The 54,957-nt window shown below is 62.3% G+C and carries 57 protein-coding genes and 1 tRNA gene (1 of these 58 running past the window's edge); 23 read left to right on the forward strand and 35 right to left on the reverse strand.

What is annotated here, in order from left to right; genetic code table 11:
• Positions 1 to 167, forward strand: partial view of a pantoate--beta-alanine ligase gene (gene panC, locus V1294_RS25230; RefSeq protein ID WP_334500888.1) — the final stretch only. It extends 685 nt beyond the left edge of the window; 167 of the gene's 852 nt are visible here — the last part of the coding sequence; its start codon lies beyond the left edge, outside the window; it ends in the stop codon at positions 165 to 167.
• Between the two features lie 140 nt (positions 168 to 307).
• Here the strand turns inward: panC and V1294_RS25235 are convergent, their stop codons facing one another.
• The 4 genes from V1294_RS25235 to V1294_RS25250 all read right to left on the reverse strand — a co-directional run bounded on the left by V1294_RS25235 (position 308) and on the right by V1294_RS25250 (position 3,057).
• Positions 308 to 748: a DUF1489 family protein gene (locus V1294_RS25235; protein ID WP_334500889.1), complete on the reverse strand. Its 441-nt coding sequence runs from the start codon at positions 746 to 748 to the stop codon at positions 308 to 310.
• A gap of 40 nt (positions 749 to 788) precedes the next feature.
• A complete protein-coding gene (locus tag V1294_RS25240; protein WP_334500890.1) occupies positions 789 to 1,754 on the reverse strand; it encodes a hypothetical protein in 966 nt (321 codons plus the stop codon).
• A 152-nt stretch (positions 1,755 to 1,906) separates the two neighbouring features.
• On the reverse strand, positions 1,907 to 2,110 hold the full coding sequence (locus V1294_RS25245; protein WP_108517906.1) for a hypothetical protein: 204 nt from the start codon (positions 2,108 to 2,110) through the stop codon (positions 1,907 to 1,909).
• 290 nt (positions 2,111 to 2,400) lie between these two features.
• On the reverse strand, positions 2,401 to 3,057 hold the full coding sequence (locus tag V1294_RS25250; RefSeq protein WP_334500892.1) for a glutathione S-transferase family protein: 657 nt from the start codon (positions 3,055 to 3,057) through the stop codon (positions 2,401 to 2,403).
• A 101-nt stretch (positions 3,058 to 3,158) separates the two neighbouring features.
• On the opposite strand from V1294_RS25250, the gene V1294_RS25255 reads away from it, so the two are divergent.
• On the forward strand, positions 3,159 to 3,836 hold the full coding sequence (locus V1294_RS25255) for a DUF599 domain-containing protein (RefSeq protein ID WP_334500894.1): 678 nt from the start codon (positions 3,159 to 3,161) through the stop codon (positions 3,834 to 3,836).
• A gap of 25 nt (positions 3,837 to 3,861) precedes the next feature.
• On the opposite strand, the gene V1294_RS25260 is transcribed toward V1294_RS25255, so the two are convergent.
• The 4 genes from V1294_RS25260 to mgtE form a co-directional block, all read right to left on the reverse strand.
• Positions 3,862 to 4,686 (reverse strand): hypothetical protein, encoded by an 825-nt coding sequence (locus tag V1294_RS25260; protein WP_334500895.1) that lies wholly within the window; start codon positions 4,684 to 4,686, stop codon positions 3,862 to 3,864.
• 64 nt (positions 4,687 to 4,750) lie between these two features.
• The gene (locus tag V1294_RS25265) at positions 4,751 to 5,569 is read right to left on the reverse strand and encodes an aldo/keto reductase (protein ID WP_334500896.1); all 819 of its coding nucleotides are present in this window, start codon (positions 5,567 to 5,569) and stop codon (positions 4,751 to 4,753) included.
• A 126-nt stretch (positions 5,570 to 5,695) separates the two neighbouring features.
• Positions 5,696 to 6,043 (reverse strand): helix-turn-helix domain-containing protein, encoded by a 348-nt coding sequence (locus tag V1294_RS25270; RefSeq protein WP_334500897.1) that lies wholly within the window; start codon positions 6,041 to 6,043, stop codon positions 5,696 to 5,698.
• A 65-nt stretch (positions 6,044 to 6,108) separates the two neighbouring features.
• Complete coding sequence (gene mgtE / locus V1294_RS25275; protein ID WP_334500900.1) at positions 6,109 to 7,536, reverse strand: magnesium transporter; 1,428 nt, start codon at positions 7,534 to 7,536, stop codon at positions 6,109 to 6,111.
• A gap of 105 nt (positions 7,537 to 7,641) precedes the next feature.
• Between mgtE and V1294_RS25280 the strand changes: the two genes are divergently transcribed.
• Together V1294_RS25280 and V1294_RS25285 are read left to right on the forward strand one after the other, a co-directional pair.
• On the forward strand, positions 7,642 to 8,436 hold the full coding sequence (locus tag V1294_RS25280) for a polysaccharide deacetylase family protein (protein ID WP_442895382.1): 795 nt from the start codon (positions 7,642 to 7,644) through the stop codon (positions 8,434 to 8,436).
• A gap of 211 nt (positions 8,437 to 8,647) precedes the next feature.
• The gene (locus tag V1294_RS25285; RefSeq protein ID WP_442895383.1) at positions 8,648 to 9,931 is read left to right on the forward strand and encodes a polysaccharide deacetylase family protein; all 1,284 of its coding nucleotides are present in this window, start codon (positions 8,648 to 8,650) and stop codon (positions 9,929 to 9,931) included.
• An 87-nt stretch (positions 9,932 to 10,018) separates the two neighbouring features.
• Here V1294_RS25285 and V1294_RS25290 read toward each other — a convergent pair whose 3' ends face one another.
• Positions 10,019 to 10,393 (reverse strand): hypothetical protein, encoded by a 375-nt coding sequence (locus tag V1294_RS25290; protein WP_108517959.1) that lies wholly within the window; start codon positions 10,391 to 10,393, stop codon positions 10,019 to 10,021.
• A 489-nt stretch (positions 10,394 to 10,882) separates the two neighbouring features.
• The gene (locus V1294_RS25295) at positions 10,883 to 11,308 is read right to left on the reverse strand and encodes a hypothetical protein (protein WP_145963661.1); all 426 of its coding nucleotides are present in this window, start codon (positions 11,306 to 11,308) and stop codon (positions 10,883 to 10,885) included.
• Between the two features lie 703 nt (positions 11,309 to 12,011).
• Here V1294_RS25295 and V1294_RS25300 point away from each other — a divergent pair.
• Complete coding sequence (locus tag V1294_RS25300) at positions 12,012 to 12,362, forward strand: hypothetical protein (protein WP_334500903.1); 351 nt, start codon at positions 12,012 to 12,014, stop codon at positions 12,360 to 12,362.
• Between the two features lie 288 nt (positions 12,363 to 12,650).
• Positions 12,651 to 13,280, forward strand: coding sequence for a DUF1326 domain-containing protein (locus V1294_RS25305; protein WP_334500906.1), 630 nt, complete (start codon positions 12,651 to 12,653; stop codon positions 13,278 to 13,280).
• 85 nt (positions 13,281 to 13,365) lie between these two features.
• Here V1294_RS25305 and V1294_RS25310 read toward each other — a convergent pair.
• Positions 13,366 to 13,450: transfer RNA gene (locus V1294_RS25310), tRNA-Leu, on the reverse strand.
• A 97-nt stretch (positions 13,451 to 13,547) separates the two neighbouring features.
• Positions 13,548 to 13,790, reverse strand: a complete 243-nt coding sequence (locus V1294_RS25315) for a FliM/FliN family flagellar motor switch protein (RefSeq protein ID WP_066505938.1) — start codon at positions 13,788 to 13,790, stop codon at positions 13,548 to 13,550.
• Between the two features lie 64 nt (positions 13,791 to 13,854).
• On the opposite strand from V1294_RS25315, the gene lipB reads away from it, so the two are divergent.
• Positions 13,855 to 14,583, forward strand: a complete 729-nt coding sequence (gene lipB, locus V1294_RS25320; RefSeq protein ID WP_334500909.1) for a lipoyl(octanoyl) transferase LipB — start codon at positions 13,855 to 13,857, stop codon at positions 14,581 to 14,583.
• A gap of 82 nt (positions 14,584 to 14,665) precedes the next feature.
• Complete coding sequence (locus V1294_RS25325; protein WP_334500911.1) at positions 14,666 to 14,965, forward strand: hypothetical protein; 300 nt, start codon at positions 14,666 to 14,668, stop codon at positions 14,963 to 14,965.
• 93 nt (positions 14,966 to 15,058) lie between these two features.
• On the opposite strand, the gene V1294_RS25330 is transcribed toward V1294_RS25325, so the two are convergent.
• Entirely contained in the window at positions 15,059 to 15,931 is an 873-nt protein-coding gene (locus tag V1294_RS25330; protein WP_334500914.1) for a LysR family transcriptional regulator, read from the reverse strand.
• Between the two features lie 113 nt (positions 15,932 to 16,044).
• Here V1294_RS25330 and V1294_RS25335 point away from each other — a divergent pair, with 113 nt between their 5' ends.
• The gene (locus V1294_RS25335) at positions 16,045 to 16,446 is read left to right on the forward strand and encodes a tautomerase family protein (protein WP_334500916.1); all 402 of its coding nucleotides are present in this window, start codon (positions 16,045 to 16,047) and stop codon (positions 16,444 to 16,446) included.
• Between the two features lie 51 nt (positions 16,447 to 16,497).
• On the opposite strand, the gene V1294_RS25340 is transcribed toward V1294_RS25335, so the two are convergent.
• On the reverse strand, positions 16,498 to 16,926 hold the full coding sequence (locus V1294_RS25340; protein WP_334500918.1) for a tautomerase family protein: 429 nt from the start codon (positions 16,924 to 16,926) through the stop codon (positions 16,498 to 16,500).
• Between the two features lie 114 nt (positions 16,927 to 17,040).
• Here V1294_RS25340 and V1294_RS25345 point away from each other — a divergent pair, with 114 nt between their 5' ends.
• Together V1294_RS25345 and V1294_RS25350 are read left to right on the forward strand one after the other, a co-directional pair.
• Complete coding sequence (locus tag V1294_RS25345; RefSeq protein ID WP_334500919.1) at positions 17,041 to 17,895, forward strand: LysR family transcriptional regulator; 855 nt, start codon at positions 17,041 to 17,043, stop codon at positions 17,893 to 17,895.
• A gap of 100 nt (positions 17,896 to 17,995) precedes the next feature.
• Positions 17,996 to 19,516 (forward strand): PAS domain-containing sensor histidine kinase, encoded by a 1,521-nt coding sequence (locus V1294_RS25350; RefSeq protein WP_334500920.1) that lies wholly within the window; start codon positions 17,996 to 17,998, stop codon positions 19,514 to 19,516.
• Between the two features lie 40 nt (positions 19,517 to 19,556).
• On the opposite strand, the gene V1294_RS25355 is transcribed toward V1294_RS25350, so the two are convergent.
• From V1294_RS25355 to V1294_RS25365, 3 genes are read right to left on the reverse strand one after another with little or no spacing between them, the layout of a single operon-like run.
• Entirely contained in the window at positions 19,557 to 20,993 is a 1,437-nt protein-coding gene (locus V1294_RS25355) for a TIGR01777 family oxidoreductase (protein WP_334500922.1), read from the reverse strand.
• On the reverse strand, positions 20,990 to 21,655 hold the full coding sequence (locus V1294_RS25360) for a DUF4166 domain-containing protein (protein WP_334479704.1): 666 nt from the start codon (positions 21,653 to 21,655) through the stop codon (positions 20,990 to 20,992). The genes V1294_RS25355 and V1294_RS25360 overlap by 4 nt, the downstream gene beginning before the upstream one ends.
• 27 nt (positions 21,656 to 21,682) lie before the next feature.
• The gene (locus tag V1294_RS25365) at positions 21,683 to 22,240 is read right to left on the reverse strand and encodes a GbsR/MarR family transcriptional regulator (protein WP_334500924.1); all 558 of its coding nucleotides are present in this window, start codon (positions 22,238 to 22,240) and stop codon (positions 21,683 to 21,685) included.
• A gap of 249 nt (positions 22,241 to 22,489) precedes the next feature.
• Between V1294_RS25365 and V1294_RS25370 the strand changes: the two genes are divergently transcribed.
• Positions 22,490 to 24,436, forward strand: a complete 1,947-nt coding sequence (locus tag V1294_RS25370) for a diguanylate cyclase domain-containing protein (RefSeq protein ID WP_334500926.1) — start codon at positions 22,490 to 22,492, stop codon at positions 24,434 to 24,436.
• Positions 24,437 to 24,832: 396 nt separating this feature from the next.
• On the opposite strand, the gene opgC is transcribed toward V1294_RS25370, so the two are convergent.
• Entirely contained in the window at positions 24,833 to 26,179 is a 1,347-nt protein-coding gene (opgC, locus tag V1294_RS25375) for an OpgC domain-containing protein (protein WP_334500927.1), read from the reverse strand.
• Between the two features lie 634 nt (positions 26,180 to 26,813).
• On the opposite strand from opgC, the gene V1294_RS25380 reads away from it, so the two are divergent.
• Complete coding sequence (locus V1294_RS25380; RefSeq protein ID WP_334500928.1) at positions 26,814 to 27,476, forward strand: response regulator transcription factor; 663 nt, start codon at positions 26,814 to 26,816, stop codon at positions 27,474 to 27,476.
• On the opposite strand, the gene V1294_RS25385 is transcribed toward V1294_RS25380, so the two are convergent.
• Complete coding sequence (locus V1294_RS25385; RefSeq protein WP_334479696.1) at positions 27,471 to 29,591, reverse strand: MASE1 domain-containing protein; 2,121 nt, start codon at positions 29,589 to 29,591, stop codon at positions 27,471 to 27,473. The genes V1294_RS25380 and V1294_RS25385 overlap by 6 nt on opposite strands.
• A gap of 450 nt (positions 29,592 to 30,041) precedes the next feature.
• Between V1294_RS25385 and V1294_RS25390 the strand changes: the two genes are divergently transcribed.
• A complete protein-coding gene (locus V1294_RS25390) occupies positions 30,042 to 30,170 on the forward strand; it encodes a hypothetical protein (RefSeq protein ID WP_334479695.1) in 129 nt (42 codons plus the stop codon).
• A gap of 30 nt (positions 30,171 to 30,200) precedes the next feature.
• On the opposite strand, the gene V1294_RS25395 is transcribed toward V1294_RS25390, so the two are convergent.
• The 5 genes from V1294_RS25395 to V1294_RS25415 form a co-directional block, all read right to left on the reverse strand.
• On the reverse strand, positions 30,201 to 30,344 hold the full coding sequence (locus tag V1294_RS25395) for a hypothetical protein (RefSeq protein ID WP_334500930.1): 144 nt from the start codon (positions 30,342 to 30,344) through the stop codon (positions 30,201 to 30,203).
• A 40-nt stretch (positions 30,345 to 30,384) separates the two neighbouring features.
• A complete protein-coding gene (locus tag V1294_RS25400; protein ID WP_334500932.1) occupies positions 30,385 to 30,684 on the reverse strand; it encodes an acylphosphatase in 300 nt (99 codons plus the stop codon).
• Positions 30,681 to 31,550, reverse strand: a complete 870-nt coding sequence (locus V1294_RS25405) for an isocitrate lyase/PEP mutase family protein (protein ID WP_334500934.1) — start codon at positions 31,548 to 31,550, stop codon at positions 30,681 to 30,683. Before V1294_RS25405 ends, V1294_RS25400 begins: the two co-directional genes overlap by 4 nt.
• 103 nt (positions 31,551 to 31,653) lie before the next feature.
• The gene (locus V1294_RS25410) at positions 31,654 to 33,669 is read right to left on the reverse strand and encodes an acetyl/propionyl/methylcrotonyl-CoA carboxylase subunit alpha (protein WP_334500937.1); all 2,016 of its coding nucleotides are present in this window, start codon (positions 33,667 to 33,669) and stop codon (positions 31,654 to 31,656) included.
• Between the two features lie 138 nt (positions 33,670 to 33,807).
• The gene (locus V1294_RS25415; RefSeq protein WP_334500939.1) at positions 33,808 to 34,017 is read right to left on the reverse strand and encodes a hypothetical protein; all 210 of its coding nucleotides are present in this window, start codon (positions 34,015 to 34,017) and stop codon (positions 33,808 to 33,810) included.
• Positions 34,018 to 34,127: 110 nt separating this feature from the next.
• Here V1294_RS25415 and V1294_RS25420 point away from each other — a divergent pair, with 110 nt between their 5' ends.
• From V1294_RS25420 to V1294_RS25430, 3 genes are all read left to right on the forward strand, one after another.
• Positions 34,128 to 34,304 carry an RNA polymerase sigma factor region1.1 domain-containing protein gene (locus tag V1294_RS25420; protein ID WP_334500940.1) on the forward strand — a complete coding sequence of 59 codons (177 nt, stop codon included), beginning with the start codon at positions 34,128 to 34,130 and terminating at the stop codon, positions 34,302 to 34,304.
• A 75-nt stretch (positions 34,305 to 34,379) separates the two neighbouring features.
• Complete coding sequence (locus tag V1294_RS25425) at positions 34,380 to 35,144, forward strand: thermonuclease family protein (RefSeq protein ID WP_334500941.1); 765 nt, start codon at positions 34,380 to 34,382, stop codon at positions 35,142 to 35,144.
• A 56-nt stretch (positions 35,145 to 35,200) separates the two neighbouring features.
• Positions 35,201 to 37,660, forward strand: coding sequence for a PAS domain-containing protein (locus tag V1294_RS25430; protein WP_442895384.1), 2,460 nt, complete (start codon positions 35,201 to 35,203; stop codon positions 37,658 to 37,660).
• Positions 37,661 to 37,692: 32 nt separating this feature from the next.
• Here V1294_RS25430 and V1294_RS25435 read toward each other — a convergent pair whose 3' ends face one another.
• Positions 37,693 to 39,963, reverse strand: coding sequence for an EAL domain-containing protein (locus V1294_RS25435; RefSeq protein WP_334500943.1), 2,271 nt, complete (start codon positions 39,961 to 39,963; stop codon positions 37,693 to 37,695).
• Positions 39,964 to 40,171: 208 nt separating this feature from the next.
• Here V1294_RS25435 and V1294_RS25440 point away from each other — a divergent pair, with 208 nt between their 5' ends.
• Positions 40,172 to 40,312, forward strand: a complete 141-nt coding sequence (locus V1294_RS25440; protein WP_334500945.1) for a hypothetical protein — start codon at positions 40,172 to 40,174, stop codon at positions 40,310 to 40,312.
• Positions 40,313 to 40,506: 194 nt separating this feature from the next.
• Here V1294_RS25440 and V1294_RS25445 read toward each other — a convergent pair whose 3' ends face one another.
• Entirely contained in the window at positions 40,507 to 41,040 is a 534-nt protein-coding gene (locus tag V1294_RS25445) for a hypothetical protein (protein WP_108518326.1), read from the reverse strand.
• 313 nt (positions 41,041 to 41,353) lie between these two features.
• Between V1294_RS25445 and V1294_RS25450 the strand changes: the two genes are divergently transcribed.
• Complete coding sequence (locus V1294_RS25450; protein WP_334500948.1) at positions 41,354 to 41,917, forward strand: phosphatase PAP2 family protein; 564 nt, start codon at positions 41,354 to 41,356, stop codon at positions 41,915 to 41,917.
• A gap of 72 nt (positions 41,918 to 41,989) precedes the next feature.
• Here V1294_RS25450 and V1294_RS25455 read toward each other — a convergent pair whose 3' ends face one another.
• Together V1294_RS25455 and V1294_RS25460 are read right to left on the reverse strand one after the other, a co-directional pair.
• On the reverse strand, positions 41,990 to 42,481 hold the full coding sequence (locus tag V1294_RS25455) for a YciE/YciF ferroxidase family protein (protein ID WP_334500950.1): 492 nt from the start codon (positions 42,479 to 42,481) through the stop codon (positions 41,990 to 41,992).
• Between the two features lie 71 nt (positions 42,482 to 42,552).
• Positions 42,553 to 43,005 carry a PPC domain-containing DNA-binding protein gene (locus V1294_RS25460; protein WP_334500953.1) on the reverse strand — a complete coding sequence of 151 codons (453 nt, stop codon included), beginning with the start codon at positions 43,003 to 43,005 and terminating at the stop codon, positions 42,553 to 42,555.
• 211 nt (positions 43,006 to 43,216) lie between these two features.
• Here V1294_RS25460 and V1294_RS25465 point away from each other — a divergent pair, with 211 nt between their 5' ends.
• From V1294_RS25465 to V1294_RS25475, 3 genes are all read left to right on the forward strand, one after another.
• Positions 43,217 to 44,116: a DUF6328 family protein gene (locus V1294_RS25465; RefSeq protein WP_334500955.1), complete on the forward strand. Its 900-nt coding sequence runs from the start codon at positions 43,217 to 43,219 to the stop codon at positions 44,114 to 44,116.
• A gap of 180 nt (positions 44,117 to 44,296) precedes the next feature.
• Positions 44,297 to 44,647 carry a hypothetical protein gene (locus tag V1294_RS25470; protein WP_334479674.1) on the forward strand — a complete coding sequence of 117 codons (351 nt, stop codon included), beginning with the start codon at positions 44,297 to 44,299 and terminating at the stop codon, positions 44,645 to 44,647.
• 229 nt (positions 44,648 to 44,876) lie between these two features.
• Complete coding sequence (locus tag V1294_RS25475; protein WP_334504818.1) at positions 44,877 to 45,080, forward strand: hypothetical protein; 204 nt, start codon at positions 44,877 to 44,879, stop codon at positions 45,078 to 45,080.
• Positions 45,081 to 46,172: 1,092 nt separating this feature from the next.
• Here the strand turns inward: V1294_RS25475 and V1294_RS25480 are convergent.
• A complete protein-coding gene (locus V1294_RS25480; protein WP_334500956.1) occupies positions 46,173 to 46,439 on the reverse strand; it encodes a hypothetical protein in 267 nt (88 codons plus the stop codon).
• Positions 46,440 to 46,635: 196 nt separating this feature from the next.
• Between V1294_RS25480 and V1294_RS25485 the strand changes: the two genes are divergently transcribed.
• Positions 46,636 to 48,474 (forward strand): alkaline phosphatase family protein, encoded by a 1,839-nt coding sequence (locus V1294_RS25485; RefSeq protein WP_334500957.1) that lies wholly within the window; start codon positions 46,636 to 46,638, stop codon positions 48,472 to 48,474.
• 19 nt (positions 48,475 to 48,493) lie between these two features.
• Here the strand turns inward: V1294_RS25485 and V1294_RS25490 are convergent, their stop codons facing one another.
• The 6 genes from V1294_RS25490 to V1294_RS25515 all read right to left on the reverse strand — a co-directional run bounded on the left by V1294_RS25490 (position 48,494) and on the right by V1294_RS25515 (position 54,707).
• Positions 48,494 to 48,673: a hypothetical protein gene (locus V1294_RS25490; protein WP_108518311.1), complete on the reverse strand. Its 180-nt coding sequence runs from the start codon at positions 48,671 to 48,673 to the stop codon at positions 48,494 to 48,496.
• Between the two features lie 42 nt (positions 48,674 to 48,715).
• Positions 48,716 to 48,952, reverse strand: coding sequence for a hypothetical protein (locus V1294_RS25495; protein ID WP_334500958.1), 237 nt, complete (start codon positions 48,950 to 48,952; stop codon positions 48,716 to 48,718).
• Positions 48,953 to 49,263: 311 nt separating this feature from the next.
• A complete protein-coding gene (locus V1294_RS25500) occupies positions 49,264 to 49,953 on the reverse strand; it encodes a hypothetical protein (protein WP_334500959.1) in 690 nt (229 codons plus the stop codon).
• A 362-nt stretch (positions 49,954 to 50,315) separates the two neighbouring features.
• A complete protein-coding gene (locus V1294_RS25505; protein WP_334500961.1) occupies positions 50,316 to 50,837 on the reverse strand; it encodes a hypothetical protein in 522 nt (173 codons plus the stop codon).
• Between the two features lie 95 nt (positions 50,838 to 50,932).
• Positions 50,933 to 52,774 (reverse strand): caspase family protein, encoded by a 1,842-nt coding sequence (locus tag V1294_RS25510; RefSeq protein WP_334500964.1) that lies wholly within the window; start codon positions 52,772 to 52,774, stop codon positions 50,933 to 50,935.
• A gap of 64 nt (positions 52,775 to 52,838) precedes the next feature.
• The gene (locus tag V1294_RS25515) at positions 52,839 to 54,707 is read right to left on the reverse strand and encodes a caspase family protein (protein ID WP_334500967.1); all 1,869 of its coding nucleotides are present in this window, start codon (positions 54,705 to 54,707) and stop codon (positions 52,839 to 52,841) included.
• Positions 54,708 to 54,957: the final 250 nt, after the last annotated feature.

Here is a 54,957-nt window from a genome sequence, read left to right on the forward strand (position 1 = left end):
AAGCCGGCCGCGAGCTGATCAGCGCCGCCGGCTTCGCGCTGGACTATTTCGAGGCCCGGCATGCCGAGACGCTGGCGCCGATCACCTCGGTGAAGGACGGGCCGGTGCGAATCCTCGTCGCCGCAAAACTCGGCACGACGCGCCTGATCGACAATATCGGGGCTTAGTTAGAGCGTTTTCCAGCGAAAGCCTGCCCCGGACTTGATCCGGGGTGGAAACCGGTTCGCGTCAACGCGTCAGATCAAAAATCTAGAGTCCCATTCCGATTCCATCGGAATGGATAAAGGCTCTAGCCGCGGCAGCTCGTTCAGAGCAGCCCCAGATCGCGCAGTTCGCGCCGCATCGGCTCCGGCATCGCGGCCACGCTGGCGGCTGAGGATTTGGTGAGGTCCACCGGCGCGGCGTCATCGGTCAAATAGCGCCAGCCCTGGAACGGGCGCATCGGCCGCGGCGAGACCGCAAACACTTTGGGCTGCATCACCAGCCGGCACCGCCCGATACCGTCCTTGTCGCGAAACGGTTCGATCGCAATGATCTTTTCGCGCGCGGCGATTTCGCCCTTGATCACCCAATAGAGCGAGCCGCCGGCGAGGATTTCCGCGTCGCGTTTCGGCGTCATCCGTGTGATGTGGACGTGACGAAGCGGCAGGCCCTTTTTCTTGGCGGTCGCCATGCGTTCGGCAACCCAGCCCTTGAGTTCCTTGACTGACTCGCAGCCGACGGCAAGCTTGATGAGATGAAGCGGCATGATCCCGCCGATGTAGCGGCCTGCGCGCGCTTTGGAAAGATCACTCGTTGTTATCAGCTGTGGGCGCCGAACCCGACGGCGCGAGCTGGACCGGCGCCGCCGAGGACGGCCGCTTCGGCGCCGGCGGCGGCTTCTTGGCGGCGGTCTGCGCCGGCGGCGATGGCGCCGCGGCCGAACGCGGCGCGGCAGGTGACGCCGGCGCAGCCGCGGCTGACGACGGCTTCGGCGCGGCCCCCAGCGGCGGCTCCGGCGTCATGATGTTGACCGGCGGGGTGGAGGCCGAGGTCGGGAATTCGGCGTTGGTCGGCTTGCCCGTGGGGACCGACGGCGGCAGCGCCGCGATCATGCCCGTCGCGGCCTGCGGCGTGTTCCACGTCGCCGCATGGCGCATGACCAGGCTTTCATAGACGCGGTCTTCCATGTTGGCCGCAATCTGGCGCGTCTCGGTCAGCGAGCGGAAAGCGCGGCAGGACGATGGCATGCAGCGGTCCCGCACCGTCAGCACATAGGCCATCAACCCGTAACGGTCGCGCTCGACGGCGCGGCGCAGCGCCAGCAGATCGGAGCCGGCGCCCTTGTTCGCGGTGGCGACATCTCCGAGCGAGGTCAGCAGCGTGATCTGCGAGGCGGCGTAGGTCACGGCCGCAGCCACCGACTCGGCCGAACCGAACAGCGCCTTCTCGCACGCGGCGAGGACGGCATCGCCGGCCAGTTCATCAATGCAGGAAAGCTGCGGCAATGGCGCGGTCGCCGTCTGAACCGGACGCGTCTCCGTCGACTGAACCACGTTTGGCGTGCCGAAGCCGCGGAAGGTCACGGCCCCGGCGACCCCGACCGCGAGCAGCGTGATGAGCGCCAGCACGCCGTTGGCCACGGATCTCTCCGAGCGCAGCAGCGTGATCAGAACGATGATCCCGACAAAGCAGGCCGTGACCAGCGTCAGGTACAACGGAAGGTTCGGCGAGTGCCAGATGTAATCCAGCGAAGCAGCCCAGGCCCAGTCCATGCGCGGTGTCCCTCAACGCAGCATCAAACGCGATCGAAAGACGAATGCGGCATTGCTGCATTCGCTTTTCGGCAGAATGTTTCCGCGAACGAGGCCTTTTGACGGCAACCAAAGGTGGAACTTCGTCAGCCGACTACTTGCACACAACTGTTTCAGGAAATTGCGAGCTGGCTTTCCTTGGCGACCCGTTCGAAAGCTTCGGTCGAGCTTTTGATGCGATACTGACAATCGTCGCCGTCGGTCGGCAACAGCCGGATCACCTCATAGGTGCCACTGGCGGCCGGACGGGCAACATTGCTGGCAGTAAAATAGACAGTCTCTCCAACGGAGTACTTATGCTTCAACGCCCTCTCCATCACGCAAGAACGCCGGCCGCGCTCACGGTCCCGCTAGCTTTCGGCCGACTTGAGAACCCTGCGGCAACCTAGCACAGCCGGTCGCCCAAAAGCCAGCAACATCGAGGCATGGCAAATGCGCAAATTCTGCATGTTTTTCAGGGCGATAAGCGGTAATTCTGGCGGTTCCCGGGAATCCGCCTGCCTAATATTCAGGCCGTCTTTCCCAATATAGGACAGAATGCCGCGGGCTGCGGCGAGCCTTGGCACCCCCTTGGCACGCCCGCCCGGCCACCGCCCCGCACCCGAAATCAGACCGTTTCGAACCGTTCGATGACAAGCGTTTCAGCAAGGCCGGCGCGAGTCCATTCCTGGAATGCCGGCAACGACATCATCGCATCGAAATAGTGCCGCGCCTCGCCCCTCACCTCGATCGCATAGGTGCGGAAGCGATGCACCACCGGCGCGAACATCGCATCCGCGCCGCCGAACGCGCCGAACAGGAACGGTCCTTCCTTGCCGTAACGGCTGTGGCAATCGGCCCAGATCTCCTGAACGCGCGCCACATTGGCACGTGCGTCATCCGACAGATCGACCGCGCCGACCGGACGGTGCAGGTTCATGCCGCATTCATTGCGCAGCGGCATGAATCCCGAATGCATTTCCGCCGAAATCGAGCGCGCATGCGCCCGGCGCGCGCGGTCTTCCGGCCACAGCTTCGCTTGCGGGAATTTCTCGGCGAGATATTCGATGATCGAAAGCGAGTCCCACACCGTGACGTCGCCATCGATCAGCGTCGGCACCTTGCCCGCGCGGGAAAAGCTCAGGATCCGGTCCTTGTCCGCCTTGTCGTCGGTGTAGAGCGGGATGAACACTTCCTCGAACGGGATGTCATTGGCGCGCAGCGCCAGCCATGGCCGCATCGACCATGACGAATAATTCTTGTTGCCGATGACCAGTTTCAACATTTGCGGGGAAATCCTGTTGCGACCGGCATCTTGCCATAGTGCGCCGCACGCATTCAACCTGTACATCACGATTGCCTAGCCACCACCGGGGATCTCGCCACATGGGCGCCTATTGGGTCGATATCGCCGCCGTCGCGTTCTTCGTCGTGGAATGGCTGGCCTACGGCTTCACGCTCGAGCACACGGCTTACGGCCGCGACAGCCTGTCGGCGCGCATGAACCGCTTTCGCGAGGTCTGGGTGCGGAACATGCTCGACCGCGAGGCGCGCATGGTCGACATGCAGATCATGGCCTCGCTGCAGAACGGCACCGCCTTCTTCGCCTCCACCAGCCTGATCGCGATCGGCGGCGGGCTCGCATTGTTGCGGGCGACCAACGATGCGCTGGCCGTCCTGCGTGAACTGCCGGTCGACCTCACCCCCTCGCCTGCGCTGTGGGAAATCAAATGCGTCGGCCTCATCCTGATCTTCATCTACGCCTTCTTCAAATTCGCCTGGTCGTACCGCCTGTTCAACTATGTCGCGATCCTGCTCGGCGCGATGCCGCCGTCGTCACAGCGCGACACGGCGGAAGCCGAAGCCCATGTGATGCGCACGACGCGCCTGTTCGAGGCGGCGGGGCGGCATTTCAACCGCGGCCAGCGCGCGTTCTTCTTCGCGCTCGGCTATCTCGGCTGGTTCGTCAGCCCCTGGGTATTGCTGGCGACAACCGCGCTGGTCGTCATCGTGACCTGGCGGCGGCAGTTTGCATCGAACGCGTGGCGGGCGATGGGGAATTAGCGCGCTCCAGGGCGCGTCAAACAAATCAGGATGCAGAAAAATCCTGCGGCGTGAAGCTGAGGTCGAGCACTTTCCATTCGCCGTAGCGGTCGGCCGGCAGCATCGCATAAGGCTGGCAGGCCTGCAGCGCGCGGATCGCACCCTGCATCAGCAACGGTCCCTTCATCGAGGCACTGGCTTCGATCAGGATCGGTTCGGCGGCGAGCCTGCCGTCCGGTGTCATCAACACGCGCAGCTTGACCTTGACGTCGTCGGCGCCCGACAGCGAGGCCGGCAGTTTCGAGCAGGTCTTGAGGTGCCGCCGGAATGCCGCGATCAGCGTGCTCGAGATATCGGCAGCCTCGCTCGCCGGCGCATCAAAATTGTCGTCGCCCTTGTTGCGCCCTTGCGCGGGAGCCGGCGGCGCCGGTGAGAGGTCGGGCGGCAGGCCGAGCAGCACCTGATACTTGATCGAGATATCCGGCTCGGGCGGCTTGTAGGCCGGCGCCGCCGGTTGTGATGGCGACGGCGCCGCGGGCGGCGTGTCGAGCGCAACCTGCTTCTGCGGCCGCGCGGCAGGCGCAGACGGTACGGCCGGCGGGGGTGCCGTGGCAGCGGCAGGCTTGTCGAGCAAGGAGAAATCAGGCTGTGGCGACGGCGCCGGTTCCGGCTTGTTTTCGGCAGGCGGCTCCTCGGGAGGCGCTTGCTTCTCGGCAAGCTCTTGCGGGGTCACGATCTCGACCGGGATCTGCTCGGCGGTCACTGCGCCGAACGGATGCACCTCGGAAAACAGCAACACCAGCGTCAGCAGCGACACATGCGCGATCGCCGACGCCGTGATGTCAGTAGATATGAACCGCCGCAGCTCCATCGCATCAAAACGATGTTCGATATTCCCTCAGGCTCGCCAGCATAGCGTCGGGCGGCGCAACTCCTCAATCCCATTTCGGCGCGAAACCGAAATCCGTGAGCCTGCCGCCGGCGCTGCCCATGGCGGAAATCTGCTGCATGTCTTCTTCAGACAGCTCGAAATCGAAGATCTCGATGTTCTCCGAGAGCCGCTCGAGTTTCGACGTTCGCGGGATGGCCGCCACGCCCTGCTGCACCAGCCAGCGCAGGCAGATTTGCGCCGCCGTCTTGCGATAGCGGTCTCCGATTCGCTGCAAGGCGCGGTCACTCTTGATGCGGCCCCTGGCGACCGGACTATACGCCACCAGCGCCATGCCGTGGCGCGCGCAGGCCTCCCTCACCTTGGTCTGGTCAAGATAGGGATGGTACTCGACCTGGTCGCACAGCAGCGGTTCCGGACATAAAGCCACCGCCTCCTCGATCAGGGCCACGGTGAAATTGGAGACGCCGATATGCCGCGCCAGCCCCTGCTGCCTGACCCGCGCCAGCGCGCCGAGCGTCTCCACCAGCGGCACCTGCGGGTTCGGCCAGTGCAGCAGCAGCAGGTCGACCTCGGTCAGGCGCAGCCGCACCAGGCTTTCCTTGGCCGAACGCTCCAGATCGTGGGGCGCGAAATGCGAGGGCCAGATCTTGGTGGTGAGGAAGACCTGATCGCGCTTGACGCCGGCAAGGCGCAGGCCCTCGCCGACCTCGCGTTCGTTGTCGTACATCTGTGCGGTGTCGATATGGCGATAGCCGAGCCGCAATGCCTGCTCGACGAGACGCGCGCAGGCGCGTCCACGCAATTCCCAGGTGCCCAGCCCGATCGCCGGGATTTTTGCGCCATTGGCTTCGACAAACAGCATCGGTTGTATCCGCGGACCGGCCCCATTATGGGCTGTGGAAACGGCCATGCCAACAGATAGGGTTTTCGAGCGAGGTCCTGCGCGGGATGGATGCGGTTGCGGGAAGAAAACGCGTCAAACCGCGAACTAGACGGGCTCCGGTTCCGTGGCAAGCGCTGCGAAAACGGTTTCCGGCGAATGGGCGATCACGGCGAGCAACGCCCGCGCCGGCCCTCGGGGCACACGCTTGCCCTGCTCCCAATTCCGGATGGTTTCGACGGGCACGCCGAGCCGTGCCGCGAATTCGATCTGCGTCAGACAGGCGCGACGGCGAAGATCCCGCACGGCTGGCAGCGTGCCCGTTTCGCCCGGCGTTGCGTCAGGCATGACGGGCATTGCAAGCGCGGGCTCGGGCATCTCCGGCGCAAGCGGGAACTCCTGCCCGTCCCGCAGTTCGACGATCCGTCCATCCGCTTTCAGCCGCAAGCGCTGCATGTCGACCTCGTGAGCCAACATCATCGGGCAAGCGCGTTAAGGCCCGATTAACGATAAATGAGGCGCTACCTGAGCCCGAACCACAGCGTGGCAATACCGAGAAACGAGAAGAAGCCGACCACGTCGGTAATCGTCGTGACGAAGGTTCCCGACGCCACCGCGGGGTCGGCGCGCACCCGTTCCAGCACCATCGGGATCAGGATGCCGCCAAGCGCGCCGGCCACCAGGTTGCAGATGATCGCAAGCCCGATCACGATGCCGAGCCCCGGGATCTTGAACCACGCCACCGCGGCGACGCCCGTGATCACGGCAAAGGCGAGCCCGTTGACGAGGCCGACCATCGCTTCGCGCATAACCACGCGCAACGCGTTCTTGGAACCGAGTTCGCGGGTGGCCAGCGCCCGCACCGCCACGGTCATGGTCTGGGTCGCGGCGTTACCGCCCTGGCTCGCCACGATCGGCGCCAGCACAGCGAGCGCCACCATCTTTTCGAGCTGGCCTTCGAACAGGCCGAGCACGGAGGACGCCAGAAACGCGGTCGCCAGATTGACCAGCAGCCAGTTGAAGCGGGCGCGCGCGATGGTCCAGACGCTGTCGGACAATTCTTCGTCGCTGGTGACGCCGCCGAGCGCCTTCAGGTCTTCGTCGGCCTCTTCCTCGATGACGTCAACGACGTCGTCGATAGTGATGACGCCGACCAGGCGGTTGGTGGTATCGACCACGGGGGCCGCGACCAGATTGTACTTGCCGAACATCCGCGCGACTTCTTCCTGGTCGTCCAGCACGGAGACGCGGCGGCGGTCTTCATCGATCAGGTCGGCGATCTGCACCGGTCGCCGCGCCCGCAGCAGCGTGTCGAGCGAGACCGCACCCTGCCAGTGCTTTTCGGAATCCACCGCGTAGATCTCGTAAAACCGGTCCGGCAGATCGGGCGTGTCGCGCATGTAGTCGATCGCCTGGCCAACGGTCCAGTCCGGCGGCACCGCAATGAACTCCGACTGCATCCGCCGGCCTGCGGAATTCTCCGGATAAAGCAGGCTCCGCTCCAGCGCGACGCGCTCGGACGGCGGCAGCTTTTCGAGGATCTCCGCCTTGTCCTCCTGGTCGAGCCCTTCGAGCAGTTGGACGGCGTCGTCGGATTCCAGTTCGCGAACGCCCTCCGCGACCGTCTCCGGTTCGAGTTCCTCGAGAATTTCCTCACGGACGGAATCGTCGACCTCGTTCAGCGCCGAAAAGTCGAAATCGGTGCCGGTCAGTTCGACCAGCGTAACGCGGTCGTCGGGCTCGAGAGCCGCGATCAAATCGCCGAGATCGGCCTCGTGCAGTTCCGCCACCACCTCGCACAACAGCGGCCGGTCGGCGGCGTGGATGGCGCGCGTGATCTCCTCGACAAACTCGTGGCGGAGCTGGTTCTCGTCATCCCGCATCAGGAGATGGTCGAGCACGGAGCCCTGCGCAGCCTCGGCTTGGGCAACGTCGATATTCTCGGCCATGCCACGCCTCGCCAGTTTGACAGATTGAGGGAACTTGTCTGAGTTACGCTGCACGCTTACCTAATCGGCAACACCCAGCGCAATGCCAAATATGCCCGACCGCAAATGACCCGAAATTTAAGCGCCGCGCTGTGCTCGGCGGTCGCTGCATTGATGACCTTCGTTACGGCGGCAGAGGCCGCCGATTGCAGCCGCAAAGATGCGCTCGGCATCTCGCGCGTTCTCGCGGTGGACGCCGCTACCTACCCGCGCGTGGGCCTCAAGAGCTTTCCACAGACCCTTCCATTGGAAGATCACGAGGTCGTGCTGACCTTCGACGACGGACCGTGGCCCGGCACGACGCCGAAAGTGCTGGCAGCGCTTGCGCATGAATGCGTGCACGCCACCTTCTTCCTGATTGGGAAACCAGCCTCCGAACATCCCAACCTGGTGCGAAGATTGGCGGCCGAGGGTCATACGATCGCGCACCACACCTGGACCCACCACAATCTGAAATACATGAAGCCGGAGGCGGCCATCGGCGAGATCGACAAGGGCATCGCGGCGGTCGAGATGGCGCTGCACGGAAAGGCCACCACGACCCCGAGCACGCCGTTCTTTCGCTTTCCTTTTTTTGATATGACGCCCGCGACGCTGGACGTCCTGCAAAAGCGCGGCATCGCCGTGTTCGGCGCCGACCTCTGGGCCAGCGACTGGATGCCGATGACGCCGGCACAGCAGTTGAAGCTGCTCACCGAGCGGCTGGAAGTCGCCCGCAAGGGCATCATCCTGCTGCACGATCCCAAGGCGCAGACCGCTGCCATGCTGCCGGCCTTCCTGCGCTACCTCCGCGACAACCATTACCGCGTGGTCCATCTGGTCCCGGCAGGTGCCAAAACCGTGTCCGGCAAAGCACATTAGATCACGATCTCTTCGGCTGACGCGGTTCTGCGGTCCGGATCACGCCCCCGAAGCCAAATTAGGTGTAGAACTCAGGTGATTAAGGCGGCATTCATGGCGCCAGATGTAAGCCGTTGCGTGCTCTTGGTGCGTGTTCTTGGAATGAAGCCGGGGTTCTATGATCACTAGCGTATTTGGGGAGCTTCGGCGGCGTCCTTGGACCGCCATGTGCGTGGGCCTGTTGACCTCTGTCACTGCGCAGACTGCGTCGGCCGCCGGTTGCCCAGGTCATCCCGACGCCATCGGCACGTCACGCACCATCGTGGTCGATCCGCGCGCCCATCCCATCATCGGCACCATGCAATATGGCAAGACGCTGCCGCTCGAAGACCATGAGGTGGTGCTGACCTTCGATGATGGTCCGCTGCCGAAATACTCTAACCAGATCCTCGACATTCTCGCCTCCCATTGCGCCAAGGCGACCTTCTTCCTGGTCGGAAGCCAGGCGCACGCCAATCCCGAAGGCGTGCGCAGGGTGCGTGACGCCGGCCACACGGTGGCCACCCACACCCAGAACCATCCGGGCGGCATGGATCGCCTGCCACTCGACCGCTCCAAACAAGAGATCGAACAGGGCATCGCATCGGTGACCGCGGCGCTGGCCGACGGCACCGCGCCCGCGCCGTTCCTGCGCATTCCCGGCCTGCGCACCAACGACGGGATCGAGCAATTTGCACGCTCCAAAGGACTTCAGGTCTGGAGCGCCGATTTTCCCGCCGACGACTGGCGCGACGTGTCCGCCGCGCGCGTCTATGAGCTCGCGATCAAGCGACTGGAGGCCAAAGGAAAAGGCATCCTGCTGCTGCACGACATTCAGGCGCGCACCGTCACGGCGCTGCCGAGAATTCTGCACGAATTGAAAGTGCGCGGCTATCGCATCGTGCACGTGGTGCCGGCGACGCCTGATCGGCCAGCAACGCCGACCGAGCCGCAGCAATGGCAGTTGCATCCGCCGTCGGAGATGGTGGCGATATCGCGCTGGCCGAAGGTTCCGAAATTCGCTCTTGCCGGCCCGGCAGCACTCCCCGTCCCGGCGTTGTCCGATCTCGATTGGCACACGACCGATCTCGGCGGACGCGCAGCGCGGCGCGGACGCGGCGTCCCCTTGCCTCCCGCAGCCCTGTGGCCGCGGCAAACGACGCTGCCGACGGCCGGCACGCTGGCTGCGCTGCCGGTTCCGGCGGCGAGCCTTTTCAAAATCCCGGAATCGGCGCGCATGACCCTGCTGGCCTCGTCCGCGCGCCGGGCGGCGACTGCGCAAGCCCGCTCAACGGAAGTCTCCTCCGCAAAGCTCGCCGGCAAATCTCGCCGCCACGCCCGCGCGGCCACGGCCCCGCCACCGGCGTCCACCGGAGAGGCCGCTCCGCAAAGCGCCGGCGCAACCGCCCCCAAGCCGGCGGCGCAAGCCAAACGGAATGGACGATCGGTTCGGGTCGCCGGCTTGAAGAAGCGCTGATCGGCCGGTTCTGATCGAGTGGATCAGGACCGCCGCCTGATCATTTGTTTCGATGCGTTTTCCTGAGTCCGCAATCAGCACAAAGGCTCAATTCGTCACGATCTTGGCGATACAGAGCAGGATGACGATGGCGAGGAACAGCAGGTCGATATAGGCCTTGATCTCGCCGGCATGGCGCAGTGCGGCGACGTCGGTGATCACCTGCTTGCGCGTCGACGTCGAATTCGGCCCCTCGCCCAGCGCCGCCACCAGGCGGCGAGCTTCCAGCTCCAGCCGCTCGATGCGCTGGAAGAAGTGAAACGACCGCAGCGCTGACGCCGCATGCATGCCGGCATAGACCAGCACGAGAACCGCGACGACCACGCGGTGCTGGTACTTTTCGAGGAAATTCAGAGCGAAATACACCAGCGCCAGAAACACGAAGTTGGAGAGGAATCGATAGGCATAGCTCATAAACAGCATGAAGATGCTCCGGGTGGTCTTGGTAGGTGTCGAACTTCCTGGAAGCGCCGAACGGCCGCGGAGCCGGCAGCAATCGGCAGCCGGCGGGCCCGTTCAGTTTACGCGAACGGTGCGACTGTAGGGGCAACAACCCGCACCCCGCCGCAAAGGATTCGCGCGGCCGTGGCATTGCGGACACGCAAACAGCTCGCACAACCGATGGTATCAGGCCAAAACTGCAACGTTGTGGTGCGCCCGGAGGCGCACCGGATCACCCAGGTATACCAAGCTGCAACCAACGGGTGCCTGATCAGCCGCTGTTGCCACCACCGCGTGGCTGCATGGCTATTCCGACTGTCGGATGCCGCAAAAGAGGACCCGCCATTTGCGGCGGGCGAGTCTAGGGAGGAGGCTACAAACTAAGCTGATTCGCGGCACCAGCCTGTACCGCAATTCACACACGCTATTCGAAAAACAGACCGGATCGATGTTTCGGATATCTTGCGGCGACTATACTTTGCCTTCGATCATCTTGAGTTTGACGGTTTCGCAGGTCTTCCGAACTTGCTCGGTAAAGATCGCGCATTCTTCGATGCGCTTGAAGATCTTTTTGGCTTCCTCACGATACGAGGCTGCGGTATCGCGCATGAAGGCAATGGCATTGTGCACTTCGGAGGTCATAGCCTCGCATTTCTTCGCCGCGCTGATCAGCTCCGCACCCATGGCTTCGATTTCCCTGGCGGCGGCTTCATAATCGCGGACCACGGCCTCGGCAGTGAGCGCGCCGACGCGCGTAACGCCCTCTTCATGTTCGACGTAGTCTGGCATCGGCCCCGACGGGGCCGCCCTGATCGCAGGAAGACTCCCTACGACATCTTCTTCAAGCTTGGCTAAATCCAGCGGCGCAGTTCTGTGAAGTCGTTCGATACTCGCCATAGGCCGTTCTCCATCACTCGATGAACAACCCCCAGCCTGCAACCATAGCGACCGATTCGTGGCGAAATCCTGCATCAAAGAAAGCAATGAGAAGGCGGGCGTATGAAATGCAGGCACCATGGCAGGCACCATGGAATGACGCCAAGGCGCGTCAATTAATGCGCGCTTAACAGTTTTGCATCATTGATTGACGATCCAGCGCAACACCCTTCAAGCCGCAAGAATTGCGGGCCGCACTCAACCTCTTTAGGAGGATCGATTGAGGACGCTTCTTATTTGCGCGCTGGCTACCACCCTGGTCGGCTGCAGTAGCCAACAATCAACACAGCCATCATGCGTTGGCCTGAACCCGTTCGCCTGCCTGACCGCGGTTCAGGTGCCGATTGAGCCTGAACCATATGACAGCGGTTCTGCTGCAGCGAAACCAGTGACCGCCGTCGCCTGGCGCGGCGACGGGCCGCCCCGATCTGACGCCGAGCACGCCGTCCGTCGAACACCCAGGCCAATCAAGGTCGCGGCGAAAGCCGCGCCTGCCGTTCCCATACCGCGTCGTTCTCCGCAAACGGACCCGCAGACCACGGGCAATGCCGTTGCTTCCGAAGCTGCGCGCGCAAGCGCCACCGATCCGCATTCAACGACTGAGGTTCCGCAGACCCGAACGACACAGGAGCAGGTGGCGGCCGCCTCCGCGGTCGCGGAACGAATGACGGTCCCGACATTGGATGCGTCGCTGGACGCGCTCGTGGCCGTCCTCGTGGCGGGTCCCGACGTCAAGTCGGTCTCCGACCTCGCCGGCAAGACAATCGCGATCGACGATAGATATTCCGAGCAGTCGATCAGCCGAGTCAGAACCGCGATGGCGGCGGCGGGCGCGCTCGAAGTCCAGCTGAGCAAAGGTCAAACCACCGCGATCAATCGGCTGGTCGGCAAGGAAGTTGCGGCCGCGGTCGTAGGCCTGGTCTCTGCCAACGCCGCGGATAGCTTTCCCGAGCTCCCGCGATACAGGACCTTTCAAGTCCCGCTCGCAGCTCGATCGAGCCCGGCCAAGCCGTGACGGGTTTGTCCCTCAAAGCTTCCGCACCCGCAACAAAGTGCGGGCTACGGAACCAAAAACCCAACAAAAACAAAGCTGATTTTTTGAGGTGGTGCGCTCGGAGCGCGGCACCTTTGAAAATCCGAAGAAGGAGGTCTGCCGGCGCTGGCAACGTCCATATTGCCTTCCTCGGCGTATTTCGATCGTGGAATCGGCTTGCGGTACTTCCCCGCGCAGCGTAATTTTCAACTACACGTAGCTCATTCGAAAGCAAGCAATCTATCGGGTTCAGCCTAGCGGGAGAGAGCGATGGCGGACGTCCCATGGCACCTTTCCGGTGACTATTTCGAGAATTGCAGTTGCAGCATCGTGTGTCCCTGCCTCGTGTCGGCGGCCCCCCCGTTGACCGCGCGACCGACCGAGGGCTTCTGTAACGTACCGCTGATCTTCCACATCGAAAGCGGCCGCTATGGCGACATCGTGCTCGATGAACTCAACGTCCTGATTATCCTCCACGCACCTGGGGTCATGGCAGACGGAGATTGGTCGGTGGCCGCCTATATCGATCAGCGCGCCAACGATGAGCAGACCGAGGCTTTAGCTGCGATCTTCACCGGCGCCGCCGGTGGTCCGATGGCCGCGTTCGCACCGCTGATCAGCAAGAACCTGGGCGTGCGCAAGGTCCCCATCACATTCCGAATCGACGGCAAGACGCGGTCCGCGGAAATCCCGGATATTCTGCACATGTCCGTCGATCCATTGCCGACCATGCATCCGAGCGGGGAAATGTGGGCGAACATCGGCCATCCGGTTAGCCCCGACAACATGGTGTTGGCAGTCGGCGCCCCCGGCAACACGTTCAACGATCATGGCATGCGCTGGGATAATTCCGGCAAGAACGGCCTCTATGCGCCGATCCGCTGGTCGAACCAGGCCTGATGCAACTCCTGATACCGGCCCTGCGACAAGGCCGGCATGGACATGACCGGGTTCCGCATCATCCCGGCCGAATGGCTTATGCTTATGGTGCGCTCGGAGGGACTCGAACCCCCACGATTTTACTCACTGCCACCTCAAGGCAGCGCGTCTACCAATTCCGCCACGAGCGCTTGGGATACCGGCTGGAAGGACTAGCGTCCGCCGGATCAACGGCGCCGATGTAACAAATCAGGGATGGGGGGACAAGGAAGTTTTGCGCTCCGATAACTACCTGACATCAGGGGATTTCGGCAGCATTTGCTTGACTTCGACCGCGATGCGGTTGCGATCCACCAGCACCACGCCGGAAGCCACCGGAAGGTTGTTGGCGAGGATCTTGACCTCGTCCGCCTCGGTGGCGTCGAGTTCGATGATGGCGCCGCGGGAAAGCCGCATCACCTGGTGGATGGGCATGGTCGTGGTGCCGAGCACCACCATGAGATCGACGCTGACTTTATCGAGGGTGGCCACTTCGAAACCGCCAAAAGGGGGACTAAATTGATGTAGTTCCACCTGACCACGTTATGGTTACCCAATGGTTAATGACCGCCAAACCCTTGATTTGACGACGTTCGCGCTAGTCCAGGGCGGCGGCGAGGTCGAATGGCGGATTTCGGCTACTCCTGTGCCCTACCCCGAGGCCGTGGCTGCGATGGAATCACGCGCGGCCGATATCGCCGACCAAAAGGCGGCCGAGCTGGTCTGGCTGCTGGAGCATCCCCCGCTCTACACCTCCGGCACCAGCGGCAAGGAAGGCGACCTGCTCGATCCGCGCTTCCCGCTCTTCACCACCGGCCGCGGCGGACAGCTCACCTATCATGGCCCCGGCCAGCGAGTGGCCTATGTGATGCTCGACCTCAAGCGCCGCCGGCCGGACGTGCGCGCCTATGTCGCCGGTCTGGAAGAATGGATCATCCGCACGCTCGACGCCTTCAACGTGCGCGGCGAGCGCCGCGAGGATCGCGTCGGGGTCTGGGTCAGGCGGCCGGACAAGGGCGCGGGCTACGAGGACAAGATCGCGGCGATCGGCGTGCGCCTGCGGCGCTGGGTGTCATTCCACGGCATCGCCATCAATGTCGAGCCGGACCTTTCGCATTTTTCCGCGATCGTGCCCTGCGGCGTCGCCGATCCGCGCTACGGCGTCACCTCGCTGGTGGATCTCGGCCTGCCCGTGACGATGGAAGACGTCGACGTCGCGCTTCGGCAGGCGTTTGAAGACGTGTTCGGCGCAACAGCTGCGCGCCTGCCGGAAGCAACCGCCTGAGACGTTCCCGCCCAGCTGAGGGGCTTCCACTCCCGCGAGCGGAGCCACATATCCAGAATCAGCGGTGACAGAGGAGGTCGCGATGACGACGCACAGACTTCCCTTCGAGAACCGGTGGACCAACAACGCGAACGCGCTGCAATGGAATTGCGAACTTGACCATCTGGGCGTGGCGAACGTGCGGGCCTTGTTTGTAGATCACGAAACGCGGCATCCCAACCGGCGCAACGTCGTGCAGGACGTCCCAGTCGGCTTTGTCCGGGACTGGCTGGCGTTCCAGGATCGGCGCGCGGCACGGCAACAACTGCTTTGGCGAGCAACCGTGATTGCGCTCTCGGGTGTCGCCGCAACGGCAGCTGTGCTGGGTGTGCTGATCGCGTGAAATGGCGGGCCGCTTGCGAAGGCGCCTGACGCCATGGCTGGTTTGAGGTCGCGGCGCCGAGGCGCGTCGGCGGAAGCGGCGATATAACTTTCGTCAAACGCTTGCCTTGAGGCACTCAACGAAAGCGCGAACCCGCGGTATGTTCTGCCGCCCGGGCAGGATCAGGGCCGTGATCGGTTGCGGGTCGGGATCGTGGCAGTGCGCCAGCACCGGCACGAGCCTGCCATCCTTCAAGGCCGCTTCACCCAGAAAGTCGCCGAACCGCACGAGGCCGGCGCCCGCCAGCGCGAGGTCCAGTAGGAAGTCGGCGCTGTCGGAGCGGATCGATCCCTTCACCGGCATCATGACCCGCTTGCCTTGCTCGACCATCGGCCATTGCGCGAGACGCGAGAAGCCAGAGAGTTGCAGGCAATTGTGGCGCGCAAGATCGGCGGCCTGCGCAGGCACGCCATGGCGCTCCAGATATCGCGGGCTGCCGGCGATGATGCGTCCGACTGCCCCGAGGCGAACCGCGATCAGCTCGCTATCCCCGAGCGGCCCTACCCTGATCGTAACGTCGACCTGCTCGGCGATCGGATCGATGCGGTGATCGCTCACCGAAAGATCGACCGTAATGTCCGGAAACTGGTCCATGAATGGCGGCAGCAGCCGCGCGAGCCGGTGTCGTGCGAACGCGGTGCCGCTGTTGATCCGCAGATGCCCGCGCGGCCGACCATAGACCGAGGCGACGTCGGCTTCGGCGGCCTCGACCGCAGCCAGGATGCCTCGGGCGTGAACGAGGAAGGTTTCGCCTTCCTGGGTCAGCACCAGCCGCCGCGTCGTCCGATGCAGAAGCTTGGCTCCGATGCGGCGCTCCAGCCGCGTCACGATGCGGGAGACGCCCGAGGCGGTCAGTTCGACCTCGGTGCCTGCGGCCGCAAAACTCCCCAGATCGACCGTCCGGACAAAGACCGCGAGGTCTGACATTGGGTGCATCAGCATATTCAGGACTTCTAGGCATGAGTGCTTATCAAAAGCGAGATTTATCTCCATTCCTGGCACGAATAGGACGGAGGTCCCAGAAATCCGGAGACCTTCCCATGCCCCTCGCCCGCCTATCCGTTCCGGCCCATCTGGCGCCGGCCCAAATTCGCGCCCTTGCCGACGCCGTGCACGAGGGTCTTGTCGAGACCTGTGGCGTGCCGCCCAAGGACCGGTTTCAGCTCGTTTCAGTCTATGCGCCGGAGATGATGTTCATCGACCCGACCTTCCCTGACGTCGCGCGCACGCCGGACGCGTCGATCATCGAGATTCTGTTTCTCGAAGGGCGCACGATGGATCAGAAACGAAACCTGTTTCGGTGGATTGCCGATCGGGCCGTCCGCACCGGATTTTCCGGCGACGACATCATGATCGTGCTCACTGAAAATGCGCCGGTGGATTGGTCGCTAGGTCGCGGCCTTGCATTCGGCGACCACCATGCACCGATGGTCTCGCGTTGACAGCGCATGCGCGGACGGCCCTACAGGCGCCGTCCGCAAGTCAGGCTATCTTCACGCCGCAGCCTTCTGCGGCGCGACCTCTAGCTTGCCGGCGATATAGCGGCGTTCCTGGGTGAGGCCGCCGAAGCCGTAGGCATCGCCCTTGACCTCGTCGACATGGGCATAGCTTTCCTCATGCAGCGGCCCGAGCAGTTCGCCCATGCGCTGGAACAGCGCGGCGAGATAGGCGGCCTTCTCGTCCTTGGTGTTGGTGCCCTCGCTGACATGAACGTCGAGCCAGAAGCTGGCGAGGCTCTGCTCGGCGAGCGACTTTCCGCCGGCGAACCAGTCAGCGGCATCGACCGATTTCACGATGATGGCGGTGACCTTGGGATCCTTGCGCAGGATTTTTGCGGTGAGATCGCTGACGGCGGACGCAATCTCCGCCTTCAGCGACGGCGACTTGCGGACGCTGGAATAGGTGACGGTAATTAGCGGCATGGTTCGTTCTCCTTCGATGGGCGCGCTGGCATCGCGCTCCCATTCATCTAGACCCGCGCCAATCATTTTGGTATCTTATCTCTATTCATAACAGTGATAACGAACATTGATGGCATGAGCAGGCTGGATATCGATACGGTGCAGGCGTTCCTGCTGGTCGCCGAACTGCAGAGCTTTACCCGCGCCGCCGAGGCGCTCGGCACCACGCAAGCGTCCGTCAGCATGAAGCTGCAGCGGCTGGAGAGCGTGGTCGGCAAGCGGCTGGTCGAGCGCTCCCCGCGGGCGGTCGCGCTGACCGCCGCGGGTGCTGCGTTCCTGGCCCACGCCCGCGCGCTGATCGAGGCGCATGACCGCGCGCTGTCGGGCGAGACGCCCGTGCGCCAGCAATTGTCGCTCGGGATCTCCGATCACGCCGCAGGACCGGAACTGGTGCCGCTGCTCGAACGGCTGCACGCGATGTCGTCGCAGCTGGCGCTTTCGGTGACGATCGGCTTTTCGCGCCAGATGCTGGAGGCCTACGATGCCGGCGAACTCGACGCCGTGGTGGTGCGGCAGGAAGGCAGCCGCCGCGGCGGTGAGAAGCTGACGGAGGACGCCTTCGGCTGGTTCGCCGCAAAACGCCTGGTCTGGCGCCGCGGTGAGACGCTGCCTCTCGCCACGCTGGCGCCGCCCTGCGGCGTGCGCGCGCTCGCCATCCGCGCCCTGGACAAGGCCGGCATCGCCTGGAGCGAGCGCTTCGTCGGCGGCGGCGTCACCGCCGTGGTCGCAGCCGCATTGGCCGGCCTTGCGGTCGCGCCGCTGGCCCGGCGGATCGCGCCGCCGGGCCTGGTCGATATCGGGCCGGCCGAGGGGCTGCCGCGGCTTTCTTCCTCGAAGGTGATGCTGCACTCGAAGGTCAGCGACCCCGCCAAGCTCGCGGCATTGCGGACGCTGGCGGCGACGTTCAGGAGTGTGGTTACCCCGGCGTAACGGACCATTTCGCCGGCGTAACGACCGTTTCGTTAAAAAGCCGATTTTTAGGGAACCAATCGGCACGTTGTGCGTTTGCGCCTCTTAAACGGGCAGTCGGATGTTCAAGAAAGATCAGCAACGGCAAAGGGATCTATTCGAATCCGAACGTAACTTCCGACTCCTGGTTGAAGGCGTTGCCGACTACGCGCTCTACATGCTGGATCCGGACGGCGTAGTGACGAGCTGGAATAGCGGCGGCCAGCGGATCAAGGGCTATCCGGCTGACGAAATTATTGGGCAGCATTTCTCCCGCTTCTACACCGAAGTCGACCGCGCGAACGGCAAGCCGCTCCGCGCCCTGCGCATCGCCCGGGAACAGGGCCGCTACGAGGAGGAAGGCTGGCGCGTCCGCAAGGACGGCACCTTCTTCTGGGCCAGCGTCATCATCGATCCCATCCACGAGGACGGCCACTTCGTCGGCTTCGCCAAGATCACCCGGGACATTACCGAACGCCGCGAAACCCAGCTCAAGCTTGAACAGATGCATCAGCAGCTCGCGGAATCGCAGAAGCTCGACGCGCTCGGCCAGTTGACAGGCGGCGTGGCGCACGATTTCAACAATCTCCTGATGGTCATCAGCGGCAGTCTTCACACGCTGAGGAAAGCGGTGGGCGACGATCCCAAATGCCAGCGGGCGATATCGGCGATCGAAGGGGCGACCAAGCGCGGCGCCTCCCTCACCAGCCAGTTGCTGACATTCGCACGGCGGCAGAGCGTCAATCCGCAAGCTGTTGATGTCGCCGAGCGCATCGATGCGGTGCGCGAAGTGCTCGATGCAGCCATCGGCAGCTCGGTGGCGTTGCAATTCGACATCGACCGGGACGTCTGGCCGGTCATGGTCGACGTCGCCGAGTTCGAAACGGCGCTGATCAATCTCGTCGTCAACGCGCGCGACGCCATGGCCGACGGCGTCATCACGATATCGGCGCACAACGTTACGCCGGGCGGCGAGGCCGGCACCGGCGGACAGGTCGCGATTTCGGTCGAGGACACCGGCGCCGGCATCGCGCCCGATATCCTCGGCAAGATCTTTGATCCCTTCTTCACCACCAAGCCGATCGGCAAGGGCACCGGTTTGGGACTGTCGCAGGTTCACGGCTTCGCGCATCAGGCCGGCGGAACCGTCAAGGTAGCGAGCGAGCTCGGCAAGGGCACCAGAATCACGATCCTGCTGCCGCGAAAGGAAACCGCTGTTACGGCCGAGGACGTTAATGCGGCAGAGATCGGCGGCAGCGGCACCGTGCTGCTGGTCGAGGACAATCCGGAGGTCGCCTCCGTCAGCGCCGGCCTGCTCGAACAGCTCGGCTACACCGTCCGCAGGGTGGCGAATGCCGAAGCGGCCTTGCGCGAACTCGAGCTCGACGGAATAGACCTCGTCTTCTCCGACATCGTGATGCCCGGCAAAATGGACGGCCTCGGCCTGGCGCGTCACCTGAAGGCTGTCAGGCCTCGACTGCCGATCCTGCTCGCCAGCGGCTACAGCGATGCCGCGCTGAGTGTGCGCGGCGATTTTCCCATTCTGCGCAAGCCCTACGAAATCCACGAACTCAGCCAGGCGATCGCGAGGCTGCCGCGGTGACGGAATTAGCGGCGCCGCCCAGCCGTCGCGCCTACCCTCCTCACAAGATCGCCTCGAATGCGCTGCGCAGCGTTTCGTGCCGGAATACGAAGCCGTTGCTGAGCGCCTTGTTCGGCAGCACGCGCTGGCCGCCCAATAGCAATTCATCGGCAAAGTCGCCGCCGACGCGGCGCAGCAGCCCGCCCGGAATCCGGAAGATCGCCGGCCGGTGCAGCCGGCGGCCCAATTCCTCGGTGAACTTCGTATTGGTCACGGGGATCGGCGCGGTGGCGTTGATCGGCCCTGCCAGTTCAGGCTTTGCGATCACATGCGCGATCAGGCGGATCAGATCGTCGCGCTCGATCCAGGACATCCACTGCCTGCCCGAGCCCAGCGGCCCGCCGAGACCGAATTCGAACGGCGTCAGCATCCGCGTGATGAAGCCGCCATCGGTGCCGATCACGAGGCCGATCCGCAGACAGACCACGCGCACGCCATGCTCTTCCGCCGGACGCGCCGCGTTCTCCCAGGCGTCGCAGAGTTCGTGGCTGAAGCAGGCGTGTGATTTTGCCGACTCCGTCAGCACCTGATCCTGCCAGAGCCCGTACCAGCCAATGGCCGAACCGCTCACCAACACGGCCGGCTTGCGTTCGAGCCGCGCGATCAGCTTGACGATGTCGCCGGTCATGTTGATCCGGGAGTCGAGGATCTTGCGGCGCTTGGCGTCGGTCCACAGCCCGTTGCCGATCGGCTCGCCCGCGAGATTGACGATCGCGTCGATGCGGCTGTCCGCTGGAAGCTGGTCGAGGCTCGTGATCAGCGTGATCGGCGGCGACAACATGTCGGCTTTGGCGGGGTTGCGCACCAGCGCGATGACCTGATGGCCCGCGCCGCTCAAGCCTGCCACCAAACGGCTGCCGATAAAGCCGGTGGCGCCGGTGACCAGCACCGTCTGCCGTGCGGGCAATTTTTCGACCAGGCTTGCCGCAGGCGCGCAGGTCATCCGCGCAAGGCGCTTCGCCGCGGTGAAATCGCGCAGGCCGCACAGCGCCGCGCCCACGGCTGCCGCCGCCGCAATCAGGCTGAGCCAACCGGTGTAAGCCGATTTGACGCCGGTCGGCTGCATCGCCCAATCGATCAGGACCGGCAGCAGCAGCACCAGGATGGCGCCGTAGTTGATCGCGAGCAGCGTGTGATTGATGCGTTCGCTGGCCGGCAGTTTCCGGCTCATGTCCTCCTCGACGAAGTCCATCAGCGTGATGACGATTTCGGCAACGAGAACGGCGATGATCAGCATCGCAAGGATGCCGTGCACTTCCAGCCAGCCCAGCACCAGGAACAGCAGCGCATAGAGCATGTTGCGCAGGCTATGAAGCTGCAGCTCGTAGCGCTGCGAGGGACGCCATGCGAGCCGCTCGGTCAGCTCATGGTGATAGAACGTGTCGAACACGCCCATCACGACCTGAATGGCGATCAGGATCCAAAGCAGCGATGTCATGATGCGGCCTCCCGGAACTTTGCGGACTGGCGAATGAGCTTGCCGAAGCGCGGATGAACGATCTCCAGCGTGAAGCGGAACGTGCCGCCGCCGAGATCGGAATGGGTCACGGTGAGATCGCCGGGCGTGAACCGTGGCGGCAGCGGCAGCCTCAACGGCCCGATCTGCAGGGAATAGCCGACGCTGCGAAACACCAGGGCTTCGTGCTCGACGGATATGAGCAACGCCATGCTGATGCCGTAGCCGACATATTCTTCGAGCCCGGTCGGCCCGGCAAAGCGCTTGGCGGAATGGATGACCTGCGGAAAGCCATGGCTGCGCGCGCAGATGCGGGTCCAGATCTGGCCGCCGCTCGCCGCATCCTCGGTCACTGTCACGACCATCGGGACACCGGTCTCGGCGCCCGTCGGCAGCGGCCCGCCGATGACCCGCGCGAGCTGCGCCAGCCACCAGCCGGCGCGGCTGAAACTCGCCTCCTCTATTGTGCCGACATAGACGACGGTCTCGCCATCGGCAAAACGCTTCGAAAAGCGTCGCCAGATCGCCAGCGGCAGCCGGCCCCAATCCTCGTCGGGCAACAGATCGTGGAAGCGGTGGTCGTCGAGCAGGATAGTGTTCGAGGCAGGCGTTGCGGGAAACCTTGGTACTCTTGTGGACGCCATTACACGCTCCTGCCCTGCCCCTCAGCCCTACCTGGCTTTCCCCGCCGGCAAGAAACTGACGATCTTCTCGCCAAGCTTGATCAGCGCGACCAGCCTCGGCCGCGGCACGTTGAGCATTTGCATGTACCAGCGGTCGACCAGTTCGGTGAACGCCAGCATTTCCTTCAACCGCTTGCTTGCGACCGGGCTGATGGTCGGATCGTCAGCCGCGTCGGAGACGCAGGCGCGCAGCGCATCGACCGCGGGGTCGATCTCGCGTTCCTTGCGGCGGGCGGCGATCCGCGCCGCCACTTCCCAGATGTCGGTCTCCGCCTCGAAATGATCGCGGCGGTCGCCGAGGATCGGCACCCGGCGGATCAGATTCCAGGCCAGCAATTCCTTGATGGAGTTGGAGACGTTGGACCGCGCCATGCCGAGCGTCTCGGCGATATCCTCCGCCGTCATCGGCGCCTCGGCGAGATACAGCAGGCCGTGGATCTGGCTGACTGAGCGGTTGACGCCCCACTCGTCCCCCATGTCGCCCCAGTGCAGGATGAACCGCTCGACAACGGCCGGGAGTTTCTTTTTGTCGGTTGTTTCTGTCATGACAGAAATATCTGACGGAACTGCCCGAATGTCAAGTCCCGTGTGCAGCGCCGGCGCCGCGGTTCGGAAACCCGCTTCGCAAGGCCGCCCTGCCTTGGGCGCCGTCCCGGTTCCCGGAATGGAACCCGGTCGAAATCGCGGCTCCGTTGTTTCCCGGACCGATCCGTTAACCCTTTGGCACCGGCCGCCTCTTAGATTCCTCTCGCGCGTTGCCGGGAACGAGGTCTGGCGCGGTCATCAAGGCGAGGAATGCCCCATCGAAATCCCCCAGACCCCGGTGGGCCGCTGCGGCGGGTACCATCGACGGCCGTGGTCATCACGTTTGCGCTTGTCATGACCGCCTGCGTGCTGGGCGTCATGGCCTGGAAGGCGCTCGACGCCAAGAAGGCGGCGCTGGCGAGCGGCAGCTCCGAGATCCAGAACCTCGCGCATTCGCTGGCCGAACACGCCTCGCACACGCTTCAGGCGGTCGATATCGCGATGGCGGGAATGGTGGACTTGCTGAAATACAGAAATCCCGAGCCGGACCGGTTCAACAGGTACCTGACTGAAACGGCGAAAACGCTGCCGCAACTGCGTGGAATCGGCGTCGCCGACGCCGATGGCAACTGGAGCTATTCGTCACTTCCGGAAACGCCGCGCCACAACGTCACGGACCGGAGTTATTTTGCCTACCATCGCGATGCGCCGGACAACTCGCTTCGGATCAGCGAGCCGTCGCAGTCACGCCTGGACGATCAATCCTCGATCGTTCTGTCCAAGCGCATCACCAGGCTCGATGGCAATTTCGGCGGCGTCGTCGTAGCAGCGATCGACAAGGAGTACTTCAACGGCTTCTACCGCACGCTTGATATCGGCACGGATGGCGGCATTACCCTGATCCGGAATGACGGCATTCTTCTGACCCGCTGGCCGCTGTCGGACATGGGTACGGACCTTTCCAGGACCAGCCTGTTCACAAAGCATCTCAAGCTGAGCCCGGTCGGATACTACAAGATCATCTCGCCGTTCGACGGCATCGCGAAATATTTCGGTTATGAGGCAACGCCGCACTACCCCATGGTAGTCACCGTCGCGATGTCGGAAGACTGGCTGCTCTCCGGCTGGCGGAAGGGATTGCGGACCGACGTCATCGTTGCCGGCGTGCTGCTGTGCATGATCCTGATGCTGGCGGCGTTGCTTGCCCTGCAGTTCCGCTTCCGCAACAAGATCGAGCGCGCACTGCGCGAGCGCGAGGCGCACTATCGATTGCTGGCCAACAACATCGCCGACATCATCATCCTGATCGATGCCCGCAGCCTGCTCCGCTATGTTTCGCGGTCGGCCGAGCCGGTGCTGGGATTGCGCCCAAAGGATCTTATCGGCAAATCATGCTTTGATCTGGTGCATCGCGATGACAGGGAGAGCGTCAAATCGGCGACCGCACGACTCGATGGAGTCGACAGCGTCAGCACAGTCGTGTTTCGACACTATCGCGGCGACGGGACGCTGGCGTGGGTGGAAAGCAAGTTCAAGCTGGCGTCGGAAACCGACGACCCCACGCGGACGGAATTTCTCTGCGTCATCCGCGACGTCACCGAACGCAAGCGGATGGAAGACGAACTGACCCAGCTCAACCGCCGCCTCACCCAGCTCGCTGCAACCGACGGACTGACCAACCTCACCAACCGCCGCACCTTCGACGGCTTCCTGCGGCGCGAATACGAAGCCTGCGAAGAGATTGCGGTGCTGCTGCTCGATATCGACAATTTCAAGGGCTACAACGACACCTACGGACACCAGGCCGGCGACCGTTGCCTGCAGGCGGTTGCGAAAGCCATCGGCGATGCGACCGCCAATACGTCGGGCCTGTCCGCGCGTTATGGCGGCGAGGAATTCGCCATCGTGTTGCCGAACACAACGGAAGACGCCGCCCTGAAGGTTGCCGAGAGCATCCGGCTGACCGTGCGAGCCCTGGGCATTCCGAACACAGCCTCCAGCCGCGGATACATCACCATCAGCGCGGGCGTCGCCGCCAGAAACCGCTCGACGCTCGACGAAGCAGCGTTAGTGGGGGAAGCCGACACCGCGCTCTATGAAGCCAAGCGTCTCGGCCGCAATCGCAGCATCCTGTATTCCTCCCTTGACCTGCAATATGTCGAGAGCGAATCCATCCAGCACGACGGCGAGTTCGCGCCGGGCGAACGGACGCATTAGAAGTTTCCAACCGAGCGCCAGACCGAGCAGCGGTTGGAGTTGGCCGAGCGTATCGCCAGCCCGACTCAAATTAGGAAAGGAGCCCTCGCAGAGGGTGTCCGCTGATTTCAGCTGACATTCGCAGCATGATGTTCGTCGTGTACTAGGTCCGCTTGCGCACGCCAGTGGAAACGGTCTGGCGTGCAGGCACCGGGGTGCAGGTCGTGAGTACGAGCGCAAGCCGGCTGCACTGCCAGTCAGCGCCGAGCGCGGCGCTGGTGGGTGACGTCAAGTTGACCGACAGTAATGCCGCTACGCAGGCAAACATCACCCACGCCGTGATCAGCACCGCTCCCTTGTGGGTCCTTGGGTGGGAAATCATGGCCTTGGCTCCTGTACAATGGCCCCCATGTGATTCTAATTCACATCCTGACCCACATTTTTCGCTGGTGGCCCGAAAGCGTGCGCGATTGCTGGCACTGGATCAGCGCCGCAGCCGGACTCGCGCACCGGAGCAAACAGCATCTTTATTCGATCACCTCGTCGGCACGAGGTGAGCAGCGTGGGTGGAATGTCAACGCCGAGCGCTTTGGCTGTCTTGAGATTGACGACCAGCTCAAACTTGGTTGGCTGCTCGACGGGCATGTCGGCGGGCGTCGCGTGCGGCTGCTGCCTGGGTTTGATCTTGATCCAGTTCAGCAGCGTCGCCGCCACGATCATCACCAGGACGCCGCCAACACTGAGCGCGATCTGCATCGTCAGCCCCTCCGAGATGTCGAGCAGCGCAAGGTGGCTGGCCAGCGTCAGCAGAACGCCGAGGCAGTAGATTGGCAGCGAGTTCTGGCCACAGAGAATGGCGCCACGCATCACCGCCGTCGTCAGCCCTCGCCAATCGCGAGGCATGAACCATACTATCAAAACCGCAAGGGCCAAAAAATGCAGCAGTCGCAATGGAGCGAGATTCGATTTGTCCATCGGGTAAAGCAGCGCCTGCGGGACCGGCGCTTCCAGCGGTTTGATGCTCCAGCTCAATGCGATGATGAGGCTAAACACCAGATAGAGAACGGCAGCCACAAGCGCCGTGCGTGAGGTCACCGACGGCCGGAATCTCCCGCCCTCGATGATCCACCACGCGCCAAGCACAAACGGCAGCTGCCAGGCCAGCGGATTGAAGAACCAGTGGTTGTTCGGCCATGCCGGGATGGTCCAGCCGAAGACGTGCACCAGTGCGTAAAGCAACAGCGACGCGCCGAGCGTTGCGTTCGGTGCTCGCAGCAGCAGCCACAGCAGCGGCGCGAAAAAAAGGTGATAAAGCACGAACAGCGGCAAGACGTCGGTGTTGACGGGGCGGTATTGCAGGATCGCCGCGTGCGCAAGCGTCACGCCCGGCTGTTCCAACAGAATGCGCGTATTGCTCTCGTCGGCAAGACGGCCGCCGCCCGCGAGGTGAACCATGATGGCGCAGGCGAGCGTGAGCAGCAGAAATGCGACATAAATATCCCAGCTTCGCCACAGCGTTCGGCCGATCACGCCGGTCCAGCCCCCGCACCGCCGTGCCTTGCCGTAGGCCAGCGCGCAGGTCACACCCGAGACGAACATGAACACTTCCGCGGCATCGCTGAAGCCGTAGTTACGCAGCGTCAGCCAGCTCCCGATGTTGTTGGGGACATGGTCAAGAAAGATGCACCAGAGCGCGATGCCGCGGCAGGCATCAATGCGCAGATCGCGGCCGTAGCCGTTCGGCTCCGGCAGCGCGCCTGCCAATGGCTTCGGGGTGGCAGTTCGATCATGCATCTGGTTGCCCGTCCGGCGTGCGAGCACGCTTCAAGAGGGACCGAATTTGACAAAAAACATCGCCGCCGCACTGTCGGATCGTACCAACGCCGCAGTCTAGAGCTGCTTCACGCCGAACCCGGCGACGAAAGCTGCGATGACGATCATATGGCGGCGCTTGGTAGAACATCCTAGCGCGTGAGGCTATTGACGATCATCGTTCAACGGCACAGCGCGTCAATCAGCCGGAGGTCCACACAGAGAGGTTCCTAGGTCCTATGATCAAGGTACCGTACAGATCTCGGCATCAATTGACATCCGTCAGACGCATCATGGACGTTCACCATTGCGCATGGACGAAGGAGACTCTGAGTCCCGCGAGTCTCGTCGTCCGCACTCGCTTTTTCGGCGTCCTACCGTGAGCTGATTACAATTGCAGCACACAACGGCATTCGGCTCCTACCTTGAGTGGCTGACGGTGGACCGCTGGTTGGGCCAAGGATGGGGGATGGATGGTTTCGGGAGCCAGTCTTCCAACAGCCTCTTCCTCGCCAAAGACCCGAAGGTGGGTGTATGATTTTCTTTTATTTGGATCTCCGTGCAATGGGATGACGGAGAGCTTTTCATGAAAGTTCTCATTGTCGACGACCATGCATTGATTCGCGAGGCGTTGCACGCTGTCCTGAAACAACTGAAGCAAGAAGCCGTCATATTTGAAGCTTCGAACAGCCGTCAGGCAATGCACATAGTCGAGGAACATCCCGACATCAGCCTCATTTTACTTGATATCAATTTGCCTGATCGAGATGGCTTCTCTGTCCTCCGCGAACTGCGAGACGGCTATCCGACCATTGCTATCATCATTCTTTCGTCCTCGGATGATCAAGACACAGTCAAGCGCGCTTTCAAACTTGGCGCTCTGGGTTTCATCCCGAAAACTACCAAACGAGAGGTCATGCTCAACGCCATTAAGTTAGTGTTCTCCGGCGGTATTTACATTCCCTCGGAAATTCTGGAGGAAGCAACGTCTCCGCGGCCTACAAATAAGCTAGCGACGCGCGACTCTCTTAAAGGTCTCGGGTTGACCGATCGGCAGATTGAAGTGCTTGCGCTCCTGATGAAGGGAAAAAGCAACAAGGTCATTGCCAAGACCCTCAATATGGCAGTGCCGACAGTGAAGAACCACATCACGGTCGTTCTCAAGGCGCTCGGCGTAACGAGCCGCACCGAGGCAGTAATAAAAGTAGGAAAAATGGGCTGGGAATCGTCGCCGAAATCTGAATCATAAAGCCGGCCCGGTATCTCTCCTATCGTCATGATCCATAAAGAGCTCTTGCATGACAGCGCGGAGCCGCATTGGGTCGACAGGCTTGTGCAGTAAAATGTATCCTCTATCCTTAGCGTCACGTAGTGGTTCAGGTGCCGTATCGCCGCTGATGAGAATAGCTGGAATGGTTGAACCAAACGCCGCATTGATTTGTTCAATTGCTCGGATCCCGGTCTTTCCGCTCGCAAGATGATAATCCGAGATTATAAGATCGGGGCGTTGTTGGCGCTCAGCAAGTTGGATAAGTGCCGCTTCGTCGGATCCGGCGACAAGGACGGAGTATCCCCATCTGCCAAGCAATCCGCCTGTTCCCTCCTGCACAATTGGAGCATCGGCAATAACAAGAATTACCTTGCCTTCGACCGCAAAGGCTGCGGGGTGAGGTGAGTCGACGGGCTCGGTGGACGTGACGCATTCATCGGCCATCGGAACCAGGATTGCGAAGCGCGAACCTCGGCCCACAGTCGAAGCTAAGTCGATTTGATGGTCGAGAAGTAGGCGAAGCCTGTCGACAATAGCCAAGCCGAGCCCCAGGCCGCCGTACCGGTACTGTTCTGGGGCAGCAAGTTGAAAAAACTCCCCAAAGATATTCTGCTTCTGATCCTCAGGAATGCCGGGACCGCTATCCCATACTTCGATACGCAACATTTCACCGCGTCGACGACAGCCGACAATGATTCCGCCGCGCAATGTATAGCGCACAGCATTGGATACCAAATTTAGGAGTATGCGTTCGAGCAGCATGGCGTCGCTCCTCACCCAGGAGTCACTTCGCCTAACGCGTAGACGCAAGCCCTTTGCTCGCGTTGCCTGATCAAACGTCCTCTCAATTTTTTGCAACAGGCGCGCGATCGGGAATTCAGTCAGTTTGGGTGTAAGGATCCCAGCATCGAGTCTGGACATATCCAGGAGCGAATTGAACATTTCATCCATTTCTTTGCGCGTGGCATCGACCAGTTCGATCGTCCTTGTCCTTTCCCCCGATCTGAGCGGCGTGCGCAGCTGTGCAATGAACAAGCCTAATGCATGTAATGGCTGCCGCAAATCGTGGCTTGCCATGGCAAGAAAGCGCGATTTTGCTGCATTGGCGAGCTCAAGCTCTTGCGTACGCTCTGCGACCTTCCGTTCGAGTTCGATCTGCGCGCGGCGCAGACTTTTCTCCGCTTTCTTGCGCACCTCGACGTCGGCGCTCAGTAACAAGCTTGGAACGGTAATACTGATCAAGAACATCAACATCAGCAGGAATGAAACGTTGAGATCCGGGGTCGTGAAGGGGCCGCCGCCCGTGAACGTCCCCCAAATGGTGATGCCCGCAAGCACCAGCGCAACCGTTGCGGTGTCACGTGGACCGCGGCGCAGCGCCGCCCACAACAATGGCAGGATCACAAGAAAACCCAGTGGATCTCGACTCGGCGTTTGCTCGATCAGGGGGCTGAAAGCAATGAGTCCAACAGCCGCCGCTGTTGCGAGGACGCCGATCGTCTCCAAATATTCATTGCGGTTGAAAGCATGGTAGTGGCTTGATGCCCAAAGCACGATGACGGGGGCAATGACCAGCGCGCCGGTTACATCTCCCAGCCACCATGTGACCCAGGCGTTCGTGAAATTGATCCGATCGATGTACCCGGCGGTAGCCAGGCTGGTCAGTCCAATGCTGGCGCTGATCGGCGTCGCGATCACGAAGCAAATCACAGCAAACTTCGCGACGGAATTTGGCCTCGAAAACGTATTGCATCCGCTCGACCATCGATTGACCAGGTATGCGCCAACAACCGCTTCAAGAGTGTTGCCGGTCGCAATCGCAATTGCGGTGGCAATCGAGCCGGCGGTGGTCGCATTGGCGATCACCGCCGCCGTGAAAATTGCGGGCCACGTCCGATATCCCCGCAACAGCACCGCCGCCAGGGCGACACCCGTCGGTGGCCAAATTGGCGTTGCACTGGGATGAATAGATGCGAGAGCAAGGCCGCCTTTTGCCAGGACGAAATAGATCACTCCAATTGCGACCAGACCGCCGGCATAGTTGATGGCTCGGCGGAAATTTATCTCCGGCGTTTGTGATCGTGGATCGGACATCGTCGACGCCTAGACTAGGCAGTTGCATCGTCCACCATGACTGACTTTCCGATCTCCTTGCTCAGATCGAATTGATCACCGCGGTCTGCTGACGCACCAAGAGATGGCGCGTGCGATGGAGCATCTCAACGCCGCCCCCACAACCGCCGGCGGCCACCGCAATTGTCCTGCATAATCGCAATTCGGGTTCGTTGAGGAAACTACCCATTTCGAGTTAGCAGAACGCGCGGCTGGTAGTACGCCTTTACCCCCGCGAAGTCTGAAAAGGTCATTTGCGTCGATTTTGGAATCCGCGTGTCAATTCCGCTTAGGCAGTTGTGCTAGCTAGTTCGTGGTTCCCGGAAGCTACGACGGCATCTTCTGCCGATCATTTGGCCGGCGGGTGAGCCAGCCCACATTCAAAGCCCTCCGCGCCATCAATTACACGGGCGCCGACGCAGGAGGTCACAAATGACTGCTATCGCACGGGCGTTTTCACGCGTCATTATCACCATCAACGACAGCAAGATTCTCAAGCAGCTCGTGCGCGGCCGGCCTGTTCGTCTCCCTGCTGATGCTGACTTACCGGTCTCGATCTAAGCCCGGGCTTTTTCCAGCGCTTCCCGGGTCCTATCGCGGCGCCTGCGGTCGCCACGAGAGGTCATCGGACAGCACATAGATCGTGATCGCGGCCAGGCACATCGCGACCCCGATCCAGAAGATCGGGGAATGATGGATCCGTCTCCAGTCACGTCCGGGGTGTTGCGGCGTCATTCAGTCACCTCGTGGGTGCGTATCAGCCTTGTCAGGGCGGTCAGATCGTCGGCAGCACGGAGAACCGCTCGCCTGCCTCCCGCAGGTTCAGCAGATCAGGATTGGCGGCTTCGTCCTGAACCGCCTGCACTCGTGCTGATGAAGGCCCGCGCCGGCATGCCGCGATCATGGCCGTAACGGCTGCCGCGGGGCCAGAGAACACCGCCTCGACGCTGCCGTCCCGGCGATTGCGCACCCAGCCTTCGAGATCACGCGACCGCGCCTCGTGTTCGACAAAGTAGCGGTAGCCGACGCCCTGCACCCGGCCCCTGATCGTGATGTGTCGGATGGTGTCGCTCATGGCTTGTTCAATCCGAGGAATGCGCCACTGCGCGCTTTCACGTCCGCCTCGCGCATCGCCCGGCCGGTCAATTCGGATGACGCCAGGCCCTTCAGGTTCTTCGGCGAGCCTCCCTCACGCAAAGCCTTGAGCGTTTCATAGACGGCCTGCGTGGCGGCGGCGAACGGCGCGTGGCCCTGCAGCGCGATCCGCACGCGCTGACTTTCGAGATAATCGAGCGCGGTCATGTCCTCGGGTGCGCCACCGAGCACGATCGGCAGGCTCGTTGCGGCTGAAACGGCTTCGAGCTCGCCGCGGATCTTGATGCCGGTGAAGAACAGCGCATCGACACCAATGGCCTCGTATGCTTTCGCGCGCGCGATGGCGTCGTCGAGACCGGTTATGGATACAGCGCCGGTGCGGCCCATGACGACCAGCGAGGGGTCGCCGCGCCCGTCGAGCGCGGCCTTCATCTTGCCGACGCCTTCCTCCAGCGGGATCAGTTGCGTCTTGGCCTGGCCGAATGCCTGCGGCAACAGCGTATCCTCGATAGTGAGGCCGGCGGCACCGGCAGCCTCGAGTTCCTGCACGGTGCGGCGGACGTTGAGCGCATTGCCGTAGCCGTGATCGGCATCGACAAGCACCGGCAAGGCTGCGGCACGGGACATCCGGCGCATCTGCTCGGCCAGCTCCGTTAGCGTGATCAGGGCAATGTCGGGATCGCCGAGGACAGCAAGCGAGGCCACCGAGCCGCCAAACATGCCGAGTTCGAAACCGAGGTCTTCTGCAATACGGATCGAGGTCGCGTCATAGACCGACCCCGGCCGGACGCAGCTGGAGCCGGTGAGAATGGAACGCAATTTCTCTCGGCGTTGACGGAAAGCCATTCCATCCCCTTGTTCTCCGTCATTCCGGGATGGTGCGCTAGCAGCAGACCCGGAATCTCGAGATTCCGGGTTCGATGCTTCGCATCGCCCCGGAATGACGGCTCTACGCGAATTCCAATATCAACGCATCCACCGCCAGCGTCGCGCCGGCTGCAGCATGAATCTTCTTCACCGTGCCGTCGCGCTCGGCGCGCAGCACGTTCTGCATCTTCATCGCCTCGACCACGGCCAGCGTCTCGCCGGACTTGACCTCCTGCCCTTCGGCAACCGCAATCGACACCACGAGCCCGGGCATCGGACACAGCAGCTTCTTGCCGGTGTCGGCCGCCGAGTTCACCGGCATCAGCCGGGCGGCGGCGGCCTCGCTTTCGGTGAAGACGTTGACCGCAACGTCAAAGCCCTGGTGCGCCAGGCGGATGCCGTTCGGAATCGCGCGCGCCTGCATCGCCACGACGTGGCCGTCGATGGTGCCATGCCAGACCGGTTCGCCCGGCGTCCACGTCGAGAGCAGATTGTGCGGATTGCCGGGCAGACCATCGGCGCCGATGAAGCGCACCGCGATGCCCTCGGCCTCGCGTGCCACATCGAGCGCGATTTCGTCGCGATCGAGCCACACAGCGCGGCGGCGTTCGCGTTGCACCAGCCGGCCGGTCAACTGTCCGGAAATCTGCCGCTTGCGCTCGCCGAGCACATGATCGATCGCAGCTCCCACGGCCGCCAGCCGCCGCGCGACCTCGCCTTCCGGCGGATGCGCGGAAAAGCCCTTCGGAAATTCCTCCGCGATGAAGCCTGTGGAAAGCTTGCCCTCGCGCCAGCGCGGATGGTTCATCAGCGCCGACAGGAACGGAATATTGTGCCTGATACCATCGACGTAAAACGCATCCAGCGCGGTGGACTGCGCCTCGATCGCAGCCGCCCGCGACGGCGCATGCGTGACGAGCTTGGCGATCATCGGATCGTAATGGATCGAGATTTCGCCGCCTTCCTGCACGCCGGTGTCGTTGCGGATGGTGATGCCGTCCCGGCTCGCTTCGGCCGGCGGGCGGTACTTCACCAGCCGTCCGATGGACGGCAGGAAGTTGCGGAACGGGTCCTCGGCATAGACGCGCGATTCAACCGCCCATCCCGTCAGCGTGACGTCTTTCTGCGCGATCGAAAGCTTCTCGCCGGCCGCGACGCGGATCATCTGCTCGACGAGGTCGATGCCGGTGACGAGCTCAGTGACGGGATGTTCGACCTGCAGGCGCGTGTTCATCTCCAGGAAGTAGAAGCTCTTGTCCTGGCCGGCGACGAATTCGACCGTGCCGGCGGAATCGTAGTTCACGGCCTTCGCCAGCGACACCGCCTGCTCGCCCATCCTGCGGCGGGTGGTCTCGTCGAGCAGCGGCGACGGCGCCTCCTCGATGACCTTCTGGTTGCGACGCTGGATCGAACATTCGCGCTCGCCGAGATAGATCACGTTGCCATGCTTGTCGCCGAGCACCTGGATTTCGATGTGGCGGGGATCGACGATGAATTTCTCGATGAACACCCGATCGTCGCCAAACGAGGATTTGGCTTCGGCCTTGGCGAGGTTGAAGCCTTCGGCGACTTCCTTCTTCGAATGCGCGATCCGCATGCCCTTGCCGCCGCCGCCGGCGGAGGCCTTGATCATCACGGGATAGCCGATCTCGTCGGCGATCTTCACCGCGTGCTTTTCGTCTTCGATGACGCCGAGATGTCCCGGCACCGTCGAAACCTTGGCCTTGGCAGCTGCCTTCTTGGATTCGATCTTGTCGCCCATCGCGGCGATGGCGCCCGGATTGGGCCCGATGAAGACGATGCCCGCCTTGGCAAGCGCGCGCGGAAACGCCTCGCGCTCGGACAGGAAGCCATAGCCGGGATGCACGGCCTCTGCGCCGGTCTTGCGGCAGGCATCGACGATTCTGTCGATCAGCAGATAGCTCTCGGCCGCCGCCGGCGGGCCGATCAGCACCGCGTTATCGGCCATTTCGACATGGAGCGCATCGCGGTCGGCTTCGGAATACACGGCCACCGTCTCGATCCCCATCCGGCGCGCAGTCTTGATGACCCGGCAGGCGATCTCGCCGCGATTTGCGATCAGAATTCTCTTGAACATGTTCTTCTTGCTTGGGCTTTGGGCAGGATCCTCACCCGCAATGTGACATGCGGGGATGCGGGTAACAAACCCGTCGTACAGCAAAAATCGATGGAGGCAACGGTCTCGTATCGGCTTCGAATGCCGACCGGCGGTAATTCACCCCGAATAAGAGCCGAACCGGCCTCGGGCATAGGCGCGGGATACCGCCTTCATCAGTTCGGCAGCCTCGGATTCCAGATATTCGTTGGCGACAATCAGCGCGCGGATCGTCACCCGCAGATCGCCGCCGCAGGCTGAAATCGCTTGATCCACCGCGGTTTCCAGCTCGTCGTTCTCTTCGAATTTCGGCTGTGAAGAGGACGACATGGCAAATATTCCGTGTTGAGCGATGCTGCCTATGTTCCTATTTTGTTCTCACGAAGTCAATGATGCTCTCATCCCTTTAGTAGGAGCTTCGATATCGGGAGGACGATCAAATGGATTTATCGGCGATCATCAGAAAAGCGATTGAAATCGGCGACCAACGTGGGTTCATCACATTTGACCAAATTAACGAACTCGTGCCGTCATCTGCCCACAGACATGAGCCCGAAATCATTGAAGCTCTCTTCGAGGCCTTGAGCGCCCGAGGAATAGACGTCAGAGAGGCGTAGGGCCGCCGCGCTTGGTTCATTGACGCCAGCATGTGCTAGAACGCATCGGTGCAAAATCTATTTAAAGTGAAACAGATGCGGTCACAAATTTTTCTGGTTGCGGCGTTGCTATCGATCGTACTTCCGGCCAGCCAGAGTTCGGCCACCACCGCCGTCGTTCGGGATGGCGGCACGCTTCAGCTTGGCAATGTCACCTACCGGCTCGACGGCATCGATGTCCCGACCGTCGACCAGCTCTGCATCGACGAACACGCCGATAGCTGGACCTGCGGAATCGAGGCGCGCGATCAACTGACTAAACTGATCGGCGGCAAACAGGTCCGCTGCGACGATCTCGGCCCCGATCCCGCCTACAAGAAACGGCGCATCGGCGTCTGCAAGATCGAGGGTGAAACGACAAGTCTCAGCCAGTTGCTGGTCCGCAACGGCTTTGCCTTGAATGTCGAAGCCGCCGCCAGCGGCCGCTTCCAGGCGGACGAGGCGCGCGCCAGGGAAGACCGCCAGGGGTTGTGGAAGGGCTGCTTCGCCGCGCCGCGCGAGTTCCGCGCCGGCAAGAGGGACGGCGCCCTGCTCGGCGCCGCGTGCCGTACCGATCGCGACCGCGAAATCCGCGAGGCCCTGTTCCCAGAGGATCTCGTGATGCCGGCGGGCTGCAATATCAAGGGCAAATACGCCGTCCGCGCGCGCGTCACCGGGAACCTCGGTATCTACCACCTGCAGATGTGCCGCTCCTATCCGGGACTGACCAAGCCGGATCGCTGGTTTTGTTCCGAGGAAGACGCGCAGGCCGCCGGGTTCCGCAGGGCCTATAACTGCCGCGCGGCAACAAAGAGCAAATGAAGCTGGCAAAGCCGCCGGCTCCTGTGTGAGAGTACCGCCAGAGGTTGCTGGCGCGCATGACCCCTTCCGACACTTCAAACGTTCTGCCTGAAGCGGCCGCTGATCGCTTGCGGCGACATCTCCAGCAAATCGCGAGCGAACGCGATCGGGCTCATCGCGCCCTGCAGGAACGCGAAGCCGAACTGGCGCGGATTCAGCGCATCGCCGGCGTCGGCGGTCTCGAAATCGATTTCCGCGACGGCGTCAAGAACCGCCGCTCCCCCGAATATCTGCTGGTTCACGGCTTGCCGCCCGAGGCGACCAACGAAACCTACGAGGAATGGGTCAGCCGAATCCATCCCGAGGATCGCGAGCTAACGGTCCAGCATTTGTTCGGCGTACTGAAGAGCGAGAGCGAGGACTATTCGGCCGTATACCGCATCGTGCGACCGAATGACGGCGCGACCCGCTGGATCCGCGTCGTCGCCAAGATCGAGCGCGACCCTGATGGCCGTGCGCTGCGCCTGGTCGGCGCCGATTGCGACGTCACTGCTCAAATGCTGGCGCAGGCAACCTTGCGCGAAAGCGAGGAGCGCTTCCGCCTGATCGCCAACAGCGCGCCGGTGCCGATCTGGGTCACCAAGCTCGACCGCACCCGCTCTTTCCTCAACCAGGCCTATCTCGATTTTCTCGGGCTGCCGTTCGAGGAAGCCATCGTGTACGACTGGCGCAAGATGCTGCATCCGGACGACCTGCCCCGTTTCCTGAAGGAATTGGCCGCGGGCGAGGCCTCGCTCAAGCCGTTCACGCTGGAAGCCCGCTACCAGCGCGCCGACGGCGACTGGCGATGGATGCGATCGGAATCCCTGCCGCGCTGGGATCCGACCGGCGCCCACATCGGCTTCATCGGTGTCGCCCACGACATCACATCAGCCAAGCAGGCCGAGCACGATCTTCGCCGGCTGAACGACATCCTCGAATTGCGAATCACCGAGCGGACGGCGCAGCTGGAATCCAGCGAAGCCCAGATGCGCGCGATCCTGGAAACCAGCCATCAGTATCAGGGGCTTTTGAACCAGCACGGCGATCTCCTGTATGCCAACAAGACCGCGCTTGCCGGAATCTGCTGTGACGCCGGCGACGTGGTCGGCAAGCCGTTCTGGGAAACGCCGTGGTTTTCCGGCACCGAAGGCATGCGCGACGCCGTACGGGACGCCTTCATGGCCGTGATGCGGGGCGAAGAAGCCCAGATCGAAATGCGACTATGCCTGCCGATCGGCGAGCGTTATTTCGACTTCGTGATGCGCCCGTTGCGCGATCAGCACGGCGCGATCGTCGGCGCGGTGCCCGACGCCGTCGACATCACCGAGCGCCGCCTGGGCGAGGAAGCGCTGCGCCAGTCGCAGAAGATGGAAGCGGTCGGACAATTGACCGGCGGCGTGGCGCACGATTTCAATAATCTGTTGACCATCATCCGCTCCGCGACCGACTTCCTGCGCCGCCGCGAACTGCCGGAAGAGCGGCGCCGGCGCTACATCGACGCCATTGCGGAGACCGTGGAGCGCGCCTCCAAGCTGACCGGGCAGTTGCTGGCGTTCGCCCGCAGGCAGCCGCTGAAGCCGCAGGTATTCAATGTCGGCACCCAGGTCGAGGCGGTGGCGCAACTGATCCGCCCGCTGGTCGGCGCCCGGGTCAGGATCGACCTCGACATCGCCGATCTCCATTGTTTTGCGATCGCCGATATCGCGCAGTTCGAAACCGCGCTGATGAATCTCGCCGTCAACAGCCGCGACGCCATGAACAGCGAGGGCCGGCTCATCATCCGCGTCCGGAAAGTGGATGTCATTCCCCCGCTCCGCGCCCAGCCCGCCCGCGACGGTGACTTCGTCGCCATCACCGTGACCGACACCGGCTGCGGCATTGCGTCCGAACTGCTCGAGACGATCTTCGAGCCGTTCTTCACCACCAAGGAAGTCGGCAAGGGCACCGGCCTCGGCCTCAGCCAGGCGTTCGGCTTTGCCAAGCAGTCCGACGGCGACATTGCGGTCGCGAGCGAGCCCGGCCTGGGCGCGACGTTCACGATCTACCTGCCGCAGGCCGCGACGCCGGCCGATGCGGTCGAGGCCGCCGCGACCGGCAGCGAACCCGCCGCGCGCGGCCGCGGCTATCGCGTGCTCGTCGTCGAGGACAATGACGACGTCGGCCAGTTCTCCACCGAGCTCTTGGAAGATCTCGGCTACACGGTCCGCCGCGTCGCCAGCGCGGATGCCGCGCTGGCGATCCTTGCCGAGGACGAGTTTTCCGCCGACCTGGTGTTTTCCGACGTCATCATGCCCGGGATGAACGGCGTCGAGCTCGCCGGCATCGTGCGCGAGCGCTATCCCGGCCTGCCCGTGGTGCTGACCAGCGGCTACAGCAACGTGCTGGCGGAGAATGCTCACCGCGGCTTCGAGCTGATCCAGAAGCCCTATTCGGTGGAACTGCTGTCGCGGATTCTCAGGAAGGCGATTTCCGAGGCACGGCCGCAGGAGGCTTGAAGCAACCTGGTCTTGAGCCTTACCTTGGGGCCCTACGCCGCGTCCTCGACGCCTGCCCTGCCCGATGCCAGCAGCGCGCGGATTTCCTGCGCCGGGCGCGCCGCGCTGAACAGAAAGCCCTGCATCTGGGTACATCCGAGATTCTGCACGGTCTCGCGCTGCTGCAGCGTCTCGACGCCTTCCGCCGTGGTGACCATGTTGCGGTCGGCGGCGATGCTCACCACCGCGCGGATGATCGAGGCCGACGAGGAGTTGCGCGTCACTTCCTTGACGAAGGAGCGGTCGATCTTGATCTTGTCGAACGGGAAGCGCTGCAGATATTGCAGCGAGGAATAGCCGGTTCCGAAATCGTCAAGCGCGATGTGAACCCCGAGCGCGCGGAGCTGGTTCAGCGTCGCGAGCGCCGCGTCGTCGTCCGCGATCAGGACGGCTTCCGTGATCTCCAGCTCCAGCCGGCGCGGGTCGAGCCCGGTCTCGGAGAGGACAGAAGCGACCTTCAGCGACAGCGTTTCCGACCGGAACTGGATCGGCGAGACATTGACAGCGATGCGGACATCGGCCGGCCAGGCCGCCGCTTCCGCGCAAGCCGTGCGCAGCACCCACTGCCCGATCTCCTCGATCAGGCCGGTTTCCTCGGCCACCGGCACGAAGTCGGCCGGCGAGACCATGCCGCGCACCGGATGCCGCCAGCGCAATAGCGCCTCGCAGCCGGTGACACGATCGCTGCCCAGGTCGACCTGCGGCTGATAGTGCAGTTCGAAGCCGCCCTGCGCCAGCGCCGCGCGCAAATCCGCCTCCAGCTCGCGGCGATGATTGGCCTGCTGTTCCATCGCGGGATCGAAGAAGCGATAGGTCCTGCGGCCGGCCGCCTTCGCCGCATACATCGCGAGATCGGCGTTCTTCAGGAGATAGAACAGGTCCGAGCCGTCGCGCGGGGCGATCGCAATGCCGATGCTGGCATCGCTGGAAAGCTGGTGGCCGTGGCAGTCGAACGGGGTGCGCAGCGCCTGATAGATCCGCGCGACCAGCGCGTGAACGTCCTCGCCGCTCTCGATGCCGTGCTGAAGGATGGCGAATTCGTCCCCGCCGAGGCGGGCGATGAAATCTTCGGGGCCGACTGACTGCCGCAGCCGCTCCGCCACGCCCTTCAGGAATTCGTCGCCGATCAGATGTCCCAGCGTGTCGTTGATGCGCTTGAACTCGTCGATGTCGAGATAGAGGATCGCGAATTCGCGCCCCTCGGCTTCCAGCAGCAATCCTTCCGCATGGCGCTGGAACAGCGAACGGTTCGGCAGATTGGTCAGCGCGTCGTAATGGGCGAGATGTTCGATCCTGGCCTGGTCGCGCCGCCCTTCGGTGACGTCTTCCAATGTCGTCGCCCAGCCACCGTCCGGCGAGCGCTTGAAGATCAGCCGGATCGTGCGCCCGTCCGGCGTCGAGGTCACGGTGTCCTGAACCAGGCTGCTGTTGGGGTCGAGAAACCGGGCGCAATAGGCGTCGACATCGCCGACAAAGGAGCCGCGCTCCTGACGGTGCCGGATCAGGTCGCGCAGATGACAGCCGGGTTTGACCACGTCGGCCGAGAGGCCGAACATGTCGATATATCGCCGGTTGCAGATCACGAGGCGCCCCGAGGCATCGAACAACAGCAGGCCCTGCGTCATGTTGTTGATGGCAGTGTCGAGATGCTGGCTCTTCTCCGAGAGCTTGCGCTGGGCTGCGGCATGCTGCTGGCGTAGCTGACGCGCGATCAGGAAGACCATGCCGATCACGACGACGATCGCCAGCGCCGCCGCAAAGAATTGCAGCCTGGTCTGCGCCCGCCAGTCGGCGAGTGCGGTCTCGGTCTTCGTGGTCGCGACGATCAGAATCGGAAAGTGCATCAGCGACTTGACCGCGCCGACCTTTTCTTCCGACAATCTCGCACTGGTGAAGCGTCCCGATATGTTGCCGTCCACGGCCAGCGCGCGTTGAAACGCCTCGGTGCCGGCAACATTGAAGCCGATCAGGCTGTCGTTCTTGGGATAGCGGGCGATGATGGTACCGTTGCGGTGAATCATCGAGATCGCGGTACCGCTGTTGAGCTCCAGCGATCCAACAAAAGCGTCGAAATGCGAAGGCTCGACACCGCGGCTGGCGAAGCCGATGATCTCGCCGTTCCGGCCAACGATCCTGCGCGCAAACAGGGTGGTCCAGTTCTTCGTCACCTTGCTGACGACCGGCTCGACGATCACGTCGGACGTCGGTCTCCCGGATGTGAACTCCTTGAAGTACTGGCGGTCGGCGATGCTGAGGTCCGGCACCGGCCACACTCTCGGAGGAATTGATCAGCCACCCCTTGGCGTTCCACAGATTCAGCGCGCCGACATGCGGCAGCGCCGAGAGCTTGGAGCGGAGCATCTCGTGCGCGCTTAAGCTCGACATTCTCTGTTCGAATTCATCAGACGTGTCGACCCCATCGGCCTGCATGCCGGCGACGACGTCCTCGTGCACGTGTTGGAGATCGCTCAGTTGCTGGTCGAAATGCCGCGACAGCAGCAGCGCGCTGTTGTTGAGCTCGCGCTCGGCGACTTCCAGCGCCCGCTCGCGATATTGCATCGCGAAATAGCCGGTGCCGAGCATGATTGCGATCACGAGCACCGCAGCACTTAAGATCAGCCACTGGATGGCACTCAACCTGATCCGCCACGGCATGCCGCCGTCAAACAGCGGCTGGCTCTCCGCGACGATGTCTTGCGATGAATTATTCAGCATTTCCGCTGCCCCCACAGGCGCTTGTTGTAGGGAACACAACCCAAAAGGGCGTTAGCAAAATGAGTTATCGCGAGGTTAACGCGGCGGCGGAATCAGGCGGTTTCGGTTTCCGCCAGTTCGTCTTCCTTGAGGCTGCACTCGATCAGCGCGCCGTCGATCGTGAACTTCGAAAACAGCGAAGCCGGCGGCGAGGCCTGCAACGCCGCGAAGTATTGTGAATCTCCGGGGCTCTTCAGGAAGAAGCGGATGTGGTTGGCCGACATCGTGTCCCTCGACAGCCACACGATGCCGGAGAACAGCGCCACCATCATCTGGGCGTATTGGCCGGCGTCTGCGATGCCCAGTTCATAGACCGGCGACACCAGGATAAAGCGCGCCCGCAGGATCGGCGACGGGAATTTGCTCATCATCAGGCGGCTGACCTGGCAGGCCGCATGAATCCGCTCGCCGTCGGAAAGGCAGTACAGGCTGGGATGGTCGCCGTCCTTGGTCAGGGCATCATAGGTCGTGAAACTTCCCGTCGAAAAGGTCGAAAAGTCCTCGCCGACGCTTTCAGCGTCCTTCTTCCACTGGCCCTTGATCGACCGCCAGGACCTGTCCGGCTCTTTCATCGGCAGAAGGCGCATGACTAACCAGAGGTTAATGCAGGAATTGATGCCGGTATTTTACGGACGGCGGCTAAACGTTTGCTTACGCTGGCGCCTGTCCGCGCAAATATTTGTTCGGCCTCGTAAAACTACTACCTTGGGGGCGTTTTGCCGCGGCGTTTCCTCGCAGTGTCGGCCTCGCTGCAGCCAGTGAAAGCGACCACAGGAACGATCGGGCCCGGTGCGGGTTTTCCCGTATCGACGTTTCTCTCCCCCGCGACGTCGAACTCGAACCCCGCCGAACATCCATGGACGGGTTGGCAGGGATCCTTTTATTCCGGTTGAAAGACGGATGATGGCGCTGTTTCCGATACGGCCAACTCAGGCCGACATCGAAATCGCGGAACGGATTTCGGATCACACCCGTCCGGAAGTCGAACAGATTGCCAAGATCCTCACCTGGGGCGCCGACGAGCACGTCGTTTGCGCGCTCGCCGCAGGCTGGTGGCTCTACTGCAGGCATCGAAGCGCGCGCCATCGCACCGACAGCAACCATATCCTGCTGACGACGGTCGCCGCTACGCTTCTGCCGCATTTGTTGAAGTCGATCTTCGACCAGAGACGCCCCGACCGTCTGATGGTCCGCGGGCACCTTCACGGCGTGCCGTTTTCGGGAAAACCTCTCGACGCCTTTCCATCCGGCCATGCCATCCATGTCGGCGCGATGGCATCGGCGGCCGCCGCGCTGCCGCCCGCGCAACGCAGCCTGGCCTGGTCGATCGGCGCGGGCCTGGTCCTGACGCGGATCGTTCTCTTGGCGCACTGGACCAGCGATGTGATCGCCGGCCTTGCGATCGGCGCTGCGGTCGAACGACTGCTCCGACGCTGGACGGGTTTCGGATTGTCGCACAGATAGTCGAGGCTTGCGGCGTCTCGTGCAGACAGGGCCGGCGGCGCTCGCCACGGCGCCGTCGGCCGGCTTGCGGTCTTACGCCGCGGCCTCATAGTTGACAGCGGTCTCCGCGATCTTGGTCAGGGTTTCGTCGGTCTTCTTCTCTTCTGTCAAAGTCTGGTCGATCAGCTTCACAGCTTGCGGATTATTGAGCTTGGCCGCCCAGGCTTTCAGGGTGCCGTAGCGCGAAATCTCGTAATGCTCGACCGCCTGGGCTGCGGCCAGCAGGCCGGCATCGAGCGCAGGCGTATCGGCATACTCCTCCATGATCTCCTTGCCTTCATCGAGGATGCCCTCGATGGCATCGCACTTCTTGCCGCGCGCAGCCTTGCCGAGCAACTCGAATATCTGTTCCAGGCGCTCGACCTGTCCCTCGGTCTCATCATGGTGCTTTTCGAACGCGGCCCGCAGCTTGTCCGAATTCGCGGCCTTTGCCATTTTCGGCAGCGCCTTCAGGATCTGCTTTTCGGCGTAGTAGATGTCTTTGAGCGTATCGAGAAATAGTTCGTTGAGATCCTTCTCAGCCATGTCGTCCTCCATTGTTTGGCAGGCGGACAACATGGGATTGAACGTAATGTTCCTAAGCCGCGCGCGACACCTCAACCGCGCGCAGCCGCAAGATCGATCAGCGCAATCCCGAGGTCCGGCCGCTTCCTTCGTCGAAGTGTTGCCGGGACTTCGGTCAGGACCACCTCGAGCGTTGGTCTCACCGTGCCTGCCAGCAGGTGGCCGCCGCGGGTCGAGCCGTCGGCGAGCCCCAGCACGATGTGGACATGGAGGCTCGGCTTGCCGTCATCGCCGACGGCGATGTCTCCGGTCGCACTGAGAACCTCGCATTGCTCATTGACCTCGATCTTGCGGTAGCTCTTCGAGGCGATGTCGAACCAGCCGACGGTGGCCCGCTCGAAGGCGCCGATGGCGGTCAGGGAGGCCGCGGAAATCCCTGCTTCATTGGCGAAGCGGGTGAGCACTGCAAACGCCTCCTCGCCCGTGTCAAGAATGATGACGTGAACCTGCGCCTGCTCGTCGGCGCCGATGCGCTTGCTCTTCATGGATAACCTCGCAATTGCCGTTCAGGCCGCGCCACGTCTGCAGCTCGACGGTTACGCCCGCCTCCTTGAGGCGGGTCGCGCGGCACTCCCGGTCAATCGGCGTCGCCAGACATCGTTCCAAGCGGTTCGAATTCGAGCAGGTTCGCGATGCCGCAGGCGAGCCGCCCTGGAACTCCGCAATCTGAGGGAAGTTCAATAGGCGGAGATGGCGATGGATGTCGAAAGCCGCCTGAAGACTGCGCTCGATGAATCGAGGCTCCTGATCCTCGGAGCCCAAGTGCTGTTCGGATTCCAGTTCGAGGCGGTTTTTCAGGAACGCTTTCCGGACGTCTCCGACACCGCCCGGCATATGCATGGTGCGGGGCTTGTGCTGATGCTGATGAGCATCAGCCTCCTGATTGCCCCTTCGCTGTTTCATCAGATCATCTTCGCCGGCGACAGCCGGGTGGGAGCCATCGCAACGGCAACGACGCTGGCAGGCATCAGCCTGCTGCCGCTGACCGTCGGATTGGGCATCTCGGCCTTCGTGGCCCTCGAACATATTTTCGGCCGCACCTTCGCTATCGCCGCCGGCTCGTCATTTACCGCCGTCGGCCTGGCGCTGCTGTACGGCCTCGGCTTTGCGCTGAGACGGGATCGGAAGAACCAGATGCAGGAAATGTCCAACGAGACGTCGCTGAAATCCAAGATCGAGCAGATGCTGACGGAGGCCCGGGTCATCATCCCGGGCGGCCAGGCGCTTCTCGGGTTTCAACTGATCGCCACCTTCACGAAGGCGTTCAACGAGCTGCCGGACCTGTTCAAATATATCCATTGTGCCGCGCTGTGTGCGGTGGCGCTAGCCGTCATCCTCTTGATGACACCCGCCGCCGTTCACCGCCTGGGCTTTCAGGGCGAAGACGATCCGGATTTCTTCGAGATCGGCTCCCGTCTTGTGATCGCCGCCTCGATACCATTGGCCATCGGCATTGCCGCTGACGTCGCAGTGGTGTTCTTCAAGACCACCGACGATACGGTCATAGCGCTGAGCGCCGGCGCGATTGCGCTGGTCGCGTTGCTTGCGTTCTGGCTGGTTTATCCGATCTGGCACCGCGCTCGCGTTTCAGGATAGTCGCGGATGGAAGGCACATTTCGACAGCGTTGCCGGAACGCTACGTTCCGTTTTTTTGACCCCGAGGCGGAACTGAAACCTCACATCCGTTTGAAGTAATCCGATCACGATATCGGAACGGTCGCTGGCGCGCCTCGTTGGCCCCAGGTCACTGCAAGGCCACTAAAACGGAGGCAACTTATGAACTTGAAGCTCCTGACCGCAGCCGCAGTTCTTTCTACTGCCGTCGCGGCGCCGGCGCTGGCGCAGGATGCTCACGGAAGGTCGGATGCCATCCGGCAGTATCAGACCAGCGACCGCTACTATCATCGACACGGCGGATTCTGGCCGGGTGACGTAGCGGCCGGCATCGTCGGCGGCGCCATCGGTACCGCGGGCGCGATCGCCACAGCGCCGTTCCGGAACGACGTTTACGCGTATAATGACGGCTATTACGGGCGCCGCTACTATGGCGGCTACAACAGCGGTTTCGTCTGTCAGCCCGGAACGACGTTCTGGGGTGACGACGGTCGACGTCATATCTGTCAGTAACAAGAGCGCATGAAAGACTGGAGAGGCGGCCCCGCGGCCGCCTCTTTTCTTGCGACGGCAGGTTCAAGTCGGTTGTGCAGACCGGAATCTCATGAAGGAGCGATACCGTTCAGCCCTCGCTCTATGCCGCGAAGCGGGCTTAGCGGCGCTGCTCTGTTTTGATTCCAACCGTTTTTGGATCAAAAAACAGCGCGCCGCGTTGAGTCATCGAACCGAATCCGAGATCCAAATGATTAGAGACCACGCCTTCAAGCGTCGAGAGACGACGCCAGCCGAGCGCGAAGCCCGCAAGGCGTTCAGAGAGGTCATACCCGGAAAGGCCATGACTGATTACGCAAAGGCGCAGAAATCCTTCCACGAAAACCGTGAGCGCCTGAAGGCGGAGCGGCTAGCCCGAGAGGCAAAAGCGAAGGCGCGATCACCTTCCGATTGATGATTTAATCGACGCCCATTCGCCGGTTGCCGAATTTTCCCGATTTTCGATCCCTGTGTAGCTTTGTGCGCAGACGGCGCGAGCGAATGTCGGTCTGCTATCCTGATTCCTGTTTTCCGTCGGCCATCGAGCGGGCGCTTGGTTGGAATTTGATAGTGGCCTGTTCTGGATTACGAGCGCATAAAGTGGGATGTCCGAATCTCATCACCGATCGTGTCAGTGCGGCGCGGTTTACAACCGGACGGAATCCATGGCCCCAGACGACAGATAAGCAGCTTCGAATGCTTGCTGTGCGGTACGACCATGGAAAACTGGAATACGGCTTGGGTGCCAGCTTACCGCTTGATCGCGGGGCCGGCCGTGATGCCCAAGAAACCCGCGCCAGAAGCTCCGGCCCCAGAATCTCCGGCCAAAGGCTAACAGTTTTGTTCTCGCTTTCTTGTGTCGCATAGCGGACAATGCGCTATCACCGCACGGCCTTCGGCTTTTATCGGTGATGAGAACGCCGGTTGCGCTCCCGCCCCATGCGAACAGGAGCAGCGCCGATGCAAAGACGTCATTTCAAACAAACCGCCCCTTTGGAACTGCGCCTCGAAGAGCAGGCAAAGCGCCTGCGCCAGGAAGCAAAGGGCACCCCTCCAGGGGTCGAGCGTGAGAAGCTGATCCGCAGGGCCCGGCAGGCGGAGACGGCCTCGCATATAAGTCAGTGGATCAGCTCAAAGGGGCTCCAGCCTCCGTCTCAGTAGCACACGGATGCAGAGATTACCGCGCTTACATCCTTGGGTCGGAAGGCCATGTATGCAATCGCGTTGACCTGCGTTGCGACGATGATGGCGAGGCCATCGGGCTCGCCAAGCAGCCGGTTGATGTTCGCGACGTTGGAGAGGCTGCGCGGTGCCGCCGCTTCGCGGCCCGGACAACGATGCCGAGGCCGTGGCCCGCCTTATCAAGCTTGCCGAAGAGTACGAAGCGAAGGCGGCGAGGAAGTAAATATCGCCTCAGGTCGCGGACCTTTAATTTATTCAAAGGCCGCGGCCGTCAATCGACTACTTTAATTTAGAGGCTCACGCCGTACGCACACCCAGAGACGGCCTAACCCTTTTTCTTCTTGCCCGGCGGATCGCCGCCGCGGTCCACTCGGCTCACACGCTGGGCACGCTCCTTGTCCCGCGGCTGCTCTTGTCCACGCTCATCGCGGACGATGCCCTGATCGCTGCCGCCCTCGTCATGGTGACCGCGTCCCGGCTCCGTCGCCTCGCGTTGCTGCTCCTTGCCCTCCTTCACCAGCAGCTCATCTCCGAGCATTTGCCCGATGATCTGTTTGGTCTGGGCTTCGGCTTTCTGTTGGAACTTGCTCATGGCTGGCCTCCTGCCAATGAAAACGGCGGCGGGGCTCCGATGTTTCCTCCGCGAGGCCCAACCTTTGACGGGGCGCGGACGCTTGCTGCCCGCCCTTGAGGCCGGTTCCACACAATGTAACAATCCTGTCGCAGAGCAAAACTAAACGGAAAGCGGCGGCGGATCGCCGCAACTGCTTTTCTGTGGGGGGAACCAGATGCGCCACACAACCCTGTTGCTATCAGCCGGTCTGATCGCACTCATCGCAGGCTCGGCATCCGCGCAAAACGCCACCCCGCGTAACCTGATCCTGTTCGTACCGGACGGTTTGCGCGGCCGCATCGTGACGCCGCAGACCGCGCCTGCGATGGCCGAGGTACGCGACAAGGGCGTCAACTTCAGGAACTCGCATTCGCTGTTCCCGACCTTCACCATGGCGAACGGCTCGGCGATGGCCAGCGGCCATTACCTCGGCGATACCGGCACCTTCAGCAACACGATCTACACCGGCCGCCCCATCGCCCACTCCAACAACACGGTGACACCGTTCCTCGAGGTCAATCCCGTCCTGCTCGAGGTCGACGAGCATTTCGGCGGCGACTATTTGAACGAAGAGACGCTTTTGAAGATGGCGCGCGAGAAGGGCTACAGCACCGCCGCGATCGGCAAGCTTGGTCCGACCTATCTTTTCGACCATACCGACGGCGGCAAGAATTCCATCGTGATCGACGACTCCACCGGTAGCAAGAATGGCGTGCCGCTGTCCGATGAAATGAAGGACGCGCTGACCAAGGCCGGCCTCCCCTTGGTGACGACCCCGCGCGGGGAAAACAGCAAGGCCGGCGACGCCAAAACACCGGGCACCACGACGGCGAATGTCGCGCAGCAGGCCTACATGGCCGACGTCGCGGCCAAGGTCGTATTGCCGATGTTCAAGGCGCGCAACAAGCCGTTCGTACTGGTGTTCTGGTCGCGCGATCCCGACGGCAGCCAGCACAATACCGGCGACAGCCTCAACACCATTACCCCCGGCATCAACGGGCCGACCTCGATGGCCGGCATCAAGAACGCGGACGATAACCTGGCGCAGTTGCGCAAGGCGCTGGACGAACTCGGCCTTGCCGCGACGACCAACATCATCGTCTCCTCCGATCACGGCTTCTCGACGATCTCGAAGGAGAGCAAGACCAGCCCTGCGGCGAAGATCGCCTACGAAGACACGCCGAAGGATTTCCTCCCCATGGGCTTTCTCGCCGTCGATCTGGCGAAGGCGCTGGACCTGCCGCTGTTCGACCCCAACGACAAGAACGCGCGCGTCGCCGACAATGCCCATCCCAAGGCAGGCAACGGCCTGTTGGGCAAAGACCCGGCAAAACCCGATCTCGTGGTCGCGACCAATGGCGGATCGGACCTGATCTACATCCCCGGCAAGGAACGCAAGCTGGCGGACCGCACCATCAAGGCGCTGCTGGAACAGGATTACGTCAGCGGCCTCTTTGTCGATGACGAACTTGGGAATTTCCCCGGCACGCTGCCGATGTCGCAGCTCGGCCTCAAGGGCAAGGCGGTCGTGCCGCATCCGTCGATCGTGGTCAACTTCCGGTCGTGGTCGTCAGGATGCGAGGAGCCGACCAACTGCTCGGTGCAGATTGCCGACACCGTGCTGCGCCAGGGTCAGGGCATGCATGGCAGCTTCAGCCGCGGCGACACCTTGAATTTTGCGGCGGCGATCGGGCCCGACTTCAAATCGGGCTATGTCGATCCCCTCCCCGTCAGCAATGCCGACGTCGGCGCCACCGCAGCTAAGATCATGGGACTGACGCAAAAGGCGAACGGCAAGCTGATCGGCCGCGTCATGACCGAAGCCATGCCCAATGGCGCAACGCCGATGGCCTATGCCGGCACCGTGAAATCGAAACCGGCAGCGAACGGCCTGCGCACCGTGCTCAACTTCCAGCGCGTCGGCTCGCAACGCTATTTCGACGCGGCGGGCTTTCCCGGCCGCACGCTCGGGCTGGATGCGGAAGGCGGCAAAAAGAAAACGGCGGGGAAATAACCCCGCCGCATGTATCGGACTATCCGATGAGCCATAGCCCCTTGTGGATGTCGAATTTCACCAGGCCTTCGTCGCGCATTTTCAGAAGCAGGGATTGGCAGGCTTCCTCATTCGGAAGATTGGCACGCCGCATGAGTTGGTAGGCCTTCTGCGGCTTCTCGCGGAGCGCATTCAGGATATTCTCGCGATCTTTCAGCATGACTGGTCCTAAAATCCAAAACTGGCGTTCATGATGAACCGCTCAGGCGATAACGAGTTTGATCGGGCCGTCTTCAAGATTTCCCGCCGCGAGCGCGTCGCGTGCCATCTTTTCGACAACAGGCCAGTTTGCGAGAAGATATTTTTGGGCCAGCGCCTTCGTCGGCAGCTCGGTTTGCAGAATGCAGCTATGCCGCGCATTCCCGTTCGCGATCTGAAAGGATACCGCTTGCGGCCCCTCGATGATCTCTTGTTCAGTGGGCTTGGCAGCAATCCGCATTCGTTAGGTCCTTTGTGATTTCTGATTTGGCCATGCTGTCGGGATCGGCATCGACCGCCGCACGTTGGCCCGTCTCTTAGCGATTGCGAATGAACGACCGGCGGCCAGCTAGGACTGATCGTCCTCGGCCTCCGGGGATCGCTTCGGCCTCTGATCCGCGATTGGCTGCGTGTTGCGGACCGCCTCGGCCAGCATGAGGCGCAACTCATCCTTCGTCATCGGTGGTTGCCGCGTGGTCGATGCTTTCCATTGTGCCATGAGAGGCTATATGGGGATGCCGGGGTGAGATTTAAACCCCCTGGCTCGCCCCATCAGTGTCCCAGCACGCCTTTTAGCCCGGTGTAGATCGACCCGCCGGCCGTCACCACCAGGCCGGCGAGCGGGCCAAGGGTCTTGATCAGCTCCTGTATCCGGCGCGCCCGTCGGCGCATGACATCCGGCCCCACATGCTGGCCAAACATCCGGGCGAGCCGCACCGCTACAGCACTCGGGCGGCCTGAAGCCGCGATCGCATTCGGCAGCGAACGCAGGATCAGCATGACCAGCAGATTTCCCGTCAAATAGGCCAGCATGATACTGAGCGCGTATTCAACAGCCTCGCGCCATTCGCGGAGGTTCTCCGGCACGATCGGCACCGCGTCGACAACTCCGATGGTGACAAGCATGGCCGTCACGCTGAGGAAGGCCGTGGCGATTCCAAACCCGGCGGCCCCCCTCACCCCGATCTTGTTGACGGCGTAGAGCATCACCCCGAACGGAATCGGGATGATCACTGACGCGATCCGCAGGTAGAGCGCGGAAACATCCAGCAGGATCGTCACAACGACATGCGCGGCGAGCAGCAGAAGCGCCGGGATCAGGACATAGAGCGCCGCGTGCCGCAGCAGGAAGCGAACCGGACGGTCCAAAAACGCGAGTTGCGTGTTGACCCGGTCCAGCTCCCGCTGGAGCCGGTCAAGCTCCGCCACGAGGTTCTGGTTTTCGATCACAATCGGCTGCACGACACGGAGATCCCTGCTGCAATGCCTGCAGATGAGAGCCTCGTCCTTAATCGTCTCGGCGCAGAAAGGGCATTCCATCAGGCGATCAATCTGCCCATGGAAGATTGGAACGCGACAAGGGTTCGCGCGCGATTTGTCTGATCAATCTTCATGCGCTGACCGGCCTGCGCCGAAGCGACTCGAGCCGGGCCTTTACCTCAACGAGCTCGGCCCGCAAGCGATCCCGCTTTTGCGACAGCGCCTGATGTTCGGCGGCCAGCGGCAAAGGAACGGCCGTATCCCGTCCGCAGGCCGCGCAGACGAGCGCATGCTCATCCTTCTCCGTTTTGCAAAAGAAGCAAGTTTCCGGCATCCCTGCCCCTCTAGTGTGCGACGCTGAGCAAAAATGTCGTCGCCGTGCGACGTCCCTCGGAATCATGGACTTCCACGCGGACCAGATGTTCGCCCGGCGGGGCTTCGGCGTCCGGAATCTCGATGCCCGTCGGCTGGGCATAAGGCCTTATTCTCGAGGTCAGATCGACGTTTGGCATTTTCAGGTAAGTCACGCGAAGCGAGTCGAGATTGATCGTTGCACCGCCGAATCCCCGAAATTTGAGTTGCAGACGTAGCGGGGAACGCGCCTCGCTGGCATCGGGACCGGCAAGGTCGATACGCGGTCCGCGCGTGACGGCGCGAGCGACATGAACGCCTTTTGGCGTGGGAAGCTGTGCTTCTTCCGGCGTGATCAGGACCACGCCGGCTCGCACGAGCGGAACCTGCGCCGTCAATATGAACGCCGCCAGCAATATTGCGCAAAAGAGTTTCACAAAAATACCCTCACGATTTCGACCATGGCACGCGAACGGACTCACGCACTGCAGCAAGCGGTAGAAATATTCGATCACCTCATCAGCGCGGGCGAGCAGCGTCGGCTACAATTAGAGTCGGACCTAACTCACTTCGGAACAATTCGACGATTCCGGCCAGCTTGTTAGCCTTCTCAGTTGCAGACTTCGATGTTTCCTCCTCCTGATCCTCCGGCTACGCTGCCACCTGCGATGGCCGCTCTGTGTTCTAGTCTGCAACCTCTTGCAATGGGCCTGCACCCTTGCAGTGTACAGACAACCTGACCTGAAGCTTGCGGTTTCGAGGAAGAATTTTCTGCCTTCGACTCAGGCTTCATCTTTCGCTCTTCGCGTTTTGCCGTTGGCTTCTTCACTTCGATCTTTTCACAAGTGTTATCGTCGCCGACTTCGTAGCCTGCCCGGCACGTGATCTTGATGCAGCGCTCGCCGTCGGCTTTAAAGCCATGATCGCAAATCAGTGGGCAAACGCGCGTCGTTTTGCTCTTGACGACATCGAGTGCATCGACGCTTGCAACCTTGACCTCCAGCTTCATCCCCGCGTGCTTGTTGAACAGATCAAGCGACCGCTGCGAGGCGGAATTCCAGTTGCCGTCCACCGCACCGGTGTTGCAGCCGACCCGCCGCAGTTCGGCCTGGAGCGACCGGGGGAGATCGATCGCCTTCGGTTGATCGGATTGGTCCGCCGGCGGCGTTAGCGCGGCGAGTTTTTCTTCCTTCGCCTTCTTTTCGGCAGCAGCTTTGGCGTCTGCAGCAGCCTTTTTGGTCTCGGCGGCAGCCTTGGCTTCTTCGGCCGCTTTGACGCGCTCAGCCTCCTTCTCGGCGGCCTTCGCAAGCGCTGCCGCCTTCGCGCGCTCGGCTTCCGCGACTTTCGCCTCTTCAGCCTTTTTCGCCAGCTCGGCAGCGACACGGGCTTTCTCGGCGGCTTTCGCCTGTTCCGCAGCCCTGGCCTGCTCGGCGGCCTTGGCGCCTTCGATGGCAAGCCGCGCCTGCTCGTCCTGGGCTGCCTTGGCCTTGTTGGTGGCTTCGATCCGCACAGCTTCCGCAGCGAGCTTGTCACGCTGCGATTTGGCGAGCGCTGTGTAAAAACCTGACGGATACTTCTCGATGAAGGCATCCCAGACGGGCTTGGTCGCTACCTGGAGCGCGAACTCATAATCGCGCCGCATCGTAGCGTCCTGATCGACCGGCGCAGCAACCGCCGCAGGCGCGGCTGGGACCAACGTTACATCGTTGCCACCCAGCGATCCGTACACAAACGGCTCCTGCGCATTACCCGTCGCCTTCAAGACATCGTCGCGGACGAAGCCAAATGCCTTGCGAAGATCAAGGCCGGGCTTGGCGAGATGATTGACCAGCGCCGCTGCAAACGGACTGTTCCTGCTATCGCCATCGGATGCGGTCGACCCCGCCTTCGCGGCAAAGGCGATCATCGTGTTGGGGCTGGAAGGCTCGACCTTGGCCAGCCCGCGGCCGATCGCGCGGGACGCAATCGTCCGCTTCATGCTTTTTGCAAACGGGTTGTCCCGGCAGGCATCGAGGATGACCAGCCGCAATTGCTTGGCCGGCTCGACCGCAACCAGTACACGGTCCAACGACAGCGTCTCGTCCAGAACATCCGTATCAGTCTCAAGCGTCGCGTCGACCGGGATGAGATAGTTGGTGCCATCCAGCTCGATGCCGTGCCCGGCATAATAGATAACCGCGACATCCGCCTCGCGGCTCCTGTTGCCGAAGTCGCGCAGCGTCTTGCGCAACTCGCCGACGGTCAGGTTCAGCTTGGATTCTACCGTATCGAAGCCTGCCGACTTGAACATCCCAGCAACAGCCGCCGCATCGTTGGCGGGATTGCTGAGCTTGGCCACGTTCCGGTAGGACGAATTGCCGATCACCAGCGCCACGCGCTTGTCCGCCAGCGCGGGCTGGCCAGCCAGGAAAATGAACCCGACCGTCAAAAAGATGTTTAGCAAAGCGCGCATCAAAAAAACTTCCAAATCGGCATACCGAATCCTAGATCCAAACACCGCGCACTTCGTCAGCCGCTCAGTTGCAGACTTCGATCTGTCCGCTGGCGCCTGAGACATATCCCGGCGCTCCGGGCCTCACGACTTGAATGCTACAGCCTTTGCCTACCGGCCTGCATCCTTGACCGGTACAAAATATCTGGCCTGAGGCTTGCGGCTTCGAAGGGGTCGATTCTAACTTGCCGCGCTCTGCCTTGTCGCGCTGCACCCTCGGTTCTTCGCGCTTTGCAGTAGGCTTCTTCGTCTCGATCTTTTCGCACGTGTTGTCGTCGCCGACCTCGTAACCAGCACGACACGTAATCTTCGTGCAGCGATCGCCATCGGCCTTGAACCCATGATCGCAAATCAGCGGGCAAACGCGCGTCGTTTTGCTCTTGACGACATCGAGTGCATCGACACTTGCAACCTTGACCTCCAGCTTCATCCCAGTGTGCTTGTTGAACAGATCGAGCGACCGCTGCGACGCCGCATTCCAGTTGCCGTCCACCGCACCCGTGTTGCAGCCAACCCGCCGCAGTTCGGCTTGAAGTGAGCGAGGAAGGTCGATCGCCTTCGGCTGGTCGGATTGGTCGGCCGGTGGCGTGAGCGCGGCGATTTTGCTCTCGCTTCCCCTCTTCGCAGCGGGCTCCTTTTCTACTTCGGCGGCTTTCAACCTCGCGGCCTCCGCAGCCTTTGCTTCCTCGGCGGCTTTTGCTGCTGCTTTCGCGCGCTCAGCTTCGGCAAGCCTTGCTTCTGCCGCTGCCTTTGCACGCTCGGCTTCCGCGACCTTCGCCTCTTCTGCCTTTTTCGCCTGTTCGGCCGCGATGCGCGCTTTTTCGGCCGCCTTGGCTTGTTCGGCCGCCTTTGCCTGTTCCGCGGCTTTAGCGCCTTCGATAGCGAGTCGTGCCTGCTCGTCCTGGGCTGCCTTGGCCTTGTTGGTGGCCTCGATCCGCGCGGCTTCGGCCGCGAGCTTGTCACGTTGCGCTTTGGCAAGTGCCGTAAAGAAGCCGGACGGATACTTCTCGATGAAGGCGTCCCACACCGGCTTGGTGCCGACCTGAAGGGCGAATTCGTAGTAGCGCTGCATGGTGGCATCGTGATCGGTCGATGCGGCGGCTGGAGCGGCCGGGGCTGCAGGCGCGGCTGGCACGAGCGTCACGTCGTTGCCGCCCAACGAGCCATAGACAAATGGCTCCTGCGCGTTGCCGGTTGCCTTCAAGACATCGTCGCGGACGAAGCCGAATGCTTTGCGCAGATCCAGACCAGGCTTGGCGAGATGATTGACCAGCGCGGCTGCGAACGGACTGTTCTTGCTGTCGCCGTCGGATGCGGTCGATCCCGCCTTCGCCGCAAAGGCGACCATGGTGTTGGGGCTGGAAGGCTCGACCTTGGCCAATCCCCGTCCGATCGCGCGGGACGCAATCGTTCGCTTCATGTTTTTGGCGAACGGGTTGTCCCGGCAGGCATCGAGGATGACCAGCCGCAATTGCTTCGCCGGCTCGACTGCGAACAGCACGCGGTCGAGCGGCAGCGTCTCGTCCAGAACATCCGCGTCCGTCTCGAGCGTGGCGTCGACCGGAATCAGATAGTTGGTGCCATCCAGCTCAATGCCGTGCCCGGCATAGTAGACAACGGCGACATCGGCATCCCGGCTCCTGTTGCCGAAATCGCGCAGCGTCTTGCGCAACTCGCCGACGGTCAGGTTCAGCTTGGACTCGACAGTGTCGAAGCCTGCGGACTTGAACATCGACGCAACAGCCGCCGCGTCGTTCGTGGGATTACTCAGCTTGGCCACGTTCCGGTAGGCCGAATTGCCGATCACCAGCGCCACGCGCTTCTCGGCAAACGCGGGCTGGCCAGCCAGCAAAGTCAGCCAGACCGTCAGGACCACCCCCAAAAACGCGCGCATCAGAAAATTTCCAAATCGGCAATGAAAACCGACACTAGCATCGAATTTGACGGTCACAATACGTAGGAATGCCGAGAGGTTAATGTGATATAAGTCACATATCTCGGTCGTGGCTTTCACTGGCGCAGGCGTCGACCGCTCGGCGCGCGTCCAAAACGCCGCAAAACGCGCTGCGCGTAAAAACGAATTTCACCAGCCGGTTCAACGTGATTTGGGTCGTCCAGATTGCGCGGCAAAAATATACCGCTTC

Origin of the sequence: Bradyrhizobium sp. AZCC 1678, from assembly GCF_036924765.1 — a bacterium.
In the GTDB taxonomy this organism is placed as follows: Bacteria; Pseudomonadota; Alphaproteobacteria; order Rhizobiales; family Xanthobacteraceae; genus Bradyrhizobium; species Bradyrhizobium algeriense.

What these genes read in the sequence shown, in the direction of transcription:
- V1294_RS25485 (WP_334500957.1), top strand. Translation starts at nt 46,636, where the DNA reads ATGCGCCACACAACCCTGTTGCTATCAGCCGGTCTGATCGCACTCATC.
- V1294_RS25420 (WP_334500940.1), top strand. Translation starts at nt 34,128, where the DNA reads ATGGATTTATCGGCGATCATCAGAAAAGCGATTGAAATCGGCGACCAA.
- V1294_RS25340 (WP_334500918.1), bottom strand. Translation starts at nt 16,926, where the DNA reads ATGCCGCTAATTACCGTCACCTATTCCAGCGTCCGCAAGTCGCCGTCG.
- V1294_RS25300 (WP_334500903.1), top strand. Translation starts at nt 12,012, where the DNA reads ATGACGGTCCCGACATTGGATGCGTCGCTGGACGCGCTCGTGGCCGTC.
- V1294_RS25470 (WP_334479674.1), top strand. Translation starts at nt 44,297, where the DNA reads ATGAACTTGAAGCTCCTGACCGCAGCCGCAGTTCTTTCTACTGCCGTC.
- V1294_RS25425 (WP_334500941.1), top strand. Translation starts at nt 34,380, where the DNA reads ATGCGGTCACAAATTTTTCTGGTTGCGGCGTTGCTATCGATCGTACTT.
- V1294_RS25455 (WP_334500950.1), bottom strand. Translation starts at nt 42,481, where the DNA reads ATGGCTGAGAAGGATCTCAACGAACTATTTCTCGATACGCTCAAAGAC.
- V1294_RS25415 (WP_334500939.1), bottom strand. Translation starts at nt 34,017, where the DNA reads ATGTCGTCCTCTTCACAGCCGAAATTCGAAGAGAACGACGAGCTGGAA.
- V1294_RS25290 (WP_108517959.1), bottom strand. Translation starts at nt 10,393, where the DNA reads ATGCTGTTTATGAGCTATGCCTATCGATTCCTCTCCAACTTCGTGTTT.
- V1294_RS25400 (WP_334500932.1), bottom strand. Translation starts at nt 30,684, where the DNA reads ATGAGCGACACCATCCGACACATCACGATCAGGGGCCGGGTGCAGGGC.
- V1294_RS25265 (WP_334500896.1), bottom strand. Translation starts at nt 5,569, where the DNA reads ATGCTGTTTGTCGAAGCCAATGGCGCAAAAATCCCGGCGATCGGGCTG.
- V1294_RS25305 (WP_334500906.1), top strand. Translation starts at nt 12,651, where the DNA reads ATGGCGGACGTCCCATGGCACCTTTCCGGTGACTATTTCGAGAATTGC.
- V1294_RS25345 (WP_334500919.1), top strand. Translation starts at nt 17,041, where the DNA reads ATGAGCAGGCTGGATATCGATACGGTGCAGGCGTTCCTGCTGGTCGCC.
- V1294_RS25325 (WP_334500911.1), top strand. Translation starts at nt 14,666, where the DNA reads ATGACGACGCACAGACTTCCCTTCGAGAACCGGTGGACCAACAACGCG.
- V1294_RS25350 (WP_334500920.1), top strand. Translation starts at nt 17,996, where the DNA reads ATGTTCAAGAAAGATCAGCAACGGCAAAGGGATCTATTCGAATCCGAA.
- mgtE (WP_334500900.1), bottom strand. Translation starts at nt 7,536, where the DNA reads ATGGCCGAGAATATCGACGTTGCCCAAGCCGAGGCTGCGCAGGGCTCC.
- V1294_RS25510 (WP_334500964.1), bottom strand. Translation starts at nt 52,774, where the DNA reads ATGCGCGCTTTGCTAAACATCTTTTTGACGGTCGGGTTCATTTTCCTG.
- V1294_RS25270 (WP_334500897.1), bottom strand. Translation starts at nt 6,043, where the DNA reads ATGCAGCGCTTGCGGCTGAAAGCGGATGGACGGATCGTCGAACTGCGG.
- V1294_RS25450 (WP_334500948.1), top strand. Translation starts at nt 41,354, where the DNA reads ATGATGGCGCTGTTTCCGATACGGCCAACTCAGGCCGACATCGAAATC.
- V1294_RS25410 (WP_334500937.1), bottom strand. Translation starts at nt 33,669, where the DNA reads ATGTTCAAGAGAATTCTGATCGCAAATCGCGGCGAGATCGCCTGCCGG.
- V1294_RS25490 (WP_108518311.1), bottom strand. Translation starts at nt 48,673, where the DNA reads ATGCTGAAAGATCGCGAGAATATCCTGAATGCGCTCCGCGAGAAGCCG.
- V1294_RS25475 (WP_334504818.1), top strand. Translation starts at nt 44,877, where the DNA reads ATGATTAGAGACCACGCCTTCAAGCGTCGAGAGACGACGCCAGCCGAG.
- V1294_RS25390 (WP_334479695.1), top strand. Translation starts at nt 30,042, where the DNA reads ATGACTGCTATCGCACGGGCGTTTTCACGCGTCATTATCACCATCAAC.
- V1294_RS25385 (WP_334479696.1), bottom strand. Translation starts at nt 29,591, where the DNA reads ATGTCCGATCCACGATCACAAACGCCGGAGATAAATTTCCGCCGAGCC.
- V1294_RS25260 (WP_334500895.1), bottom strand. Translation starts at nt 4,686, where the DNA reads ATGGAGCTGCGGCGGTTCATATCTACTGACATCACGGCGTCGGCGATC.
- V1294_RS25460 (WP_334500953.1), bottom strand. Translation starts at nt 43,005, where the DNA reads ATGAAGAGCAAGCGCATCGGCGCCGACGAGCAGGCGCAGGTTCACGTC.
- lipB (WP_334500909.1), top strand. Translation starts at nt 13,855, where the DNA reads ATGGTTAATGACCGCCAAACCCTTGATTTGACGACGTTCGCGCTAGTC.
- V1294_RS25430 (WP_442895384.1), top strand. Translation starts at nt 35,201, where the DNA reads ATGACCCCTTCCGACACTTCAAACGTTCTGCCTGAAGCGGCCGCTGAT.
- V1294_RS25465 (WP_334500955.1), top strand. Translation starts at nt 43,217, where the DNA reads ATGGATGTCGAAAGCCGCCTGAAGACTGCGCTCGATGAATCGAGGCTC.
- V1294_RS25495 (WP_334500958.1), bottom strand. Translation starts at nt 48,952, where the DNA reads ATGCGGATTGCTGCCAAGCCCACTGAACAAGAGATCATCGAGGGGCCG.
- V1294_RS25295 (WP_145963661.1), bottom strand. Translation starts at nt 11,308, where the DNA reads ATGGCGAGTATCGAACGACTTCACAGAACTGCGCCGCTGGATTTAGCC.
- V1294_RS25395 (WP_334500930.1), bottom strand. Translation starts at nt 30,344, where the DNA reads ATGACGCCGCAACACCCCGGACGTGACTGGAGACGGATCCATCATTCC.
- V1294_RS25480 (WP_334500956.1), bottom strand. Translation starts at nt 46,439, where the DNA reads ATGAGCAAGTTCCAACAGAAAGCCGAAGCCCAGACCAAACAGATCATC.
- V1294_RS25330 (WP_334500914.1), bottom strand. Translation starts at nt 15,931, where the DNA reads ATGTCAGACCTCGCGGTCTTTGTCCGGACGGTCGATCTGGGGAGTTTT.
- V1294_RS25240 (WP_334500890.1), bottom strand. Translation starts at nt 1,754, where the DNA reads ATGGACTGGGCCTGGGCTGCTTCGCTGGATTACATCTGGCACTCGCCG.
- V1294_RS25355 (WP_334500922.1), bottom strand. Translation starts at nt 20,993, where the DNA reads ATGACATCGCTGCTTTGGATCCTGATCGCCATTCAGGTCGTGATGGGC.
- V1294_RS25250 (WP_334500892.1), bottom strand. Translation starts at nt 3,057, where the DNA reads ATGTTGAAACTGGTCATCGGCAACAAGAATTATTCGTCATGGTCGATG.
- V1294_RS25245 (WP_108517906.1), bottom strand. Translation starts at nt 2,110, where the DNA reads ATGGAGAGGGCGTTGAAGCATAAGTACTCCGTTGGAGAGACTGTCTAT.
- V1294_RS25280 (WP_442895382.1), top strand. Translation starts at nt 7,642, where the DNA reads ATGACCCGAAATTTAAGCGCCGCGCTGTGCTCGGCGGTCGCTGCATTG.
- V1294_RS25255 (WP_334500894.1), top strand. Translation starts at nt 3,159, where the DNA reads ATGGGCGCCTATTGGGTCGATATCGCCGCCGTCGCGTTCTTCGTCGTG.
- V1294_RS25515 (WP_334500967.1), bottom strand. Translation starts at nt 54,707, where the DNA reads ATGCGCGCGTTTTTGGGGGTGGTCCTGACGGTCTGGCTGACTTTGCTG.
- V1294_RS25445 (WP_108518326.1), bottom strand. Translation starts at nt 41,040, where the DNA reads ATGCGCCTTCTGCCGATGAAAGAGCCGGACAGGTCCTGGCGGTCGATC.
- V1294_RS25335 (WP_334500916.1), top strand. Translation starts at nt 16,045, where the DNA reads ATGCCCCTCGCCCGCCTATCCGTTCCGGCCCATCTGGCGCCGGCCCAA.
- V1294_RS25365 (WP_334500924.1), bottom strand. Translation starts at nt 22,240, where the DNA reads ATGACAGAAACAACCGACAAAAAGAAACTCCCGGCCGTTGTCGAGCGG.
- V1294_RS25360 (WP_334479704.1), bottom strand. Translation starts at nt 21,655, where the DNA reads ATGGCGTCCACAAGAGTACCAAGGTTTCCCGCAACGCCTGCCTCGAAC.
- V1294_RS25370 (WP_334500926.1), top strand. Translation starts at nt 22,490, where the DNA reads ATGCCCCATCGAAATCCCCCAGACCCCGGTGGGCCGCTGCGGCGGGTA.
- V1294_RS25380 (WP_334500928.1), top strand. Translation starts at nt 26,814, where the DNA reads ATGAAAGTTCTCATTGTCGACGACCATGCATTGATTCGCGAGGCGTTG.
- V1294_RS25235 (WP_334500889.1), bottom strand. Translation starts at nt 748, where the DNA reads ATGCCGCTTCATCTCATCAAGCTTGCCGTCGGCTGCGAGTCAGTCAAG.
- V1294_RS25405 (WP_334500934.1), bottom strand. Translation starts at nt 31,550, where the DNA reads ATGGCTTTCCGTCAACGCCGAGAGAAATTGCGTTCCATTCTCACCGGC.